Here is a 57671-nt window from a genome sequence, read left to right on the forward strand (position 1 = left end):
CGCCACTTCCTCGCGGACGCGGCCGAAGGCGTGGCGCAGCTCGTCGTCGGTCCGATGGGCGGTCGCCGTGGTCGCCGCGGTGGCCGTGGTCGCCGCGGTGGCCGTGGTCGCCGCGGTGGCTGAGGCCCCCGGGTCGGCCGGAGAATGCTCGGGGTACGGGGTGGTCATGGTGTCCTTCCGTCGGAGTCGGATGCCTGTTCTGCTGCGGCGTGGTCGGTGGTGAGGCCCGCTCGCACGGCGTCCTCGAGGTCCAGGAGGCCCCGCCCTGCCGAGACGAGCTCCCGTGCCGTGGCCACGTGGCTGACGTCGAGGACGGCGGCCACCTGACGTGGCTCCCGGCCGGTGGTGCGGGCCGCCGCGGTCACCAGGGCCTCGACGGAGGCACCGTGGCCGAGGCGGAGTGCCCGGGACAGCCGCAGGAGCGTGGCCGAGCGCAGCGCGCGTGCTGCTGAGCCGTGCTGGCCGGAACGCTCATAGAGCCGGGCCCGGCCCACGGCGGTCTCCGAGGCCGGAACGATCACGGGCAGCGGTTCCACGGCCAGGGGCCCGTGCCGCCGCCCGCGCCACAGCATGAGCACCGCCAGGCAGAGGATGAGCCAGATCCCCGCGGGGCGGACCCAGTCGGGCAACAGCTGGTCCATGGTCGGCGGGCCCGGATCGATCGCCACGTCGGCCAGTCCCGGCAGGTACCAGACCACGTCTGAGGACCGGCCCAGGGACCACAGGGCGAGCACGGGATGGCCTTCGGCGTCGGCGGATTCATTGGCGAACACGCCGACGTGACCGATCACCACGGTGCCGTCGGCGGTCTCCAGGACTGCGTGGGCCGGATCAGTGGTGGAGCCGGATTCCGTTCCGGGGACGGGGAAGCAGGCTTGCGCCCCGGCGCTCCGGTAGGCAAGGCCCGATGCCCCGATCGTCTGCGCCTCCCGGCCCATCGGCAGTCCGCAGCCCTCTCCGGAGGCCAAGGGGTCGCCGTCGGGTACCTGACCTGCCTGGGCGACCGCGGGGGCGAGGGCGCCGAGGGCCTGGAAGCCGGGCTCGACGAGCACCCGCCGCTCCGGAGCGACCTCCTCGGAGAGCCGGTCCAGACCGGTCTCGGGAAGGTGATCGGCGGCATCGTGGAACAGCACCGGGGCCTGCGGGTGCTCCTCCGCCAGCGCCAGGGCCTCCTCGAGGGACTCGGCCGGATGCACCGTGATGCCCTGGGCCTGGAGGACGCGCACCACGGCCTGGCCGCCGTTCGGTGCGGGCGACGAGGGGGAGAGCTGGCGCGTGTCCGGATTCTGGCGCAGCATCGAGGGCAGGGCCACGAGCACCAGCAGGGCGGCCAGGACGAACCAGATCCAGGCCTTCCGCAGCCACCGGGACAGGGCCTGACCGGTGGCCGGAACGGCGGGGCCCGGAGGAGTGGAGGCCTGAGCCGGGGAGGCGGTCCGTTGGGATCGCTGGATGTCGGCGGTCGGCGTGGCTCTCGTCGTCATCGTGGAGCCACCATCCTCCCGGACATTGCGGCACCCTGCAGAGGGCCGGGCGGCGTGGTGTCCGGCGGCATGGTGGCCAACCGGGCGTCGAGGTCACGGACATCCGTGGCCCGGGCGGCCGTCGTCGGGCGATCGCCGTAGACCACGGCGTTGAAGGCGTCCGCGGCGGCCTCCAGGGCCCGGCGCTCCGTGGTGAAGGCTGTTCCGAGGCCATGTGCGGCCTCGGTCGCCGTGCGTCCGGGGCGCGGGTCCAGAACGGTGCGTTCCTCGGCGTGCCGCACGAGGGCGCGGAACCAGGCGACGAGCGCCGCCCCGTGGTCGCCGGCCGCGAAGGCGGTCTCGGCCATCCGGCGGTGCTGCTCCGGCGTGACCGTCCGGTCCGAGAGGACGGCGGCGGCGCGCCGGGCCCGCGCGGCCGCTGTGGCGCGGGGGCGCAGAAGCACCAGGACGACGACTGCCACGGCCACCAGGATGAGCGGCAGGACCCAGCCGGGCAAGGACGGAGCGGCACCACCGAGGGTGCCGAGCCACTCCAGGGCCGCGGACAGGATCCCGCCCAGCCACTCCAGGAGGGGATTCGGTTCGGCCTGGGCGTACTCCGGCCGGGCCAGTTCCTCCTCGATCAGGCGTCGGGCCTCGTCCCGGTCCGGTTCCCAGCCGGCCGGGGCGCCCGGTGCGGTCCTCGCCGTCATCTCAGGCCAGCGCAGCAGGGATCAGTGCCCGGCCGGACCGGTCGGGCCGGTGGGAGTGGATGGACCAGAGGGATGGCGTCCGGGGACCAGCTGGTCGGTTCCGGCGGCTGCCTGCACATCCCGCACCGTGCTGAAGCGTTCATCGTCGCCCGCCCCGGCGGCCTCGGCGGCCGCGGCGAGGTCCAGGTCGAAGCTCTCGTGCCGGATCCGGTAGTCGATGTACAGCAGGGCGACCAGGCAGGAGCTGTAGACGAGGGCGAGGGCGTTGACCAGTGATGAGACGGCCACGCTGAGGAGGGTCCACCATCGCGTGGAGTCCATCATCTCCTCCATCGAGGTGGTGGGATCCAACGGGGCGAACACGCCGCCGATCATGGACAACGGCGTGGTGATGATCGAGGTGATGATGCCGATGATGACGGCCACGAGCAGGATGACGCCCAAGGTCCGCCACCAGTGGCCGCGGGTCAGGGACCAGGAGCGGCCCATGGCTTTGAACGGTCCCTTGAGCTCCACGGCGGAGGCGGCCGCGGCGAGCACCAGCTTGATGTAGAGCCACACGGAGAGGACGACCGACGCGACGGTCAGGACGAACAGCAGGATGCCCATCAGTCCGGCCAGGCCGCCATCCTCACTGACCGCCGCGATGATGAGTCCCACGATGACGCCGATGAACAGGGCGAAGACGATGGCCCCGGCGATCAGGTAGATCAGTGCGAGGCCCATGAGCGACCAGATCTGACGGCCGGTCAGCCTCCAGGCCTGGCCCAGTGAGGTCTTGAGTCCCGCGGCCGAGCGGAGGACCACCACGGCCAGGACGCCATTGGCGATGATGCCGGCCAGCGCCGCGAGCAAGGCTCCCAGGAAGAGCAGCGCGATCGATCCGAACACCTGGCCGAAGACCGGGTTGGTGAGGGGGTCACCGAGGAAGGGGTCCTGGCCGCCCTCCTCCATGAGGATGATGCTGTAGGTGGCGTCGAAGAGCACGTTGGTGGCGAAGATGGACACGACGATCTCGATCAGGGCCACGATCAGAGCGGTACCGAGAACGGCTGCCGCATTACGGCGGATGGCGGCGAAAGAGCCGCTGAGCAGGTCGCCGAGGGCGAGGGGTGTCAGCGGGATGATGCCCGGCCGGCGTGACGGCGTCCCGTATCCGGGCTGCTGACCGTAGGGGTTCTGGTGGCTCGCGGGCTGGCCGTAGGCACCGTAGGGGGACTGGCCGTAGGAGGGCTGGCCATAGGGGGACTGGCTGACCGCGGGACCGTAGGGCGATGGTCCCCAGGGCTGGTGCGCCGGTGGGGCTGGTTGCTGCGGCTGCCGGCCCGGCTCCTGAGGCTGCTGGGCTGGCTGCTGGTCCGGGCCCGGGCCCGGGACCTCGTTCTCGTTCATTGGAGGGTCCCCCTGATGGTCGTGCGGTCGCGGGCCTTCGGCGGGTGGATCCACCGATGTCAGTTCGGCGCGTCCACCTCCAGGGCTGACTATATCGGCCGCATCCCTCCTTGTCGGATAAGGTGGAACGGATGGCCGTTCGGTCTGGTCCGTTCGGGGCCACCGGGCGGTGGCGTCGGTGGGCGGGACCCATCCGACGGGAATTTCAGTCAGGGGAGGACGAATCCGGTGAAGGCCAGAATTCTCGTAGTCGATGATGACGAGGCACTGTCGGAGATGATCGGCATCGTGCTGCGCAACGACGGCTTCGAACCGACGTTCTGTGCGGACGGATCCCAGGCCCTGGAGATGTTCCGTTCCACCCGGCCCGACGTGGTGCTGCTGGACCTGATGCTGCCCGGCATGGACGGAATCGAGGTCTGCCAGGTCATCCGGGCCGAGTCGGACACCCCGATCGTGATGCTGACCGCCAAATCGGACACCTCGGACGTGGTGCGCGGCCTGGAGGCCGGCGCCGATGACTACGTGCCCAAGCCCTTCAAACCCGCTGAACTGGTGGCGCGCGTCCGCGCCCGGCTGCGTGAGGGTGAGACCCGCGCCCCGGAGACCCTGAAGATCGCCGACCTCACGATCGATGTGGCCGGCCACCAGGTCACCCGTGGCGACGGGGCCATTCAGCTCACCCCCCTGGAGTTCGATCTCCTCGTGGCCCTGGCACGCAAGCCGTGGCAGGTCTTCACCCGGGAGATGCTGCTCGAGGAGGTCTGGGGCTATCGGCACCAGGCGGACACCCGGCTGGTGAACGTGCACGTCCAGCGCTTGCGTTCCAAGGTCGAGAAGGACCCCGAGAACCCGGAGGTCGTCCTGACCGTCCGCGGCGTCGGCTACAAGGCCGGTCAGAGCTGAGTTGACCACGGGCACCGTCACCGCCCCCGAGCAGGCGGACACCGTCGGCTCAGACTCGGGTGCGGGGACCGGGGTCCGTGGAGTGATCGGCCGGTGGCTGAGGTCCCTGCGACGCCGTTGGAACGCATCCCTGCAGCTGCGCACCGTGGCGATCACCGCCGTGCTGACCCTCGTGGCGGCCGGTGTGCTGGCCCTCTTCCTGAGCCAGCAGATCACCTCCGGCCTGTTCCAGTCCCGGTTCGATCAGGTCGAGGCCGAATCGAACCGCGGCCTGAACCAGGCCCGGTCCATCTTCGACAACGCCGCCACCAACGACTCCGAGTCGACCGACCTGCTGGTCACCAACACGCTGAACCAGCTGGCCGGGGACACCGGTGCCACGGTGGTGCGGGATATGCTCCTGGTCCCGTTGGAGGAGGCCCAGAATCTCTTCGTGGGGCCCAAGTCCAGTTCCGGGCTGTCGACGGACGTCATCCCGGACGAACTGTCCCAGGCGGTCCAAGGGGACAACGGCACCTATTGGCAGTCCATCAGCCTGCCGGCCGAGGACGGCGGGACGAGTCCCGGACTGGCCTTCGGCACCCAGGTGACCCTGCCGCCCGGCAACATCTATGCGCTCTACATGGTGTACGACCTCTCGAGTGTCCAGGACACCCTGGACTACCTCATGCGAGTCCTCGTGGTCGCCGGGGCCATGCTGGTGATGATGAATTCCCTCATCGCCGTCTACGTCACCCGGTCCGTGGTCCGTCCGGTGAGCCAGGCGGCGTCCACCGCGGAGTCCCTGTCCTCCGGCGACCTGACCGTGCGCATGCCCGTCCACGGTGAGGATGAGATGGCCCGGCTCGGCTCGTCCTTCAACCGGATGGCGGACAACATCCAGGACCAGATCACTCAGTTGGCGGAACTCTCACAGATGCAGCAGCGGTTCGTCTCGGACGTCTCGCACGAGCTGCGGACGCCCCTGACCACGGTGCGGATGGCGGCCGAGGTGCTCTATGACTCCCGGGATGAGTTCGATGCCATCAACCGCCGCTCCACCGAATTGCTCTACCACCAGGTCGAACGATTCCAGGCGCTGCTCGCCGACCTGCTGGAGATCACCCGCTTCGACGCCGGGGCGGCCACCATGGCCCCGGAGGAGACGGACATCCTGCACGTGGCGACCGACGTCGTCCTCACGGCCCAGCCGTTGGCCCACAAGGCCAACACGGCCGTCTTCGTCGTCCCGATGGACATGGAGGTGACGGCGGACGTCGATCCCCGCCGCATCGAACGCATCATCCGCAACCTCGTCAACAACGCGATCGAGCACGGCGAGGGCCGTCCCATCGACGTGATCGTCGGGGCCGGGGAGGACACGGTGGCGGTGGTGGTCCGTGACCACGGGATCGGCATGTCCGAGGATCAGGCCTCTCGCGTCTTCGACCGGTTCTGGCGGGCGGATCCGGCCCGGGCACGCACCACGGGCGGCTCTGGACTGGGCCTGTCCATCGCCACGGAGGACACCCGGCTGCACAACGGGCGCCTGGACGCCTGGGGTGCGCCCGGAGACGGTTCGGCGTTCCGCCTGACCATCCCGCGTCGCAGTGGTGGCACGGTCGGGGACAGCGCGCCGCTGGACCTGCCGCCCGTCTACCCTGAGTCCCAACGCCGGCTGCCGCTGGAGCTGGAGAACCCGGAACCCGCGCACCTCAACGGTGAGGTGATGCCGGACCGGATCCACGAGCAGTCGTTGTACCAGCCACGCCCGGAGACCCCACGGCCGGAGGATGAATCCTGATGACTGATCCCCAGCGCACCGTGGACCGCGATCGACGGGCCCGCACCCCTGGTCCCATGGCCGCCCTCTGTGCCGCACTCGTCGCCGGACTGCTCTTGCTGACCGGCTGTGCCCATCTGCCTCAGAGTGGCCCAGTCGGCACCTCTGACCCCCTGCCGGGTGCCGACAACCAGGTGAACTACTCCTTCACCCCGGCAGGCCCGGCGGAGGACGCGAGCCCGGAGGACATCATCCGCGGCTTCCTCACCGCCGGGACCGGCACCCAGGACGACTACGCCACGGCCCGTGATTTCCTGACGGAGGACGCCGCCGAGGCGTGGAACCCGGAGGCCCGGACCCTGGTCTACAACGAGACACCCACTGTGGTCCCGTCGGCCCAGGACAACCAGTACGAGGTCCAGATCGAGGTGGACTCGGTGGTGGATGAGCGCGGCATCATGAACCGGATGCCGGCCAACACGTCCGAGGCCGTGGGCTTCGCCCTGACCCAGGAGGACGGCCAATGGAGGATCGCGGAGGCGCCGGGCGGCACGATGCTGGAGTCCGCCCAGTTCCGAGCCCTCTTCGCCTCACATGAGTTGTACTTCTACGACCAGTCCTATGCCTACGCCGTGCCGGACCTACGGTGGTTCCTCAACCGGTCGGGCTCAGCGGCGGACATCGTCGGCGCCCTGCTGGACGGGCCCGCACCGTACCTGGACGGCGCCGTGCGGACGGCCTTCCAAGCTGGTTCGGAGCTGTCGCGTCCCTCCGTTCCCGTTGACGTCGGCTCGGCCAAGGTCGATCTCACGCAGCAGACGGTCGAGAGCGCGGACCCCTTGATGCGGCAGCGGATGCAGCAACAGCTTGAGCTCACACTGGACGGGCTGAACAACGTCTCCAGCGTGGAGATGTCCGTGGGTCTGAACCCGCTCGACCTGGGATCGGTGGCGGACAACTTCGAACCGGCCCAGATCAACCCCGGGGTGGGCTCCACCCAGGTCGCCGTCGCCAACGGGGAACTCGTCTACTTCGAGGGCGACGCCACGGTCCCCGTGGGTGGCCTGCAGCTGGACATCGACGGCGGGCCGGTGGACCCCGCCATGAGCCTGGACGGCACTCGTTTCGCGTTCCTGAACGGCGACCGGACGCAGATGGTCTCCGCCGGTACGGACGGATCCCAGGAACTCGAGCTGGAGGGGGAGAATCTGACGCGGCCGAGTTTCGACTCATCCGGCTGGACCTGGACCGTGGACCACGCCAACGGCACCCGCATTATGGCCCTGCAGACCGCCGGCCAGGACGAGGCACCCCTGGAGATCAGCGCAGAATGGCTCGGCGACCGCACCGTCCAGGCCTTGCGCATCTCCCGCGATGGCACGCGGGCGGCCATCGTGGCCGGCGAGGGGGAGTCGTCCCACCTGTACCTCTCTGGCGTCATCCGCGATTCGGAGGGAGTCCCCCGCGGACTCGGTTCGCCGGTCCGGTTGGAGCCCACGGTGCCCGTCAGCGACGTCAACTGGGTCTCCGACCAGAGGCTGCTGGTGGCCGCCACCAGCACGTCATCGGTGGAGGCACAGCTCGTCGGACTCGACGGCTCGCTCGACACGCTGCGGCCGCTGCTGGGTATGACCGGCTTCTCCACGGGCCCCGGTGACAACCCGATCTATGCGGAGACGGCCGAAGCGGTGCACACCCTGGCCGGATCCACGTGGCGGTCCCAGGCCGGGGCCGTGGCCCACGATATGGCCTTCCCCGGCTGACTCGCTAAGGCGTTCCCCGGCTGCCTCGATGGTCCAGCCCGGCCCGCCACGGCTGCCCCTGGCCTCGGGGTTCTCCTCATCCGGACGAGGCCTCCCGGGCGTGTCATCCACAGCGGGACCTGCCTGGTGCCCCCGACCTCGGACACGAGGTGCAGGCTGGGATCATGAGGCTCCCGTCCGGAGGTGCCGTCGGGCTGGGCCGGCTGGTCCATGCGCCGGCGTCTCGTGCCTTGGCACGATCGGGACGCGAGTTGGCAGGGCTGCTGATGCCCAGCCTCTGCGTCCTCTGCGGACGGCAGGACGGCACGGTGTGCCCAGAATGCGTCCCGGGGCTGGTGACCGAACTGCTCCACCCCTTCAGGGCGGAACGCGACGCAGCCGCGTTGCCGCTCTACCCGGGTGGGGCGGTCCGGACCCCGCATCGGCCTCCGCCGGCCAGGTCGCCCGGCGGCGTGGTCCCGCCGGCGGCCTCTGCGGAGGACGGAAACCCGCCGATGCCCCTGGGCGTCCCGGAGCCGTCCCTGCAGCCGGTGCCCGTGGTGGCGGCCGCACGTTACGGGGCGGAGGCTTCGCGGGCGCTCCTGGCGTTCAAAGACCACGGCCGCACGGCCGTGGCCGGGTACCTGCGCCCGGCCGTGCACCGGGCACTGGCCGCCGCTTCGCAGTTGCTGGAGGCACCGGGCCCGTTCACCCTGGTGCCGGTCCCCGCCAGCACAGCCGGATTCCGCGGACGTGGCTATGACCCTGTGGAGGAACTGCTGACCGGCGCCTTGCCACCCGGCTGGAAGGTGGCCACCGGATGGCTGGCGCACCGGCGGAGACCTCTCGTGGACACCCTCCGAACCCGCAGCAGTCATGCGGGCGCCGGATCGCGGCAGCGTCGCCATCGCGGACGGGACCGGTTCCGGACCACCCGGCGTTTCGCCGCGGAGGCCCACCGCGGTCTCGGACGCAACGTGGTGGTGTTCGACGACGTCATGACCACGGGATCCACGCTCGCGGCCACGTGGCATGCCCTCGAGCAGGCTGGAATCCGGCCGGTGGGCGCGGTGGTGGTGGCCGCGGTGACCGCACCGGGGACGGCACCTGACGAAGGTCTTAACTCGGCGTGAAGAAAGTACTAGGGTGAGGGCAACGGGCCCCTCGGGGATCGTCTTCGGCGGCTGGAAGGAGGAGTTCTTCCCGCCGCCGAGGTGCATTAAGGGGCCGGCGCAGGGCCGGCCGCACGGTGCACGCACATGTTCGAATAGCCGTCAGGCTCCTAGGAGGACATCATGACCATGGACGTCAGCTACGTTGCCCGCAACGTCTCCCTTCCGGACCGGTTCCGGGACTACGCCCAGGAGAAGTTCAGCAAGATCGAGCAGCTATCCACACGCGCTCAGGGGCTGGAGATTAAGGTCACCAAGCAGGCCAACCACCGTCATTCGGACGAGAAGCTCACCGTGGAGTTGACCGTCCACGGCAAGGGCAAGGTCATTCGCGCGGAGGCCCAGGCTGACGACAAGTTCGCCGCCTTCGATCTGGCGTTCGGCAAGCTCCTGGAGCGGTTGAGGCGCCTCCGTGACCGGCAGAAGGACCGTCACCAGAAGCGGGTTTCAGTGGCGGATGCGACGGCCGCGTTGCCCTTGGTCCAACCGGGGCAGTCACTGGTCGAGCAGGTCATGGCGGACCAGGCCGCGCAAAACCACTCCACACCGGAGGACGACGGCGAGGCCCCCGTGCGGATCCGCAAGAAGGTCTTCCCAGCCACGCCCGTCAGCGTCGACGACGCTGTCGATGCCATGGAACTGGTCGGACACGATTTCTACCTCTTCATCGACGAGTCCACCGGCCGGCCGTCCGCCGTCTACCGCCGCAAGGGCTGGAGCTACGGTGTGATCGCGCTCGATGCCGACCATCCTGACGCTGAGGTGCAGGAAGAGGACATTCACTATCGAGCCGCAACCGTCTGAGTCCTTGGCACCACGCCGCGGACGACGACCGCCCGGTCCCGAGGGGCCGGGCGGTCCGGTGCTCGGCTACTCGGAAGCCCGCCGGACGGTGCTGGCAGCCCAGTTGATCCACCGACGACGCCGGCCGGGCCCGCCGGGTGCACGAAAGGTCAGATCGACACTGGACCGGCTCGGCGTGCTGCAGGTGGACTCCGTCAGCATTCTCGCCCGGGCCCACTACGTGCCTCTCTTCAGCCGGCTGGGCCCCTATGATCCGGCTCTGCTGGACCGGCTGTCCCATCGGTCGTCCCACCAGGGGCGCCCCCCGTGGACCGAGTACTGGGCCCACGAGGCCTCCCTGGTCCCGGTCCGATTGCGCCCGGCGCTCGTGGCCGTCCAACGGCGTACCTGGATGACCGCCACGGACCTGGACGCGCAGATCAAGAATGAGCTGTCGCACCAGATCCTGGCGTTGCTCTCCGCCTCACGCCCGCTGACGGCGCGGCAGGTCGAGGACCGACTGGGGCATCACGGCGGCCACCAGGGACACTGGGGCTGGAACTGGTCCGTGGTCAAGCGGGTCCTCGAGGACCTGTTCGCCTCCGGGCAGATCGCCAGCGCTGGACGCAATCCCCACTTCGAACGCCGCTTCGTGCCGGCCTCGGCCATCGACCCTGCGGACGAGGTGCCGGACCGTGACGCGGCGGCCCTGGAGCTGGTGGACACCGCCGCGCGGGCCCTCGGGGTGGCCACCGAGGCCAGCCTCGCCGACTACTACCGGATCACCGTCATGGCCGCACGCGCCGCAGCGGTGCAACTGCACCACGCCGGCGTCCTGGAACCGGTCCGGCTGCCGGGTCTCCGCGGGACGACCATGGCGGCGTGGCGCCATGCCGAGGCGGTGACGCCCAGGACCGCGACCGGCCGGGCCCTGGTCAGTCCCTTCGATCCGCTGGTATTCCACCGGCCGCGGGTCGAGGCGCTGTTCGGCGTCCGGTACCGCCTGGGGATCTACACCCCCGCGCCGAAACGGACCCGTGGTTATTACTCCCTGTTGTTCCTGCTCGGGGAGCGGCTGGTCGCCCAGGTCGACCTCAAAGCGGACCGCGCCGGCAAGGTGCTGCTGGTGCGCGGTGCCTGGTCCGAGGACCCGGCCGCGGTTCCCGGCGGTCCCGGGAACGCGGGCGGGGCGGAGAGCGGGGCGGCCGGCGTCGGGCAGGTGGTGGTGGAGTTGGCCGCCGAACTGGGCGAGTTGGCCGACTGGCTGGGCCTGGAGGACGTGGCGGTGGAGGGGAATGCCGACGGAGACCTGCCAGCGGAACTGCGGAGGGCATGGAGGAAGCTCCCAGAGATTTGACCGTAGACTGTGCGGGTATCCCCGTGGCTGCTGGCCGAACCGGGGTACCCGAGCGCAACGCATACCGACGCACCCGGTGCACCGGGGAACAGGGAGTCTAGGCACGTGGCATCATTCATCGAACGAATCCTGAAGACCGGGGACAAGAAGGTCCTCAAGCGCCTGAGGGGATTCGCCGACGCCATCAATGTCCTCGAGGACGAGTTCCTCGAGATGTCCGACGCCGAGCTGCGCGGAGAGACCGAAGCGTTCCGTGAGCGGATCGCCGGCGGCGAGTCGCTCGACTCACTGTTGCCCGAGGCCTTCGCCGCTGTGCGTGAGGCAGCCGGACGCACCCTCGGCCAGCGTCACTACGACGTCCAGCTGATGGGCGGGGCGGCCCTGCACCTCGGGAACATCGCCGAGATGAAGACCGGTGAGGGCAAGACCCTCGTGGCCACCGCCCCGGCCTACCTCAACGCCCTCTCCGGCCAGGGCGTCCACGTCATCACGGTCAACGACTACCTTGCCAGCTATCAGTCCGAGCTCATGGGCCGTGTCTTCCGGTTCCTCGGCCTGGAGACCGGCGTGATCGTCGCCAACCAGGATCCGGCCACCCGGCGCGCCCAGTACGCCGCGGACATCACCTACGGCACGAACAACGAGTTCGGCTTCGACTACCTGCGGGACAACATGGCCTGGTCCAAGGACGAACTCGTCCAGCGCGGCCACCACTTCGCCATCGTCGACGAGGTCGACTCCATCCTCATCGACGAGGCCCGCACTCCGCTGATCATCTCCGGCCCGGCCCAGGGCGATGCCTCGCGCTGGTACACCGAGTTCTCCAAGCTGGTGCGCAAGCTGACCCTGGACGAGGACTATGAGGTCGACGAGAAGAAGAAGACCGTGGGTGTGCTCGAGCCCGGCATCGAGAAGACGGAGGACTGGCTGGGCATCTCCAACCTCTACGAGTCCGCCAACACCCCGCTGATCCAGTACCTGAACAACGCCATCAAGGCCAAGGAACTGTTCAAGAAGGACAAGGACTACGTCGTGCTGGGCGGCGAGGTCAACATCGTGGACGAGCACACCGGACGTGTCCTGGCCGGCCGCCGCTACAACGAGGGCATGCACCAGGCCATCGAGGCCAAGGAGGGCGTGCAGATCAAGGCGGAGAACCAGACCCTGGCCACCGTCACCCTGCAGAACTACTTCCGCCTCTACGAGAAGCTGTCCGGCATGACCGGTACCGCCGAGACCGAGGCCGGCGAGTTCATGTCCACCTACAAGCTCGGGGTGGTGGTCATCCCCTCCAACAAGCCCAAGCAGCGCGCGGACCAGACGGACCTCATCTACAAGAACGAGGTGGCGAAGTTCGACGCGGTGGTGAAGGACATCGCCGAGCGGCATGAGAAGGGCCAGCCCGTCCTGGTGGGCACCACCTCGGTGGAGAAGTCCGAATACCTCTCCAAGCTGCTGGCCAAGAACGGCGTCCGGCACGAGGTGCTCAACGCCAAGAACCACGCTCGTGAGGCGTCGATCGTGGCTCAGGCGGGCCGTAAGGGGGCCGTCACGGTGGCCACCAACATGGCCGGCCGCGGTACCGACATCATGCTGGGCGGCAATGCCGAGCACAACGCGGTCGACGAGATGCAGAAGCGTGGCGTGGATCCCGTCGAGGATGCCGAACGCTATGAGGAACTGTGGGACGAGGTCCTGGCAGCCGCCCAGGAGGGCGTCCAGAAGGAACACGAGGAGGTCCTCGAACTCGGCGGACTCTATGTGCTCGGCACGGAGCGCCACGAGTCCCGGCGCTTCGACAACCAGCTGCGCGGCCGTTCCGGCCGCCAAGGTGATCCGGGCGAATCCCGTTTCTACCTCTCGCTGACCGATGACCTGATGCGCCTCTTCAACCCGGGTGCCGCGTCCCGCATCATGAACTCCGCCTCCGTCCCGGATGACATGGCGCTGGAGTCGAAGATGGTGTCCGGGGCGATCCAGAATGCTCAGCAGCAGGTCGAATCGCGTAACACCGAGCAGCGCAAGAACGTGCTGAAGTACGACGACGTGATGAACCGCCAGCGTGAGGCCATCTACACGGACCGCCGGCACATCCTGGAGGGGGAGGACCTGCGGTCCAAGATCCAGAATTTCCTCGAAGATGCGGTCTCCACGGTGGTGGATGAGGCCACGGGTGTCGGGCACGCCGGCGACTGGGACCTGGACCAGCTCTGGACGGATATGAAGCAGATGTACCCGGTGGGCGTCACGGTGGACGAGGTGGTGGAGGAGTCCGGCGGCCTGACGAAGCTCAAGGCCGAGGACCTGAAGCGCGAGCTGGTCTCCGATGCCAGGCTGGCCTACGAGGACCGGGAGAAGGCCATCGGGCCGGACACCTTGCGCGAACTGGAGCGCCGTGTGGTGCTCTCGGTGATCGGCCGGAAGTGGCAGGAGCACCTCTACGAGATGGACTACCTCAAGGAGGGCATCGGGCTGCGCTCCATGGCCCAGCGTGATCCCCTGGTGGAGTACCAGCGCGAGGGTTTCATCCTGTTCGAGGCCATGATGGAGGCCATCCGGGAGGAATCGATCGGCTACCTGTTCAACCTGGAGGTGCAGGCCGCTCCTGCTCCGACCACGTTGCCCGGAGTTCAGGACGCCAGGTCCGCGACGATGACGCCGGTCTTGAACGTCAAAGGCCTCGACGCGCCTCGCCAGCCGTCCACCCTGCGGTTTTCCGCGCCGTCGGACTCCGGTGAGGTCACCACACAGGTACGCCGCACTGATGGGGCGACCGGCGGGCAGACCTCGGCAGGAGACGCTGACGAGGCAAGCCGGAACGGCTCCGGCAACGGGGCCGGCGGGGCCGGCGGGGCCAAGAATGCTCCGCGCGGTGTCAAGAAGTCCAAGAAGAGCCGCCGCTAGCCCAGTTCCAGCGTCGTGACCTTCCACCGGTTGCGGTGCTTCTCGATGCGCAGGGCCATGGCCCGGGCGCGGTCGGGCAATTGGACGGTGGCACTGGCCTCGTAGGCCTCCTGCCCCAGGCGGCAGGCACGGGCCCCGAGAGCCTTCGGGGCCGCAGCGGGACCATCCGTCCGGGTGGCCCGCAGGCGGTGGGCCAAATCGGCCCGACGGATCATCTTCTGGTAGGTGGCCAGGTCAAGCCATGCGGACAGCTGACGTGCCGGCCGAAGTCCGAGTTCGGCCTCCACGCAGGCCAGGGCCACGATCCGTGCCAGTGAACGGACGTGGCGTTCTTCCTCCCGCCGGCGTTCGGCCTGGGCACGCTCGGCCGTCGTGGTCCCCTCGAGGGGCCGCTGCCGGGGCGCCCACGCCGCGTGCTGCGGACTGTGGGATGGCCGGGAGGCCAGCCCCAGGGTGGATCCGGCTACGGAGTCCAGGGGTGGCAGGGCCGCGGGGACAGCGGTGACGGTCAGGGCTGGAGTCCGCTCCGGGGCCTGCGCTGCTGCCGTGGTCAAGGTCGTCATGGTTCCTCCGGTTGTACTGGGATCGAGCATGTTCGGGATTGGGTGGTGCTTCGGCCCGGCGTGCGGCAAGAGGCGCGGCCTAGCTCAGGGGTGGTGCCGTGAGGACGGTGCCGGGGATCAGTAGATCGGCATCGCTGCCGATCACGGTGCGGTTGTGGTCATGCCACTGGCGCCATCGGCCGTCCACTTCCAGGTCTGTGGCCGTGGGCCCCAGTTCGTGTGAGGCGATGTCCCACAGGCAATCTCCCCGGCGCACCGTGACGGTCTTGGCGTCGTCCGTGGCGGGCTGGCCTGAGCGAGGTGCACCGGGCGCGGTCGGCACCGGGGCCGAGGGTTTCCACGTGGGTGACGGCAAGGGCTGCTCGTCCGGCCGGGAAGCCGAAGCGGCCGAGAGCCAACCCGGGTGGGGGAGGGCGGAGGGCGTGTACTCCGAGGCTTCCCGCGCTGGGGAGGCCTGGGCCGCCGGGAGTGGCTCAACGGCGGAACCCGGTGCGGCCCCCCAGGCCCCGGGCGCCAGCAACAGGTTGACTCCCACGACGGACGCCGCCACCCGGCGGAGGAAAGCGGGGGAGAGTGTGCTGCCGAAGCGAATGAGAAGGAGCGACCTGGTCCCGTGACCCAGAGCCACCACGGCGGTGCCGAGCACGGCCAAGAACCACCAAGCGGCGACGACGGCGCCCGCTCCGGCACACAGGGAGGCCACCAGTCGCTCGACGAGGGGCAGGCCCGCGCCCGGCGCGGCCCCTCCCAGCCCGGTGGAGCCGAACCACCACAGCAATGGTCCGGCCACGGTGCACAGCAGGGTCAGGATCAGGTCCTCGCCCCGGAGTGCCGGGCGGCGGTTCTCAGACGATGCACTCACGGTGTGCCCCTTCAGTCACGAGGGCTCTGGGCGCCCGTCGCTTTTCTTTGATGGACTAAGGCAACAATAGACGACTAAAGATGTCAATAGGTGGGTGTAGAGATTTTGTAAGAACGTTTGATGGCGTTTGACAACGTTTGGATCCACGCCGTGTGTGGTCCGGTCCGGATTCCGGGGCGTTGCCGCGACGGCCCGTTGCCCCTCGAGGCTGGTGGGGTCGGTGCACCCGTTTAGGCTGGGCAGATGAGATGGGACGGGCTGTTCGCCGATCTGGAGGCCCAGCTGGCCCAGGGGCACTGGCAGGACACGGAGGCCGAGGCGGCCGAGATGACGCGCGGCGAGCGATCCGCGATCGCCCTGATCGATCGCTTGCGCGGTGCGGTGGGGACGCCGCTGACGCTCGTGCTGTCGGACGGTCAACGACTGGAGTTGACCCTATCCACCGTGGGGTCCACGTGGGTCGGTGGGACGGACCGGAGCGGGAGCCTGGTGGTCAATCTCGCCACCGTGGTGGCCATCGACAGCCCCCTGGCCGTGGTGGTTCCGGAAGCATCCGCCGGGCGGCGGCGACTGGGCATCGGCTCCCTGTACCGGTCGTTGTCCCGTGCCCGCGTGGCTCTCGTGGTCGCCGGCCGGGACGGGCGGCTGCTCGGGGAGGGCACCATCGACCGGGTGGGACTGGACCACCTCGACCTGGCCGTCCACCCTCGGGACGAGCAGCGGCGCGGGCGCAATGTCCGCGGACTCAGGGTGATCCCCTTCGAGGCGATCCACCTGGTGCGTTCGGCTCAGGCGTCCTCGGTCTGAGGTGCACCGGCCTTTCGGGCCTCGGCCTTGGCGGCCTGCTGCACGTAGAGGTCATCGATGTACTCGTCGAGCTTGACCTGCTCCACCCGCCACTGGCCACGACCGCCGATCTGGATGGCCGGCAGCTCCCCACTGCGCACCAGCGCGCGGGCCTGCGCCATGGAGACCTGCAGTTCCTCGGCGACATCGGTCAGGGTCAGGAAGCGCGGCATGGGTCCTCCGGGTCGAATGCGGGCATTGGTCACCTCCATTCTTCCACGGTCACCTTCCGTGCCGGGGTTGTCCACAGCGGCGGTGCGGTCCACTCGGTTCACCCCGTCTTGTCCACACCCTGGCCTGTGCGGCGCCGGCCTTGGATAAGGTGGTCGGGGATGTCGGCGGCGAATGGGGCTGCCGGACCGGAGAGGGAGGACGCCCGTGGTGGCGACGAACACGGCGGAGGCTCCGCGGCTCACGCGGCCGGGGTGGAAGGATCCCCGGCTGCTGGCCGGGCTCCTGCTGGTGCTGTTGTCGGTGGCCGGCATCGTGGCACTGGTGCAGTCACTGGACCGTTCGGAGGGCTATTGGGCCGCCGGGCAGGACCTGGTTCCGGGCAGCGTGGTCGAGACCGACCAGTTGACAGTGGTGCAGGCCCGATTGGGTGACGCGGCCGACGACTACCTCCCTGCGGACGAGCCGTTCCCCGGGGACGGGGCGGTGGTGGGCACGGTACGCCAGGGCGAACTGCTCCCGGCCGGCGCCGTGGCCAGGGTGGACCCTCAGTCTCGGCAGGCCGTGTCCCTGACGGTGGCCGACCCGCTCCCTGAGGGAACGGTCTCCGGGGCCCGCGTGGACGTGTGGATCGCTGCCCAGGACGGCAATCAGGGGTTCAGCGAACCGGAACTGGTCGCCCCGTCCGCCGAACTGGCTGAAATCACGGAGGCCACCGGTTCGTTCGGCTCCACGGGCGGGATGAACGTGCAGATCCTCGTGGGTCCGGAGCAACTGCCACAGGTCTTGGACGCCAAGGGCAACGGCGCGCGTATCAGCGTGGTCCCGTCGCTTGCGGGACAGTAGGAGTGCACGTGCGCAAGGTCTCGGTGGCCACCACCATCATGCCCGGCTTCGACCATGTCTCCGGACTCGAGCGACTGCGTGGACCTGTCACGGTGATCCGCCGCTGCGAGAGCCTTGCCGAACTGATCTCGATGGCCCGCACGGGGCTGGCAGACGTCGTACTCGTGGCCGGAGACACCGATCAACTCACCTTGACGTTCCTGGACTCCCTGAGGGCCGGAGGCGCGAGTTCCCGCACCGCCGCGGTGGTGGCGCTCAGCGAGGTGGCCGCTGAACGCGCCCGCCTCGGCGGACTGGGTATCCCGGTGGCCGTCCCTGACCTGGCACCCGAGGACCTGGCGAGGCTGCTGGCCGACGCAGCCTCCCAGGACCAGCAACGTCAGCGTGTCACGGCCGAACCCGGGCCACGCGGACGCGGCCGCCGGTCCGCCCGGAACGGCGCTGACGACCTGACCGAGCCCGAGCACCAGACGACGCCGGCTCACCCGGGCGACGATGAGGCGCTCGCCCCCAGTGCGGGAGCCGACCATGCCCAGGCTCAGTCCGCCGCCGTCACGGCGGCTGGAACCGCCCGGGCCGGGGCAGAGCGGGATGGCGCCGGAGGGGAAAGCGCACGAGGGGCAGACACCGGCCCGGCCGTGCCAGGCGACCTGGCGCCAGACCGTATCGACGAGTCGGACACGGAGGTACCCCCCGACCGGGGCGACGAGCCGGAGCCCCTGGTCCCCGGGGGCAGTGCCACCGAACCCGCGGCACCGCCGCGGGTGACCGCCGTCTGGGGCCCCGCAGGAAGCCCGGGCCGCACCACGGTGGCCGTCAACCTGGCGGTGGAGCTGGCGCTCTCCGGGCGCAACACCCTGCTGATAGATCTGGACACCTATGCGGCCTCCGCGGGCATCCACCTGGGTCTGCTGGACGAATCCGCGGGCATCGCCCAAGCATGCCGGACCGCCGACCAGGGCGGGATCTCCCCGGAGGGGGTCGGACGATCAGCGCTCCGGGCGCGGGTGGCCGGGACCACCTTGCAGGTGCTCACGGGCCTCACCCGTGCGGACCGGTGGCCGGAACTGCGCCGCGCCGCCCTGGACGACGTGCTCGCGGCGGCCACCGCCGGCTGGGACGAGATCGTGCTGGACTGTGGGTTCTGCCTGGAGGAGGATGAGGAACTCAGTTTCGACATCCCTGCTCCACAGCGCAACGCGGCCACGTTGGCGGGGTTGGCCGCCGCGGACCGTATCCTGGCCGTTGGCACTGGTGACCCGGTAGGGTTGCCCCGGCTCATCCACAGCCTGGACGAACTGGGCCTGCATGTGGACACCATGGAGCGTAGCCAGGTCGAGGTGGTCGTCAACCAGGTCCGGCCGGACGCCTCGGGGGTGGCCCCGCAATCGCAGATCACCGGCGTCCTCGACCGCTTCGGCGGGTCCTGGACTGTCGGAGGGTTCCTGCCCTGGGACCGCCGGGCCCTGGACCGTGCACTGCTCGGCGGACAGGTGCTGGCCGAGGCCGCACCGAAGTCGGCCCTGCGCCGCGCCGTGGCCCGGCTGGCCGGTACGGCCGCCGGAACTGTGCAGACGAGATCCGCCACGGCCGCCCTCGGGCCGGGTCTGCGGACCTTGCTGCGGCGCAGCTGAGCCCCGCACCGCTCTGCAGCGGGCACGTCGTTCACGCTTTGACCTGCGGGCCGTTAGGCTCGCTTTAGTGGACCAAGGACGTTCCACTCATCCGGTCGCACCCGGCTCAGACCCGGTGCCTCCGGTACAGCTGCAGCGATGGAAGAGGACACCCCCCAGATGTCGTCGTCAACCCCTTTGTGGACCGATCAGCAGGCCGCCGGCACCCCGGACGCCCCCGTCGGTCTCGACCACCTGGCCCGCGCCTACTTCGAGCACGTCTCGGAGGCGGACCTGGCCGAGCTGGACCCGAGTACGCGTGAGCGGCTCGTCGCCACGCACGTGGAGATGGCCGCCGGCCGTGGCACCAGCGAAGCCGTCGTGAGAGTGACCCCCAGCCGGCCCCACGGCTTTGTGCAGATCGTGCATGCGGACATGCCCTACCTCGTGGACTCCGTCACGAGTGAGTTGACCCGTCAGGGACACGCCATCCGCATGGTCGCCCATCCGACCGTGATCACCCATCGGGCCAAGGACACCGGGCAGCTGACCGCCGTCCACCGCGTCCCCACCCAGCAGGGCACCGCCAGCGGTGACACCACGGCAGCGCTCGCCGACCTCGGGCCGCTGGTCGCCGATGAGGGCGAACACACCGGAGTCGAGTCCTGGATCGGTGTGCAGACCGTCGGCCCGCTGGACGACGAGGAGGCGGCCCGGCTCGAGAAGGGCCTCGGCCACGCGCTGGCGGACGTGCGCGCCGCCATCGCCGATGCTGACCGCATGCGCGCGGCCGCCTTCACCGCCGCCCGTACCCTCACGCACGATGCACCGGCGACCGTGCAGGGCGTCCGCGAGAGCAGTGAGCTGCTCAACTGGATGGAGGACGGCCACTTCACGTTCACGGGCTACCGCGAGTACGTGCTCCACAGTGGGGACAACGGCCAGGTGCTGGTCCCCGTGGAGGACACCGGTTTGGGCATCCTCCGCCGACGGCCGACCACGCCGCCGGCGCCGCTGTCCATCGCCGGTCGAAACCAGATCGAGCGCCCGATCCCGCTGATCATCACCAAGGCGAATTCGCGCTCTCGGGTGCAGCGTTCCGCCTACATGGACTACGTGGCGGTGAAGACCTATGACCGTGACGGCAAGGTCACCGGAGAGCGCCGGTTCGTGGGGTTGTGGGACCCCAAGGCGTACTCGGTGTCCCTCGAGGACATCCCGCTGGTGCGGGAGAAGGCGGCCGAGGTGCTGCACCGCTCCGGCTTCCCGCAGGACTCCCACTCCGGAGCAGAACTCCAGCAGATCCTCGAGACCTACCCGCGTGACGAACTGTTCCATGTGGGCGTGTATGAGTTGTGGGAGACCTGCCGGCTGATCCTGCAGCTGCAGGAACGCCGCCGCACGAGGCTGTTCCTGCGCCCGGACACCTATGGCCGGTTCATGAACGCCCTCGTCTTCCTGCCCCGCGACCGCTACAACACGGATGTGCGCGGCCGTATCCAGAACGTGCTCCTCGAGGCCCTGGGCGGGGAGTCCCTGGACTTCCAGGTCAGACTCACCGAATCCGTGCTGGCGCGTCTGTACTTCCGCATTCGGTTGCCGCGCGAGCGCGAACGCGCCGCACCGGTGGACGCCAAGGACCTCGAGGACCGGCTGGTCCGGGCGGTCCGATCCTGGAAGGAGGGGGTGGACGAACAGGCGGTCGAGGCATTCGGCGCCGATTCCGGCGTAGACGCCGCCCGGTTGTGGGACGAGGCCTTTCCGCCCGCATACCGGGTGGCCTACGAGATCGACAACGCCCTCGAGGACATCGGCCGGTTCAACGGTCTTCCGGGGGAGGGCGCGCCCGTGGTGCACGTCGTCCCCGAGCACCAGGACGAGCGCTCACGGATCGCCGAGGAACGGGTCACGGACCTCACGATCGGGCGCATGAAGGTCTATTCTGACCGGCCACGCACGCTCACCGAGATCCTGCCCGTGCTGCAGAACCTCGGTCTGTCCGTCTTGGATGAGCGTCCTTTCGAGGTGGAACCGGCGGACGGTCGCAAGTTCTACCTCTACGATTTCGGGCTGGGCTACCCGGTGGGCACCGAATCCGAGGCGACGGCCGGGCTGCTGGAGGACGCCGTCGTCGCCGCCACCACGGGTGTCTCCGAGTCCGACGCCCTGGACCGCCTCGTCCTCGCCCAGGGTCTGGACTCGCGGACCGTGAGCGTACTGCGCGCCTATGCGAAGTACCTGCGGCTGCTCGGGATGCAGAACTCCTTCGACTTCATGGCGGACGCGCTCTTGTCCCATGAGGCCGTGACGCGTTCCCTGGTCGACTACTTCTTCACCCGCTTCGATCCCACGACCCCGTCGGCCACGGACGACGACGGCCCGGACGCGGGCGAGGCCCGTCGCCAGAGCTTGGAGCAGGTCCGCGAGCGGGCCGAGGAGGCCCTGGAGGACGTCGCCACCCTGGACGCCGAACGAGTGTTGCGGGGCTTTCTGACCGTCATGCAGGCCACCCAACGCACCAACTTCTTCCAAGGGCATCGGCGCCTGAGCTTCAAGATCGCGACCTCGGAGATCGACTTCGCCCCGCAACCCCGGCCGGCCCGGGAGATCTGGGTGTACGACCCGGAGGTCGAGGGCGTGCACCTGCGGTTCGGCCCCATCGCGCGCGGCGGTTTGCGCTGGTCGGACCGCCGGGAGGACTTCCGCACCGAGGTCCTCGGCCTCGTCAAGGCACAGCAGGTCAAGAACGCCGTCATCGTCCCCACCGGAGCCAAGGGCGGATTCTTCGCCAAGCGGCTGCCGGACCCGGCCGTGGACCGCGGAGCCTGGGTGGAGGCGGGCCGGGCGGCGTACCGGACCTTCATCCGCGGACTGCTGGACATCACCGACCAGCAGTCGCGCCATGCCGACGGAACCGCGATGGTCTTCTCCACCCGGGAGAGGATCGTGCGCTATGACGAGGACGACGCCTACCTCGTGGTGGCGGCGGACAAGGGCACGGCGTCGTTCTCCGACACCGCCAACGCCATCTCCGCCGAGTACGGCCATTGGCTGGGCGACGCGTTCGCCTCCGGTGGTTCGGTGGGCTATGACCACAAGGCGATGGGCATCACCGCCCGGGGTGCCTGGGAATCGGTGAAGAGCCACTTCGCGTCCCTCGGCCGGGACACGCAGTCCGAGGACTTCACCGTCGTGGGGATCGGAGACATGTCCGGTGACGTGTTCGGCAACGGCATGCTGTTGTCCGAGCACATCCGGCTGGTGGCCGCCTTCAACCACCTGCATATCTTCCTGGATCCGAATCCGGACCCTGCCGTGTCCTTCGCCGAGCGCCAGCGGCTGTTCGACCTGCCCCGGTCCTCGTGGTCCGACTACGACGCGTCGCTGCTCAGCGAGGGCGGTGGAGTGTATGACCGCAACGCCAAGTCGGTCCCGGTGAGCCCGCAGACCCGGGAGCTGCTCGATCTGCCGTCGTCCACCACCGAGTTGAGGCCGAACGAACTACTCCAGGCCATGCTGAAAGCTCCCGTGGACCTGCTGTACAACGGTGGCATCGGCACCTACGTCAAGGGGGAGGCAGAGGTCCACGCCGAGGTCGGGGACCGGGCCAACAACGCGATCCGCATCAACGGCAGCGAGTTGCGCGCGGCCGTCGTGGGTGAAGGCGGCAACCTCGGCTTCACCCAGCGTGGCAGGATCGAGGCCAGCCTGTCCGGAGTGCTGATCAACACGGACGCGATCGACAATTCGGCCGGCGTGGACTGTTCCGACCACGAGGTCAACATCAAGATCATGGTGGACCAGCTGGTCTCGACCGGCGCGTTGGAGGCAGACAACAGGTCCGCCCTGCTGGAATCCATGACGGAGGAGGTCGCCGAACTGGTCCTGACAACGAACGTCGACCAGAACACCCTGTTGCGCAATGACTCGCAGAAGGTGTCCGAGTGGCTGCCGAGCTTCGAGCGGCACATCCAGTGGTTGGTCGAGCATGCGGGCCTGGACCGTGAGCTGGAGGGCCTGCCCAGTGACGACGAGTTGGGTGAACGTCTCGAGCAGGGCCAGTCCCTGGTCACGCCCGAGCTGGCGGTGCTGGTGGCCTACGCGAAGACGAACCTGTCCGACCAGTTGCTGGACTCGGCACTGCCGGATGATCCCTGGTATGACCGAACCCTGGACGCCTACTTCCCCACGGCCCTGCGGGACCGGTATGCCGAACAGATCCAGCAGCATCCGCTGCGACGGGAGATCATCGCCACCGTCGTGGCCAACGACGTGGTGAACACTGGCGGCACCACCTTCGTGTTCCGCGCCATGGAGGAGACGGGGGCGGATGCCGCGACCGTGGTCGCCGCCTACTCGGCGATGAAGGAGATCTACGGCTACGGCGACTACTTCGAGTCGATCCGGGCTCTGCCCGCGAGCGTGGACGGCGAGGTCAAGGCCCGTGTCTACCTCGACGCCCGCAGACTCCTCGACCGGGCGGTGCGGTGGCTCGTCAACCACCGGGCCGAGGGCGAGGGCATCGGCACGGTCGTCGAGTACTACGCCGCCCCGCTCCAGGCCCTGGTGGAGGACCTGCCCCAGCTGGTGCAGGGCCAAGACGCCGAGCGCTTCGCCGAATGGCGGGACGCCTCCCTGGAGGCCGGCCTGCCCGCCGACCTGGCCAACCGCCGGTCCATCTTGTTCGAGTCTTTCGGACTGCTGGACGTGGTCCGCCTGGCCCGGCAGATCGGACGGGAACCACGGCACGTGGCGGACGTCTACTTCCGTCTCTACGACCGGTTCGACGCCGAGGAGATGCTCAATCTGATCACGGACCTGCCCCGGAGCGGACGCTGGAAGGCGCTGGCCCGAGCTGCCTTGAGGGATGACCTGTATGCCCTGATCGTCAACGTCACCACCCACGTCCTGGCCGGCGGGACGGAGGCGGGATCGGACGATGGAGCCTCTCTGGTTGAGGCGTGGGAGGAGGGGAACGCCACCCGGCTGGAGCGGGCCGAGCGCTTCCTCGAAGAGATCCGCGAGTCGGGCTCAGACGATCTGGCCTCCCTCTCCGTGGCGTTGCGCCAACTGCGATCGGTGACGGCCCAGTAGAACTGTTCCATGGCCTTGTTCACCGACCCTCTGCACGACAACCCCGATCTGGCGGAGGGCGATGTCGACTGGCTGCACATGGTGGTCGGTGAGTGGCAGCTCATCGCGGATCTGGACTTCGCGGACCTGGTGCTGTGGTATCCGGTCGCGGGCTCGGAGGTCACCGGCCGCGGCTTCGTGGCCCTGGCCCAGGCGCGGCCCTTCACCTCACAGACCTCCCTGCACCGGGACATCGTGGGCAGCCGGGTCCGGACGGACCTGAAGTCCCTGGTGGACCAGGCCTGGACCACCGGGGAGCCGACGGCCACGGCACCCTCGGTGCACGGTCCGGACAGCTCCATGCGGGTGGCGGTGTGGCCCGTGGTCCGCGACCACCGCTGCATCGGGGTGGTCACGGTCCACCAGAACCTCACGGGCCAGCGCACGCCGTCCCGGCTCGAGCTGGTGTACCGGGAGAGTGCCACGCAGCTGTTGGCCATGCTGTCCCACGGCCAGTGGCCGGAGACGGACGACCCCGTGAGCAGTTCCCACCGGGGTTCGCCCCGGGTCGGGGACGGTGTCCTGCGCCTCACGGGTGAGGGCTTGGTGGACTTCGCCACCCCGAACGCCGTCTCGGCCTTCCGCCGGCTGGGGGAGACCGAGCCCTTGGAGGGACGGTCCCTGGCGAGGATCGTCACGGATCTGCAGGATGAACGCCGGCCCGTGGACGAGTCCCTGCCGCTGGTCCTGACCGGCAAGGCCGCGGCCCGCGCCGAACTGGATGTCCGCTCGGTCAATCTGACCCTCCACACGGTGCCGTTGCGGGACGACGCGGGACGTTTCGGGGCGTTGGTGCTCCTGAGGGATGTCACCGAATTGCGCCGGCGGGAGCAGCAGCTCATCGGCAAGGACGCCACCATCCGGGAGATCCATCACCGCGTGAAGAACAACCTCCAGACCGTGGGGTCCCTGCTGCGGATGCAGGCCCGGCGGATGCACTCAGAGGAGGCGAAGAAGGGCCTGGAGCAGGCCATGCGCCGGGTGGACACCATCGCCCTGGTCCACGAGACGCTGTCCCGGGGCCTCGAGCAACAGGTGGATATGGACTCCCTGCTGGGGCGTCAGTTCCGGCTCGCCGTGGAAGTGTCCGGCGACGGCCGGGAAATCAGCACGGAGTTCCGGGGCGGTTTCGGCCAGCTGCCCTCCGACTTGGCCACCCCTTTGGCCCTGGTGATCAATGAGCTCGCCATGAACGCGGTGGAGCACGGGATCGGGCCGGAGGGTGGCCACGTGGGGCTCTCGGCTCGCCGGACGCAGACGCCCTCCGGTGAGCGACTGGAGGTCCGCCTCTGGGACAGCGGACCGGAGACCGGCGCGGGGCGCCATGACCTAGCGCCCGGCGTCGTTCCGGCACCGGGGCAGAGCCCCGGCCTCGGTCTGCACATCGTCCGCACGCTGGTGGCGGGGGACCTGCGGGGCACGATCGACTGGACGGTGTTGGAGTCCGGTGGTACCGAGGTGGTCATCCAGGCGCCGGTCCCGGAGCATTGACCACTGATGGGGCGCCGAGAGCTATCCCGAGACACGCCACAGGCCCTGACCTCACGGGTCAGGGCCTGTGGCGTGGTGCGAGGGGTTCGCGGTCTGGCGTCCGGATTAGGAGGCGCGGCGGGCGCGGGCGGCCCGGCGCTTGAGGGCGCGGCGCTCATCCTCGCTCATGCCGCCCCAGACGCCGGAGTCCTGTCCGGACTCAATGGCCCACTGCAGGCACGTGTCGACCACTTCACAGGTGCGGCAGACAGCCTTGGCCTCTTCGATCTGGAGCAGGGCCGGACCCGTGTTCCCCACCGGGAAGAAGAGTTCCGGGTCCTTGTCCAGGCATGCTGCCCGGCTACGCCAATCCATGCTGATCGTTCACTCCTTCGCTGCCGGGCACACGGTTGGCCCCGGCAATACTGTCTCGGGTCATCGGACGGTAGTCCTCAAGCGGGGCTGATCTGCGCCATCCTGTCGATGGCAACAAAAAAGGGCCGTTGCGACGACCCCCGCTGAACTTCGTGAAATATCTTTTCATGTCACTGACGAGTAAACAAGAGGCCCAGCACGTTAACGTGCGGTTACCATGCGATGTTGATCACAGCGCGGAACGGGTGCCGTAGACTATCCCGGCTCGCCGTCACCACTGTCAAGGGTGCGGCCACCAGCCCACAGTGCAACAGAAAGCCGGACGCCGTGCCCACGCCAGAACACCAGGCCACCCCCCGGCCATCGACCACTCGCGAACCCGGGCACCGGCCGCCGGCCGTGGTGGCGCTGACCCTGCTGCTGCTTCTCCAGGCCCTCGCGGTCCTCGGTGTCGCCGTGGTGTTCGGCCTCGAGATCGGCAGCGGCGTGTTGAACCTGGGCGCGCAGATCTTCCTGGTGGTCCTGGTCGTGGCCGCCGGGGTCTGGATCGGTGCTGCCGGTTTGAGCCTGTGGGCCGGTCGGGCCTGGGTGCGGGCCGCCGTGGTGGTGATCGAGCTGTTCGCCGTGATCCTGTCCGTCAGCTTCTTCTCCGCCGGCAATGCGGCGACTGGCCTGCTCTTCCTGGTGCCGGCCGCCGGGATCCTGTTCCTGATGTTCAGCCGGCAGGTCGCCGAACACCTGGCGGGCCTCCACCGCTGAGGGCGCCTGCCCATGGCGTGACGTACCAGGCCCTCGAGGCCGGCGGGAGCATCCGGACGCGACAGAGGCCCGGTGCCGTCCGTGGACGGCGCCGGACCCCTGGGTGGTCCACTCACTGTGAGGCCACTGGTGCGGCCGGACGGTGGCGATCAGGTCATGCGGTCCATCGGCCGGCGGTCAATTCACGGCGCCGGTGTACTTCTCTCCCGGACCCTTACCCGGGGCGTCCGGGAAGGGCGAGGCCTCGCGGAACGCCAGCTGCAGCGAACGCAGTCCGTCGCGCAGGGGACCGGCGTGCTGGCTGCCGATCTCCGGGGCGGCGGACGTGACCAGGCCGGCCAGCGCGGTGATCAGCTTGCGCGCCTCGTCCAGGTCGATCAGGTCCTCGGCGTTCGGCGTGTCAGCCAGGCCGACCTTCACCGCGGAGGCAGTCATGAGGTGCACGGCGGCGGTGTTGATGAGTTCCACGGCCGGGACCTCATGGATCTCCCGCACCCGATCGTTGACGGGATCGTCCGAGGGGGAGGGATTCTGCTGTTCGTCATTCATGCTGGTAAGCTTGTCACAGACCAGCTGGTCCCGAGTCCCATTCCACTGCAAGTACGGGTGTGAGATGGGTGACGAGATCAGTCATCGAAGTGGAGGCCACCTCCCACCCGCGTCAGCAGGATGTCCGCCCCGGCGGACCGAGTTGCCGGGTCACCGGTCGGACGGCCCCGGAAGGGACCCGTCGGCCGATGGGTCGTCGGACACGTCCGTCGGCTAGGCCTCCGTCTGCGTTGAGCACGGAGGCCTTAGTTGTCTCCGGATCGGCGCAGGGAGCCGCACCGGGATGGCGGCCCCGCATCCACAGCGTCCAGAAACAGGAGTTGCAAGATTAGCGAGCCAAGAATCAACGAACGGATCCGCGTGCCCGAGGTGCGCCTGGTCGGCCCCCAGGGCGAACAGGTGGGAATTGTGCGCATCGAGGATGCGTTGCGTCTAGCCGCCGAGGCCGATCTGGACCTCGTTGAAGTGGCCCCCACGGCCAAGCCGCCGGTCTGCAAGCTCATGGACTTCGGCAAGTGGAAGTACGAAGCCGCTGTCAAGGCCCGTGAGGCACGGAAGAACCAGACCAACACCATCCTCAAGGAAGTCCGCTTCCGCCTGAAGATCGACAAGCACGACTACGAGACCAAGACCGGTCATGCCCGCAAGTTCCTCACCGCTGGGGACAAGGTCAAGGCCATGATCCAGTTCCGTGGACGTGAGCAGCAGCGCCCTGAACTGGGCATCCGTCTGCTGCAGAAGTTCGCCGAGGATGTCGCCGATGTCGGCATGGTCGAGTCGAGCCCGCGCCAGGACGGCCGCAACATGGTCATGGTGATCGGTCCGCTGAAGAACAAGTCCGAGGCCCGTGCCGAGGCACGCAAGCACCAGGAGCCGAAGCAGGAACGCGTCGGCTCCCGCCGTGACGTGGCGGCCCGCGAGGCGAAGCAGAAGATTGCCGAGGACACCTCCTCGGCGCCGCTGTCCAGCACGATGTCGGACGCCATGCCCGAAGAGCTGAAGAAGCTGGCCCAGGCCGGTACCGAGGCTCCGGCCGCGGAAGCTCCCACGGCTCCGGTGGAGAAGGCGGCCGAGAAGCCTGCAACCCAGCAGGCCCCGGCCCAGGCTGCTCCGGCCGCGGAAGCTCCGAAGGCTCCGGCAGCTCCGGCAGACAAGGAGGCCCCGGCGAAGACAGCTCCGGCGAAGGCAGCCCCGGCCGCCAAGCCGGCGACCGCGAGGCCTGCCGCCAAACCCGCCGCGGCACCGAAGCCCGCGGTGGTCAAGCCCGCCGCGGCACCCAAGCCTGCGGCAGCCAAGCCTGCCGCGAAGCCGACGCCGGCTCCCAAGCCGGCCATGCCGAAGCCGTCTGCGGCACCCAAGCCCGGTGCAGCGCCGAGGCCCGGCCCCAAGCCGGGCGGAAGCAAGTAGACCAGCACCACCCTTTCGTCACCGGCTTCAAGCCGGTACGGACCAGATCGGCCCCACCTCCGGGAGGGTCCACGGAGCACTGTTCGCCCGACGGGCGGACAGCCAACATGAAGGAGAACGGCAGCCATGCCGAAGATGAAGACCCACAGCGGAGCCAAGAAGCGCTTCCGCGTGACCGGTTCCGGCAAGCTGATGCGTCAGCAGGCCAACCGCCGCCACTACTTGGAGCACAAGCCCTCCACGCTGACCCGCCGCCTGGCCTCCGACCAGTTGGTCTCCAAGGCCAACGTCAAGACCATCAAGCGGATGCTGGGCATCTGACATTTCCCCGTGGCCTTCTCGGCCGCACACAGCTAGCCGCCGCGACTGACGAAGAACGCGGTGGGCATCGATTCGAAGGAGTACGCACGTGGCACGTGTGAAGCGGGCAGTCAACGCCCACAAGAAGCGCCGGGTGGTCTTGGACCGCGCGGCCGGTTACCGCGGACAGCGTTCCCGCCTTTACCGCAAGGCCAAGGAACAGCTGCTGCACTCGTATGTCTACAACTACCAGCACCGCAAGAAGCGCAAGGGCGACTTCCGCCGCCTGTGGATCACCCGTATCAACGCGGCCTCCCGCGCCAACGGCATGACCTACAACCGCTTCATGCAGGGGCTCAAGCTGGCCGGCATCGAGGTGGACCGCCGCATGCTCGCCGAGCTGGCCGTGTCCGACTCTGCCGCGTTCGCAGCCCTGGTGACGGCCTCCCGTGCAGCCCTGCCGGCTGACGTCAACGCCCCGGCAGTCGCGAAGTAAAGATGCGTACCCGTTGACGGGGGCGGCCACAGGGCCGCCACCGGACTCGGAACACCATGAACGAGCGCCCCGATCAGGACGTGATGACCAACCCCCGGGCAGACCGGGTCCGGAAGGTCGCACGCCTGGCGGGGCGCTCGTCGCGTTCCCGGGATGGCCTGTTCCTGGCTGAGGGCCCGCAGTCATCCCGGGAGGCGCTGCGGGCGCACCTGGGGATGCTGAGTCCTCGTCCCGACCAGGATGCCGACCCTGCCCAGGCCGCCGACCGTCGGAGCCCTCGTCCGCAGGGCTACACCCAGTGGATTCCCGGCCGGGTCGTGGAGTCCGTCTACCTGGCCACCGGGGTGGCGGACCGTGACCCGGAGTTGGCGGACCTGGTCCGCCGTGCCGCCGACCGGGGCGTACCGGTGCGGTGGGTGACCGACGAGGTCCTGGACGCCATGGCCGATGCCGTCACCGGTCAGGGCATCATCGCCGTCTGCCGCCTCCCGGACACCGGCGCCGCACCCGTCCTCGCCGCTCTGCAGGAGCCACGCCTGGCCGCCGTCCTGTGTCGGGTCCAGGATCCCGGCAACGCGGGCACCATCCTGCGGGCAGCGGATGCCTCAGGCGCCGGGGTGGTGGTGCTGACGGTTGGTTCCGTGGACGTGTTCAATCCCAAGGTGGTTCGTTCCACGGCCGGATCGCTGTTCCACCTACCGGTCGTGACCGGAGTGGAGGCCGCCGTCGCCGTGGGATCCCTCCGCGATCATGGTCTGGCGGTGTTGGCAGCGGACGGCTACGGGTCCGTGGTGCTGGACCGGCCGCCGTCGGGCCTGCTGGCCGGGCCGGCGGCCTGGTTGTTCGGCAACGAGGCCCAGGGTCTGTCCGTCGAGGAACTGGCCCTGGCCGACGCGCGGGTGGCGGTCCCGCTGTACGGTCGGGCCGAATCGCTCAACGTGGCCACGGCCGCCACGGTCTGCCTCTACGCCTCGGCGATGGCGCAGCACGCGCCGGACCACACCACAGCCGGAGGCGACCTGGTCTGAGGCGATCCGGGATGGAATCGTGACCCCGCCACCATCACGAGACGACGAAGGGCGCCCCCGGTTGAGGGGCGCCCTTCGCGTCGTGGCGGAGGCCGGTCAGGCCTCCGTGCGGCTGGTCCGCCGGGTGATGGCCTGCCAGGCGAACGCGACGATCACGCCGCCGGCGATGGCGAAGATCCACGTTCCGAAGCTCCAGAACTCGTCCATGGCGCCCACGCCGAGCAGGCTGGCGATCCAGCCGCCCAGCACAGCACCGATGAGACCGGTGATCAGGGCAGTGATCCAGCCGCCACCCTGCTTGCCGGGAAGAATGAGCCGGGCGATGACGCCGGCGATGAGTCCGAGGATGATCCAGCTGATGAAGCCCATGTTGTCTACCCCTTCGTGCTCGTGACGCAGTACGGATACGGATAGTGTCCGTCTGTGGCGGGCTGCCAGTCCACGGTTGATGGACGGTCGGGGGGCCCGGCCTGAGCACAACATTGCAAGCCGGAGCGGAATTCTCAGGTAGTGCGGGACCGGAGCAGGACCAGGGACAGCAGGAGCCCGACGCCGGCGAGGGCCGCTCCGGCGCCTGCGGGCACCTGCAGACCGAGACCGGACTGGATCACGGCGGCCCCCACCCAGGCGCCCATGGCGTTGGCGAGGTTGAGGGCCGAATGGTTGAGTGCCCCGGACAGCTGGGGTGCCTGCGGGGCGGCGTCGACGAGCAGGACCTGCAGGGACGGGACCAAAGCCGAGGCCGCCATGGCGGCGGCCCGCAGCGGCACCAGCGAGAGGATCCACCACTCGGCGGTCAGGCTGAAGCAGGCCAACGCCACGGCGACGATGGCCAGCATCCACTGCAGGGTCCGCCGTGCCGAGCGGTCGGACAGGGTGCCGCCCACCAGGGTGCCCACCACCATGCCGACCCCGTAGAGGGCCATGATGACGGGCACCAGCTGCGGTGCCATGCCGCCGACGTCCGTGAAGACGGGAGCGATGTACGTGTAGAGGGCGAACATCCCGGCGAAGCCGATGATGCCGACCACGATGGCCCGCCAGAGCGCCGGAGATCTCAGAGCCGTGAGCTCGCTGCGCACGGAGGCGCCGGGAGGAGCGGGGACACGGGGGACCAACCACGCCACGGCGGCCAGGGTGGCGGCACCGAAGAATCCCGTGACGATGAACATCCACCGCCAGCCGGAGTTCTGACCCAACCAGGTGGCCAAGGGAACGCCGATGAGGTTCGCGACGGACAGTCCTGCCATGACCCACGCGATGGCCTGGCCGCGCCGTGCGGGTCCGGCCAGGTGGGCGGCGGCCAGGGCGGCGGCCGAGAAGTACGCGCCGTGCGGCAGGCCGGAGATGAACCGGGCCACGAGCATGGTGGAGAAGTCCGGGGCGAACAGGCTGGCCGCGTGTCCGATGACGAACAGGGCCATCAGCCAGAGGGCAGAGGTGCGCCGGTCGATCCGGGCCATGCCGGCGGCCAGCAGCGGCGCCCCGATGACCACTCCGAGGGCATAGGCCGAGATGAGGATGCCGCCTGCGGGCAGGTCGACCCCCAGGTCCGCGACCGCCTCGGGGAGCAGGCCCATGATGGCGAACTCGGTGGTGCCGATCGCGAAGCCTCCGAGGGCCAGCGCGAGGATGCCCGGCACGATGGCGCGACGGCCGGGCGGGTGAAGGCGCGACGCGGCCGATGAGGCAGATGACGAAGAAGACGAAGCGGAGGATGATGTGGAAGGTGAGGTGGGGTAGAAATCGTCGGCAGCGGTGTTCGGCACTGATCCAGACTACGGTCCCCACGCCCACACGGCGCGCTGTCCGGGCGTTCCCCGCCGGTGGAGGTCACTCGGACAACGCAGGGGGAGGGTGGGTAGGCTCGGGTGAATGAGTGACATCACCTCGGAGACCCCGGCCGTGCCCCTCCACGTGAAGGATCCGAACGCGGTGTCCGGTCCAGTCTCGCGTTCCGCTGGCCGGATGCCCCGGCCGGTCGTGGGGGCTGCCGTGATGGACGAGGTGGCGGGTCCGACGGTGCTGCTGGCCGCCCGGCGCAGCGCACCGGAGGCACTCGCGGGCCTGTGGGAGTTCCCGGGCGGCAAGGTGGAGCCGGGGGAGGACCCTCGCGCGGCGCTGGTCCGGGAGGTGCGCGAAGAACTCGGGGTCCATGTCCGGCTGGACCGCGAGGTGGCCGCCGACCACCCGGAGGGCTGGCTGCTGGCCAACGGGGCCAGGATGCGGGTGTTCACCGCGGTGATCGTCGAGGGCGACCCCCAGCCGCTGGAGGATCACGACCTGCTCGAGTGGCGTGCCCTCGACCGGGCCGCGCTGCAGGAGCTGGAGTGGATTCCGGCGGACCGTCCCATCGTGGATGCGCTGGTGGAGCTCGTGCGTCCGGAGGGTTGAGGCCCTAGAACAGGGACGGCTGCGGTACCGGGACCGGCTTGGCAGGGTCCGTGCTCCCGGTCGGAGCTCGGTAGCCACCCGCGCCGGGGCGAGGGGCGGCCGTCCTCGTCTCGTCCCCGTCCGGGCGGGTGATGCGATGGGCCCCCTCGTGGTGCAGGCCGTGACGCCGGGCCGCGGCGGAGGCCCGCCGGCCGAGTGCTTTGCGGTAGGAGACGGGCGCATAGGAGCTGCGGCCGTAGAGCTGACGGTATCCGTCCAGCAGGTTCGGGTGGTCCTGCTCGATCCACTGCAGATACCACTGCCGTGCTCCGGGCCGCAGATGCAGGGCCCCGGCCAGGACGGACTGGGCGCCGGCGCCGGCCAGCGCGGTCATGAGGTCCTCCAGCTGGCGGTCGGAATCGGTGAGCCAGGGCAGCAGGGGCATGGCCATGACCGTGACCTCTGCGCCGGCCGAGGACAGCTTCTCGATGAGCTTGAGCCGGGCCGCGGGGGTGGGGGTGCCCGGTTCGACCCGGTGGGCGAGGCCCGCGTCCAGCATGGCCAGGGACACGGAGACCTGCACCGGCACCTGGCGAGAGGCTGAGGCCAGCAGGTCCAGGTCCCGTCCCAGGAGGGTGCCCTTGGTCAGGATGGAGAAGGGGGTGCCCGCATCCGCCAGGGCCGTGATGATGCCGGGCATCAACCGGTATCTGCCCTCGGCCCGTTGATAGGGGTCCGTGTTGGTGCCCAATGCCACCAGCTCGCGGGTCCAGCTGGGGCGTGCCAATTCCCGCCGAAGGATCTCGGGGGTGTTCACCTTGACGACGATCTGCTGATCGAAATCGGTGCCCGCGTTGAAATCCAGGTACTCGTGGGTGTTGCGGGCGTAGCAGTACCGGCACGCATGGGTGCAGCCCCGGTAGGGGTTGACGGTCCAGCGGAAGGGCATGGGGGAGGAATCCGGGACCTTGTTCAGGGCCGACTTGGCCACGACCTCGTGGAAGGTGGTGTCCGCGAACTCCGGCGTGGTGATGGAACGCTGCAGGCCGGAGAGCGGGAGCAGGGCGGCCGGTGCGGCTGGAGTGCCGCCGTCGCCCTGATCTATCCCGTCCCCGGCCTGCAGAGTCTGCGCTTCCCATCGCATGCGTCGATTAGAACACATGTACTAACGGTGGTGCAAGGGGGCGCTATTCTGGAGCCATGACCGGTCCCGCCGCCGCCGCACACCACGACCCTGGCCTCGCGCCCCTGCTGCTCACCGGCTTCGAGCCCTTCGCGGGAGATGGGCACAACCCCTCCTGGCCCGCGGCACAGGAGGCGGCCCGTCGACTCCGGGACCGCGGCGTCCGTGCGGTCGCCGTGAGGCTGCCCTGTTCTTTCGCCGGATCCACCGAGGCCCTGGAGCGGGCGCTGGCCGAACACCAGCCCGGGACCGTCATCGCCTGCGGCCTGGCCGGCGGCCGGACGCGGGTGGCCGTGGAGAGGGTGGCCGTCAACCTTCAGGATGCCCGCATCCCGGACAACTCCGGTGCCCAGCCGGCAGGGCAGGCCGTGGACGACGCTGGTCCCGCCGCCTATTTCTCCACGCTGCCGGTCAAGCGCATCGTCGCCGCGCTGCGCGACGCCGAGATTCCGGCCGAGCTGTCCCTGAGCGCGGGTAGCTTCGTCTGCAACCACCTCTTCTACGAGTTGATGGCCCGGGCGGACACCGGGTCCGTGCGGACCGCCGGGTTCATCCACGTGCCGTGGGACGAGAACGCGCCCCGAAGAACAGTGCCGGTGGGTGCGCACGGCGATGACAGGGCCTGTCCGGAACCGTGGCCGACCGTGCCGGGCGCCCAGCTGGCCGAGGCGCTCGTGATTGCCGCGCTGGAAGCGGCGCGGCCGGCGTCGGACCTCGACGTGCCAGATGGCCCGCTGTACTGACGAAACCGACAAAAGCACGGGGCCGGGCGGGGGAGCCCACAGCCCGAGGGGAAGGCTGTGCCTGCTACATCCAGGTGACGCCGTGGTCCTCGAATTCACGCCAGCGGGCCTGCATCATCCGCCTCAGGAGTTCGCGGGGCACAGGATCGCTGTGGGGGATCTTCACGGATCCCTTGCCGGTCTCGACATCGGAGAGCTCGTCCTCGAAGGCCTCGCGGATGCTGGGAGTGAAAACCACGTTGGAGTGGCGCTGATGACCGCTGATGATGAACAGGATCGTCCCGCTCGGGTGCAGGAAGGCCGGGGTGCCCCACTTCAGCGCCTCGGTGGTCGCGGGCGTCGCAGAGCTGGCCAACGCCCGCAACTCCTCGAGCCTGCCCCGCAACTGTTCGGGGGCGGAATCGATGTACTCGTCAACGGTGCCCGGCTTGGATTCGGTGCGCATGTCTCCAGGCTAGGCCGGGTCAGCACCTGCCTGTCGAGGTTCGGGTGGCCGCGCCGATGACCGTGCGGCCAGCAATCCCGCGATGGTGAAGGCCAGGGTGGCGGCGAGGACCAGCAGGATCGGTGCCGTCCAGCCCTCGGTGGCGGTGTGCAGCCAGCCGGCGAGTGGTGGGGCGATCGTGGCGGCCAGATAGCCGCCCGTCTGGACGAAGGCTGAGCCGGAGGCGGCCTCGGAGTCGTTGCCGGCCATCCGGGCGATGATCGAGAAGATGGCCGTGAAACCGCCGCCCTGAGCCACGCCACCGGTGAGTGACCACAGTACGTAGGCCTCGGGCGCCAGCAGCAGACCGATCGGCAGGGACAGCCACAGGACCGCCACCACCGCCATGGGGACCCAGGGCCTCGTCCGTGCCGCCAGGAGGGGAACGCCCAGGGCGCCCACGATGGCGGCGACCTGGAACAGGGACGCCGTGGCGCCGGACCCCGCGGTGTCCAGGCCCTGGGAATCCGACAGGATCGAGGGCAGCCACGTGGTGGTGGTGTAGTAGCCGGCCGACTGGCCGCTGAAGGCGATGACCAACAGCCACATGACGCGGCGGAACGGCGGCGCCGGACGGCCGCCGGCGCTCCGGGCCTTCGGAGCTGCCGGCCCGGAGACCGGGCCAGTCTCCGTGGTGGTGGACTGACCGCCGGGGGCCTCCCGCAGGCGCCGCCGGACCAGGGCCAGCCAATAGGCCATCCCGATCACCGCGAGCACGCCCCAGAGCGCGAGTGCCCAGCGCCAGCCGACGGCGGCGGCCAGCGGGCCCGTGCCGAGCAGGGTGGCCATGGAGCCCACATTCATGCCGGCGGAATACAGTCCCGTCGCCAGGGAGACCCGGTCCCACGGAACCTCCCGGCGGATGATCACCGGCACCACGATGTTCCCCAGGGTCAGCGACAGGCCGATGACGGCGGTGCCGGCCAGGACCATCCACGCCGGCCCAGCGGAGCGCAGCACGGTGCCGGCCAGCACCCCCGCCAGGCAGGCGAACACCGTGGCCTCGGAGCCCCACCGTCCGATGGTCCGGGTGGCCACGGGGGTGGCCAGGGCGAAGAGCAGGATCGGCAGTCCGGTCAGCAGCCCCGCCCCGACGGCGTCCAGTCCGGTGTCGGCCTGGATGTCCCCGAGAATGGCCGTGGGCGCGATGATGGGGGCCCGGAGGTTGAGGGCGAGGATGACGATGCCGACGATGATCCACGGCAGGATCGGGCTGGCTGTGGGTGGGCGGCGCGAGGTGACTCCCAACGGAGAGCGGACAGGGGACGTTCAGGTCGAGGGCAGCCTTCGGGCAGAAACCGGAACGAGTCGATCCTAGTCAACGGACGCCCACGCCGACGCCCACGCCGACGCCCACGCCGTCGTCACCGACTAGTGCCGCCGCGGCCACCGCACCGGACGCTCACGGTAGCCACCGGCCGCCAGCCCCGCGTGGCGCTCGAACAGGTTCCGTGAGGCCGGATCACCGGTGCGCAGCACGGACCAGGCGGCCGCGGTGAAGTACAGCACCAGGAACGGCAGTCCCAGGCACCACGCGTACTGGGTGGCGTGCCGGGACTCGTGATCCAGCAGCCGGGCCATCGGAGCGGTCTGGGGCCGGAACAGGACGAGGTTGCCCACGGTGAAGGCGCCGCCGTCGGGAAAGGCCCACCGGTAGCCGTACGCGAGGACCAGTCCATGCGGGCCCCGCTGGATCCGGCAACCAGCAGCCAGCGCCAGCACCAGTCCCAGAGGCGTGGTCAGGTTGGCGGCGTTCCACAGCTGGCGGATCCGCAGACGGAGGGGCATGGACCCATTCTGCCTGGACAGGCCGAGGTCGCCCGGGAGCCCGCCCGGCCCAGGCGTCGTCGGAATGCCGTGCCGCCCTGCGGCCATTAGACTGGCCAAGGCCTTCCGCCGGGTGCGGGGGCTACACCGAAGGTCAGAACCGTAAAGCTACGTTTCATACACTCGCAACCTCAGGACATGAAGGTCGTTGCCCACCATGACGGAAATCCCCCAGTCGGACCCCAGCGGGCTGGAACTCTCCCCCGCGGACGAAGCCGCGGTGCACGCCGCCGTCGAGCGGGCCCTGGCGGCCTTCGCCGCTGCCGCCGATCTTGAAGAGCTCAAGGCGGCCCGACTGGCCCACACGGGAGAGAGGGCGCCGCTGACGCTGGCGAACCGGGGGATCGGCCAACTCCCCAAGGACCAGAAGGCCGTGGCCGGCAAGCTCATGGGCGGGGCCCGGAAGTCCATGGAGCGGGCGCTCGCGGCCCGCACCGAGGTCCTCGAGGCCGAGCACGCCGCCCGCATGCTCGTCGAGGAGACCGTCGATGTCACCACGGCCGTGCGCCGGCGGCGTGTGGGTGCCCGGCACCCGCTGTCCGTGCTGCAGGAGCGGGTCTCGGACATCTTCATCGGCATGGGCTGGGAGATCGCGGAGGGGCCCGAACTCGAATCGGAGTGGTACAACTTCGACGCGCTGAACTTCAAGCCGGACCACCCGGCCCGCGAGATGCAGGACACCTTCTTCGTGGACCCGGCCGAGTCCCATCTGCTGCTGCGGACGCAGACCTCGCCCGTGCAGATGCGCGCCATGCTCGAGCGCGGCGTCCCGGTGTACGTGCTCTCGCCCGGCCGGACCTTCCGCACGGACGAGCTGGACGCCACCCACACCCCGGTGTTCCACCAGTTCGAGGGCCTGGCCGTGGACCGGGGCCTGACCATGGCGGACCTGCGCGGCACCCTGGAGTACTTCGCCCGCCAAATGTTCGGCCCCGAGGCCACGATCCGGCTGCGCTCCAACTTCTTCCCGTTCACCGAGCCCAGCGCGGAGATGGACATCTGGCATCCCGGCGCCAAGGGCGGTCCGCAGTGGATCGAATGGGGCGGCTGCGGCATGGTGCACCCGAACGTGCTGCGTGCCGCCGGTCTAGACCCGGAGGTCTACTCCGGGTTCGCCTTCGGTATGGGCGTGGAACGCACCCTGATGTTCCGCAATGAGGTCCTCGACATGCGAGACATGATCGAGGGCGACGTCCGCTTCTCCCAGCACTTCGGAATGGAGATCTGATCACCCGTGCGCATCCCGCTGTCATGGCTTCGTGAATATGTCCCGGTCCCGGCGGACGCGACCGCCGAGGACGTCATGGCCGACCTGGTGAGGGTCGGTTTCGAGGAGGAGGACGTCCACCGTCCCCTGGACGAGCTCTCCGGCCCCCTCGTGGTCGGCCAGGTCCTGGAGATCGTCCCCGAGCCGCAGAAGAACGGCAAGACCATCAACTGGTGCCAGGTCCGGGTGGTGCCCGAGGGCCAGGACCAGACCTTGGTCGGGGAGGGAGCCGGAGAGGGCATCGACCCCTCCGGCGTCCAGGGAATCGTCTGCGGCGCCCACAATTTCCAGGTGGGGGACAAGGTCGTCGTCACCCTGCCCGGCGCCGTGCTGCCCGGTGACTTCCGCATCTCCCCGCGCCAGACCTACGGCCACCTCTCGGCCGGGATGATCGCCTCGGCGCGCGAGCTGGGCCTCGGCGAGGATCACGAGGGCATCATCGTGCTGTCCTCCCTCGGTTTCTCGCCCGAGAACGGCAACGACCCGGAGCCCGGCACGGACGTCTACGACCTCCTGCACCTGCGAGATGAGGCTGCCGAGATCAACGTGACGGCGGACCGGAGCTACGCCTTCTCGATCCGCGGCGTGGGCCGTGAATACGCTCACGCCACCGGGTTGCCCTTCACCGACCCGGCCTCACTGGTCACGGCTCCCGCGCCGAACGGCCAGGGGTACCCGGTACACCTGGAGGACGAGCGTCCCATCTACGGCGTCCCCGGCTGCGACCGCTTCGTGACCCGCACCGTCACGGGCCTCGACCCGAGCCGGCCCACCCCGCCGTGGATGGCCCAGCGCCTGCGCCTGGCCGGTATGCGGTCCATCTCCCTGGCCGTGGACATCTCCAACTACGTCATGTGGGAACTCGGGCAGCCGCTGCACTTCTATGACGCGGCGAAGCTGCAGGGCCCGATCGTGGTCCGCCGCGCCGCCGAGGGTGAGGCACTGACCACTCTGGACGGCAAGTCGCGGACCCTCTCCGCCGAGGATCTGCTCATCACCGACGACCGGGGCCCGATCGGCCTGGCCGGCGTGATGGGCGGCGGCGAGACCGAGGTCTCCGAGTCCACCACCACGATCGTGATCGAGTCAGCGCACTTCGATCCCGTGTCCATGGGCCGCACCCGCCGCCGTCACCGCCTGCCCTCCGAGGCCTCCAAGCGCAACGAGCGCGGCGTGGACTGGGAGATCGCGGACGAGGCGGCCGAACGCGCCGTCCAGCTGCTCGTCCAGTTGGCCGGCGGCACCGCGGACGCGGGGATCACCGAGGTGGGCACCCGCCCGGAGCCGAGCGTCATCGAGCTGCCGGCCTCCTACCCCGTGGCACGCATGGGCATCGCATACACCGAGGACCAGATCGAGACCACCCTGCGGGACCTGGGCGCCACGGTCGCCCGCGGCACGGCTCCGGACGCGGGACATCCCGACGCCGGCCCGGCCGGGACGGTCTTCACCGTCACCGCCCCGACCTGGCGCCACGACCTGGAGATCCGGGACGACCTGGTCGAGGAGATCGCCCGCCTGATCGGCTACGACCAGATCCCGTCCACCCTGCCGGTGGCCCCTCCGGGGCGCGGGCTGACCCGGGAGCAGGCGGCCCGCCGCCGGGTCGTCCAAGGCCTGGCCGACGCGGGGATGACCGAGGTGCTGGCCTACCCCTTCGTGACCGAGGCGCAGAACCGCCTCTTCGGCTCCGCCACCGAGGACGAGGGCGCCGTGCAGCGGATGGTGCACCTGGCCAACCCGATCTCCGCCGAGTTCGGGTACCTGCGCACCTCGCTGCTGCCCGGGCTGCTGGACATCGCCCGCCGCAACCACTCCCGCGGGTTCCGGGACCTGGCCCTCTACGAGTCCGGGCTGGTCTTCCTGCCCGGTGAGCAGCTGGGCTCGGCCACGATCCCGCCGCTGGGCGCCCGCCCGGCGGACGAGGTGCTGGCGGACCTGGAGGCCGGGATCCCGGACCAGCCGCGCCACCTGGCCGCCGTGCTCACCGGTCACGACTCCGCGCCCGGTGCCGGGCACCTGCCCCGCATGTATGACTGGCAGGACGCTATCGGCGCCGCCCTGGACGCCGCGGCGATCCTCGGCGTGGACCTGCGGCTCGCGCAGGGGACCCACCAGGCCTTCCACCCGGGCCGCACGGCTGAGCTGCGGTTGGCGGGGTCTGGTGACTCGGTGGACGGTACCGTCATCGGCGTGGCCGGGGAACTGCTGCCGTCCTGGCTCGGGGACGCGGACCTGCCCGCCCGCACCGTGGCCATGGAGATCGATCTGGATGCCCTGATCGCAGCAGCGGCTGAGGTGGTGGTGGCCCGGCCGATGTCCACCTTCCCGCTCACCAGCCAGGACGTGGCCCTCGTGGTCGCGGACGACGTGGTGGCGGGAGACGTCCTGGAGACCTTGCGGGAGGGGGCGGGGGAGCTGCTCGAGGATGTCAGCCTCTTCGACGTCTACGCCGGGCAGGGTGTGGCGGACGGCCATCAGTCGCTGGCCTTCTCGTTGCGCTTCCGTGCCCCGGACCGCACCCTGACCGCGGACGAGGCCTCCGCGGCCCGCGCGGCCGCCACCGACCTGGCCGCCCGGCGTCACGGAGCCGTCCAGCGCTAAGGTGTAATCGGCCACGAGGTCGGGGACACCACCAGCAGGGCGGGCAGCGCAAGCCGGGCAGGCACGGGACGCAGGGAAGGCAGGGACCATGGGCACAGGCGGCGGGCCGGCGTCGGGACCGGGATGGCATGTGGTGGTCACCGGCCCACGGGCTGGTGACCAGCGCCGTGAGGCCCTCGACTTCCTCGCCGTGTCCCTGGGGCTGCGTCCGGCGACCTTCGAGGTCACCCACCGCTGCCCTCACTGTGGATCCGAGGACCACGGCCAGCCGGAGCTGCGTCACAGCCGGGTGGCCCGGCGCCGGCGGGGCCCGGATGCCCTCGCAGCGGGGGACCTGGCCGCCCCACTGCCGGCTGTGAGCTTCAGCCGGGCCGGAGGGTGGCTGGCCACCGCCTGGCTCGGGGCACCGGACGCGGCTGCGGGCTGGCGGATCGGGGTCGACCTCGAGCAGGCCGGATCCGCGGCCTTCGCCGGACCCTCTGAACTCGCGGGCGTCGGCTTCTCCGCGACTGAGGAGCGGCTGATCGGCGCTCTGGAGGACCATGTGCGCCCGGGAGCCCGCGGCCAGTTGTGGTGCGCCAAGGAGGCCCTCGCCAAGGCTCGCGGCACCGGATTCATCGATGACCCCGCCGACGTGGCGGTCACGGCGCCCGGGAGCCTGGAACTGGCGGTGCCGGACCGACCCGGGGCCCGCATCGTTCCGGATCGTGACTGGCCAGGGGGCCACGCCCCCGATCCCTTGCTCGGCGCCGTCGTGCTCCTGCCACCCGCCGGTCACCGGCCTCCGGCCGGGCCGGGAGCCGAAGGGGCTCCCGCAGCGTCAGCGTGAGGCGGGGAAGGCCGGCAGCCCGGGCTCGCACAGCCAGGGGCGCATGACCGCGCGGGCATGACCTGCCGGGTGACCGGCCGCCTCGGCCTGCCGGTCGGCATGGTCCAGGAACATTTCCGTGTCCACGGAGGCATGCCGGTGCTCCGCTACCCAGGACCGGATCAGGCCGGTGAACACCTCATCGCCCAGGGCACGGTTGAGGGCGAACAGCGTCAGGGCCCCGCGCTTGTAGACGCGGTCGTCGAACATCAGCTCGGGTCCCGGGTCCGCCACCACAAGGTCCTTCGCCTTCAGTACCAGACCGCGCCAGGCGGAGCGAGCCAGAGAGGCCAGGGTGCCGTGCCCCGATTCCGAGCCCCACAGCCATTCGCTGTAGCAGGCGAACCCCTCGTGCAACCAGATGTCCTGCCACCGGCGCAACGTCAGCGCGTTGCCGAACCACTGGTGCGCCAGCTCGTGGGCCACCAGCCGTTCGGCGGCCCACGAGCCCGTCAGGTGGTTGGCCCCGAAGATGGACAGAGAAGCCGCCTCCAGCGGGATCTCGAGATCGTCGTCCGTCACCACGGCCGTGTACCGATCGAAGGGATAGGGGCCGAAATGCCAGCTGAAGCACGCCATCATCTCGGTCTGCCGCCCCAGGGCCTCCAGAGCCCGGACCTGCAGAGCCGGTGAGACCGCCAGGAAGACCGGGGCCGAGCCGTGACCGGCGGCAGCGCCGCCGTCCTCCGGGGGCTGCCACGGGCCTTGCCCCGGATGCTCCGCACCAGGACCGGGCAACAGGTCCTGCACGAGGTCCTGGACCCGCTGGCGTACGGATCCCGGGGCGTGGTGCCGGCCAGTGGGGTGCTCGGGCACGGCCACCAACTGGTACCGGCCAACCTGCAGGGTCACGAGGTAGCTCGGTGCCGGATCACGCAGCTCCCAGGTCCATTCCTCACGCGAGGACCGGCGCCGGTGCCCGGTGGGCAGCCCGTTGCAGACGGGCAGGTAGCCCGCGTCCGTGGCCACGGTGAAGTGGTAGGTGGACTTCACCGAGGGGTGGTCCACGCACGGGAACCAGGTGGCGGCACCGTTGGGCTGGCCGGCCACCAGCACACCGTCGGTCAGCTCCTCCCAGCCGATCTCGCCCCAGGGTCCGTGCCGCAACGTCGGCACGCCGGCGTAGGTGACCTCGAGGGTGAGGGGGGCGCCGGCCTCGAGGGGCGCGGCCAGGTCGATGACCAGCCGGCTCTTCCGCGAGGCGGTCTTGGCCACCTTGACGGTGCGGCCCTGCGAGGCCGCGGTGACCTTGCTGACCGAGAGTTCGTGCAGATCCAGCTCGATCCGCTTCGCCGGGCGCAGGAGGGTCCCCTCGAGCCGGGCTTTCCCGGCGATCCGGTTGGCGGCCAGCTTGACCTCCAACTGAAGCTCGTAGTGGCCCACCGTGAAGTCCGGGGTTCCGGATCCCGGCAGATAGGGATCGGGAAGGACCGGGGTTTCCTGACTCACGGGCGGCTGTGCTCCTCGGGTTCATCGGCGGTGTGGACCATCTTGGCGGCTGGCTTGGCGGTTTGCTCGGCGGCATCCTGCCCGGCGGCCCTCTCGGCTGCCCGGCCGGCCTTCTCCTCGAGCCGTTCCAGTCTAGAGATAGCCGCCGCCCGGCCCTTGATCTTGGGCCCCTTCCACGGCGCCACCGGGTTGCCGGTCCACCATGAGTGGCCCGGGACCATCTCCCCGCGCATGATCAGCGATCCGGCGCCGACCGTGCCGCCGTCGTCGATGGAGGCCGCCGGCAGGATCACGGAGTTCGGGCCGAGCGTCGAGCCCGTGCCCAGCGTCACGGTGTCCAGGGACATCACGCGGTCGTGGAACAGGTGGGTCTGGACCACGCAGCCCCGGTTCACGGTCGAGGAGTCACCCAGGGTCACCAGGTCGGCCTCCGGCAGCCAGTAGGACTCGCACCACACGCCGTGGCCGATCCGGGCGCCGAGCGCGCGCAGCCACCAGACGAGGGAGGGTGTGCCGGAGGCGATCCGCCCGAACCAGGGGGCGGAGACCACCTCGATGAAGTTGTCCACCACCTCGTTGCGCCAGATGAAGGAGCTCCACAGGGGGTGCTCGCCGGTGCTGACCCGCCCGACCAAGAACTTCTTGGCCAGCACGGAGGATCCGGCCGCCAGCGCACCGGCCAGCATCAGGACCACGCCGCCGAGCACGGCGGCGAGCCACCAGCCCCCCGGGCCGGCCCCGTCTGCGGCACCGCCACCCAGCTGGGCGAGCCCGTCGAGGGCGACCACCACGGCCACGGCGATGACCACGGAGCACCAGACGGCCAGCAGGCGCAGGGACTCCCAGGCACTGCGCACCAGCTTGAGCCGCGCCGGCGGGGCATAGGTGAGGGCGTCGTCCGCCTCGACCTCCGTCCGGCGCAGGCGCACCGGAGGGGATCCCAGCCAGGAGGATCCAGACTTGGTCTTCTTCGGGGCCGCGGACAGAACCGCCACGAGGGAGTTCTTGGAGAGCTTGCGCCCGGCGGCGACCATGCCGGAGTTGCCCACGAAGGACTTCTTGCCGACCTTCGCCTGACCCACGTGCATCCACCCGCGTTGGAGTTCGTAGGAGCCGATCATGGTGTCGTCGGCGAGGAACGCGCCGTCGCCGATCTGGGTCAGGGCCGGCTGGAGGATGACCGTGGAGGCCTCCACGTTGGTGCCGACCTCCGCCCCGAGCCACCGCAGCCAGACCGGCGTGAAGCGGGAGGCGTACAGCGGGAACAGCAGGTCACGCGCCGTGTCCAGCACCCGCTCCGTGGCCCACAACTGCCAGCCGATGCGAGAACGCACGGCGTGATAGCCCTCCGTCACCCCGAGGGACAGCAGCCGCACGGAGGCCACGGTGAAGAGCATGTTCGCCCCGAACCACACCGCGGCGATCAGCGGGCTGGCCGCCAGCAACCGCCACGCGGAGCCGACGGCGGTCTCTGGCGCGCCGGCCGATCCGACTGGCAGCAGTTCGTCGGCCTGGCCGGACGGTGGTGCGTCCGGCCACCAGGTCAGTGACCACAGGCCCACCAGTGCAGCGGTCAGCGCCGCGGCCACGGGCAACAGGGCCAGGACGCCGGAGCCGATGGTGGACAGCACGAGCCACCCCGTGGCGCGCGGTGGATCGATGTTGGGGCCGTGGTACCGGGCCTTGCCGAGCCGCTGCGCGGGCGAACCGGCGTACTCGAGGCCGTCCTTGGACTTGCCGATCACCGTGGAGCCGGGCTGAATCACGGTGCCGGTGCCGATCACGGCGCCGGGCATCAGGGTGGAGCGGGTGCCGATCACGGCGTCCGGGCCGACGGTGACGGCACCGATGTGGACCACGTCGCCGTCGATCCAGTAGCCGGACAGGTCTACCTCGGGTTCGATTGAGCTGCCCGTACCGAGGTCGAGGAGGCCGGTGACCGGGGGGACAGAGTGCAGGTCCACGTTCCGGCCGATGCGGGCCCCGAGCAGGCGGGCGTAGGTCGGCACCCACAGGGCGCCGCCCAGGGACACCGGGTCCACGAGGTCGGAGATGTGCTGGGCCAGCCACAGGCGCAGATGGACCTTGCCGGACCGCGGATAGGAACCGGGACGGATCCCGCGCAGCAGCGAACGGGCCGCTACCACGGAGAGGGCCATGCGCCCCGGCGGGGAGACGAACACGAGCCAGCCGGCCAGGACCCACCACCAGGAGACGGTCGGTGCCGCGGGCAGAATGCCCCAGGCCGCGGCCAGATTGGCACCGGCGGCCAGGTAGACGACCCAGCGCATGGCCACGAGGATGACCAGGGGGATGCCCATCAGTGTCTGGAACACCTGGGCCCGGAGGGCGGTGCGGACCACCGGGCGCGGATCCACGGGTTCGGCCGGTTCCACCGGCCTGCCGTCGTTGCCGGTGACGGCCTCCAGCAGGGCTCCGGCACGGGGGTGGGCGTAGACATCCCGCACGGTGACGGAGGGGTATCGGGTGCGCAGCCGGGAAACGAGTTGCGCGGCGGCCAGCGACCCGCCGCCGGAGGCGAAGAAGTCGGTGTCCAGATCCCCGGGGGCGGCGCCCAGCACGTCCGCCCAGTGGGTCAGCACCCAGCCGCCAGGGGACTCGGGGTCTACGGGGAGCTCGGTGACCGGGCCGGAGCCGCCATGGCCGGCACCCGCTCCCGACTGGCCCGGCAGCGGCCAGGGCAGGGCGTTGCGGTCCACCTTGCCGGAGGTCTTGGTGGGCAGGGTCTCCACCGTCACCAGGCGGGGGACCAGCGCTCCGGGCAACTCCTGCTCGAGGAGCCGGCGGAAGGCCTTCAGGTCCGGTTCGTCCTGTCCCGTCATCGGCGCCGGCACGGCCAGGTACCCGATGAGCAGTTGAGTCCCGGCCGGGGTCGTCTGGACCGCGGCCGCCCCGCCGGCGACGCCCGGCAGAGCCTGCAGGGCCGCGTCGATCTCGCCGAGTTCGATGCGGCGGCCGCCGAGCTTGACCTGCTCATCGGCGCGGCCCACGAACAGCAGACCCTCCGGATCCCAGACCACGAGGTCCCCGGAACGGTAGGCGCGGTCCCATCCGAGAGTCTCCAGGGGTGCATACTTCTCGGCGTCCTTGGCCGGGTCGAGATAGCGGGCCAGCCCGACCCCGCCGATGATGAGCTCGCCCGTCTCACCCTGGGCGACGGGGATCCCCGTCACCGGGTCCACGATGGCCAGGTCCCAGCCGTCCAGGGGCAAGCCGATCCGCACCGGCCCCTGTCCGTCCAGGGGGGCGGCGCAGGCCACCACCGTGGCCTCCGTGGGTCCGTAGGTGTTCCAGAGCTCACGGTCGTCCTCGGCCAGGCGAGCGGCCAGGTCCGGCGGGCAGGCCTCACCGCCGAAGATCAGCAACCGCACGTTCTCGAGGGCCTCCGGAGGCCACAGGGCTGCCAGTGTCGGCACGGTGGACACCACATTGATGGAGCGGGAGACGAGCCAGGGCCCGAGGTCCATACCGGATCGGACCAGTGAGCGCGGGGCGGGAACCAGGCAGGCACCGTGGCGCCAGGCCAGCCACATCTCCTCGCAGGAGGCATCGAAGGCGACGGAGAGCCCGGCCAGGACGCGGTCTCCCGGGGCGAGCGGGTCGTCCTGGAGGAAGATCCGTGACTCGGCGTCCACGAAGGCGGCGGCGTTCCGATGGGTGACGGCAACGCCCTTGGGTGTCCCGGTGGAACCGGAGGTGAAGATGATCCAGGCATCGTCTTCTGGTCCGGGCTCACGCGGGCTGGGGAACGGCTTGGGACGCTTCGAGGACGTCTGCACCCGGCCCTCACCGGAGAGGATGGCGGAGACCTGGGCTTCGGAGAACACCAGCCGGGCCCTCTCATCCGGGTCGTCCGCGTCCACCGGGACGTAGGCGGCGCCGATGTACAGGGTGGCCAGGATGGAGACGTAGAGATCCACCGTTCCAGAAGGGATGCGGATTCCGATCCGATCCCCGGCGCCGAGCCCGGCAGCGTGGAGGGCTCGGGCGGTCGCTTTCACGTCGTCCAACAGCTCCGCATAGGACAGGACGGTCTCGCCATCGTCCAGGGCCGGCGCCTCGGGGTGCTGCTGGGCGGTGGCCTCCAGCAATTGGACCAAGGTCCGGACCGGGGCGGCCTTCTCAGCGGCGGGCAACTGGGGCACATGGGGGGACACGGCGGTGTTCGGCCTACTTCCGGCTCAGGTTCAACGGGGTCAGAACGGGACAAAAGTGCGGATCGAGAAAAGAATGCCTGTCATCTTATCGTGATTTCTGTCCCTCGGTCCGGAGATCTCGCCGCCTGCCGGTCGCCCGACGACGGTGCCCGGCGGTGTCCCGGCCGCCGGTGGGACTAAGGCAACAGCAGGGACTTTCCGGTGGTGCGGCGTGACTCGAGGTCCCCGTGCGCCCGGCCTGACTCGGCGAGGGGGTAGGTGGCGCCGATGCGGAAGTCGAGGGTGCCGGCGTCGAGGGCGGAGAACAATTCCCTGGCCCGCCACCGGGTCTCCTCGGCCGTCAGCGTGTGGTGCACCAGGGTGGGGCGGGTGAGGAACACCGAGCCGGCGGAGTTGAGGCGCTGGGGATCCACCGGTGGCACCGGTCCCGAGGCGCCGCCGAAGAGGGCCAGGGTGCCACGGATCCGCAGGGAGGCCAGGGACTCGTCGAAGGTGTCCCGGCCGACCCCGTCGAACACGGCGTCCACGCCGCGTCCGCCGGTGAGGTCCCGCACGGAGTCGGCGAAACCCGAGTAGTCGAGGACGTGGCTGGCGCCCGCCGCGCGGGAGAGCGACTTCTTCTCCTCGGTGGAGGCCGTAGTGATGACGGTGGCGCCGTGGGACACGCACAACTGCGTCAGCAGCAGGCCGACGCCCCCGGCCCCGGCATGGACGAGGACCGTCTGGTCCGGCTTCACCTCCACGGTGGACCGGCACAGGTAATGGGCGGTCATGCCCTGCAGTGGGATGGCCGCGGCCTCCGCCGCGTCCACTCCGCTCGGCACCGGAAGCAACTGGTCCACCGGGGCGGTGAAGTACTCGGCGTACGTTCCGGAGCCGGCTGCCGTGGCGACCACATCACCGACCGCCACGGACGCGCGGTCGGCCTCGGGGCCGAGGGCCACCACCGTCCCCGATCCCTCCGAGCCGGGGATGAAGGGATGGGGCATCCGGTACACGCCCGAGCGCTGGTAGGTCTCGATGAAGTTCAGGCCGGCCGCCGCCGTCCGGACCAGCACCTCTCCGGGGCCCGGCGACGGGACGGGAACCTCGGTCCACTGCAGGGCCTCGGGTCCGCCGGAGGCATGGACGCGAACGGCGTGCTGGGTGCTGGGGAGGGACATCTCGGTCATGATGCCTACCGTAGTCGCGCCCGGCGGCCCGTGGGGCGGTGACGCGTGTACGGCACACCAACTCTGCATAAATATTGGCAACACTGCATATTTCCCCTAGCATGGGCGCATGAGTCTCACAGTTGCCGTCTCCGGCGCCAGCGGATATGCCGGGGGAGAAGTGTTGCGCCTTCTCCTGTCCCACCCCGAGGTGGAGATCGGAGCCATCACGGCCCACTCGAACGCCGGGGAGCGATTGGGATCGCTCCAGCCGCACCTGCACGCCCTGGCCGATCGGGTCCTGCAGGAGACCACCGCTGAGGTGCTGGCCGGCCATGACGTCGTCTTCCTGGCCCTCCCGCACGGCGCCAGTGGTGCCGTCGCCGCCGAACTCGAGCTGCTCTCGCCCGGCACCCTCGTGATCGACGCCGGCGCGGACCACCGCCTGCGGTCCCCGCAGGACTGGGAGGCGTTCTACGGCTCCGACCACGCCGGGACGTGGCCCTACGGCCTGCCCGAACTGCCCGGGCAGCGGGCGGAGATCGCCGGGGCGTCTCGGATCGCCGTCCCGGGATGCTATCCGACCACCTGCCTGCTCGCCCTCGCCCCCGGTTTCACCGCTGGTGTCCTCGTGCCGGAGGACGTGGTGATCGTAGCCGCCTCGGGGACCTCCGGAGCGGGAAAGTCCCTCAAGCCGCACCTGCTGGGCAGCGAGGCCATGGGCTCCATGAGCCCCTATGGCGTGGGGGGAGGACACCGTCACACCCCCGAGATCGAGCAGGGACTCAGCCAGGCGGCGGGGGAGCCCGTCACGGTGTCCTTCACGCCGACCCTGGCGCCCATGCCCCGCGGCATCCTGGCCACCGCCACGGCCCGCCTGAAGCCCGGCGTGGACCCGGCCGAGGTCCGGGCCGCCTGGGAGCGGGCCTACGGCCAGGAGCGGTTCGTCCACCTGCTGCCCGAGGGCCAGTGGCCCACCACCCAGTCCGTGCTGGGCTCCAACCACGTGGTCATGCAGCTGGCCGTGGACGCGCACGCCGGCCGCGTCATCATCACCGCCGCCCTGGACAACCTGACGAAGGGGACCGCCGGCGGCGCCATCCAATCCATGAACCTCGCTCTCGGCCTGGCCGAGGAGACGGGCCTGACCCAGCAGGGGATCGCACCATGAGCGTCACCACAGCACAGGGATTCCGCGCCGCCGGTGTGGCCGCCGGACTGAAGTCGACCGGGAAACCGGACGTGGCCGTCGTCGTGAACGACGGACCGGACCGCCACGCTGCCGCGGTCTTCACCACGAACCGGGTGGCCGCCGCCCCTGTGGTCTGGTCGCGCCAGGTGGTCGCGGACGGGCGGGTGGATGCCGTGGTGCTGAACTCGGGCGGGGCCAATGCCGCCACCGGCCATCAGGGGTTCCAGGACACCCACGCCACCGCAGAGCATGCCGCCGGACAGCTCGGGATCTCCGCCGGGGACGTGCTGGTGTGCTCCACCGGCCTGATCGGGCTGCCCCAGCCGATGGACCGGTTGATCCCGGGCGTGACCGCCGCCGCGGGTGCACTGGGCGCCGAGGGTGGTGCCGATGCGGCCGAGGCCATCATGACCACGGACTCGGTGCCCAAGACGGCGGTCCACCGCGGACCTGGGTACGTGATCGGGGGCATGGCCAAGGGGGCCGGCATGCTCGCGCCGGGCATGGCGACCATGCTGTGCGTCATCACCACCGACGCGGTCGTGGACCCCGCTGAGCTGGACGCGGCCCTGACCGAGGCGGTCCGGACCACGTTCAACCGCACGGACTCGGACGGCTGCATGTCCACCAACGACACCGTGGCGCTGCTCGCCTCCGGCGCGGCCGAGGCCCGACCGGACGCGGCGGAGTTCCAGGAGGGACTGCGCGCGGTCTGCGGGGATCTGGCGCGCCAACTCATCGCCGACGCCGAGGGCGCCGCCCACGAGATCTCCATCCAGGTGGTGAACGCGAGCACCGAGGAGGCCGCCGAGGCCGTGGCCCGGGCCGTGTCCCGGTCCAACCTGTTCAAGGCCGCGGTGTTCGGCCAGGACCCGAATTGGGGGCGCGTCATCTCCGCCGTCGGCACGGTTCCGGAGGAGGTGGCCCCCTTCGACGCCGAGCGTCTCGACGTGCACTTCAACGGCGTCCAGGTCTGCCGCGACTCCGGGGTGGGCGAGGACCGCGAGCTCGTGGACCTCTCCCCCCGCGAGGTGAGCGTGGTCATCGACCTGCACGCCGGCGAGGCCACGGCCACCATCTGGACGAATGACCTCACGCACGACTACGTGCATGAGAACTCCGCGTACTCGAGCTGAGGGCCACCATGAGCGAGATGACTGACACGGCCGGCGCCCCCGGGACCACCGAGGCTGTGGGTTCGCCGGACAGTGCCGCCGCCAAGGCCGCCGTGCTGGTCGAGGCCCTGCCCTGGATCAAGCGCTTCGCCGGCACCACCATGGTCATCAAATACGGCGGCAACGCCATGGTGTCGGATGAGCTGCGCCGGGCCTTCGCGGAGGACATCGTCTTCCTCCACCACTGCGGTATCCATCCGGTCGTGGTGCACGGGGGCGGGCCGCAGATCAACGCCATGCTGAACCGGCTCGGAATCGAGTCTGAGTTCGCCGGGGGACTGCGCATCACCACCGCTGAGGCCATGGACGTGGTCCGGATGGTGCTCACCGGCCAGGTCGGCCGGGAGCTCGTCGGACTGGTCAACGGGCATGGGCGCTATGCCGTCGGCATGTCCGGCGAGGACGCCGCCCTGTTCCAGGCCCAGCGGACCGGCACCGAGGTGGACGGCGAGCCGGTGGACCTCGGGCTGGTCGGCGAGGTCACCCAGGTCAACCCGGGGGCCATCCGGGACCTGGTGGAGCATGGCAGGATTCCCGTCGTGTCTTCGGTGGCGCCGGAGATCCGCGCCGACGGCGTGGCCACGGGTGAGGTGCTGAACGTCAACGCGGACACGGCCGCTGCCGCTCTGGCGGTGGCGCTCGGCGCCTCGAAGCTCGTGGTCCTCACGGACGTGGAGGGCCTCTACTCCCACTGGCCGGACCGGACCTCACTGGTCTCGTCCCTGTCCGCGGCCGAGTTGCGCGTGCTGCTGCCCACCCTCGAGGCCGGGATGATCCCCAAGATGGCCGCCTGCCTCCAGGCCGTCGACGGCGGGGTGCCGCAGGCCCACATCGTCGACGGCCGGGCGCCGCACTCGATGCTGCTCGAGGTCTTCACCACGGCGGGCGTGGGGACTCAGGTCCTCCCCGACGACCACAACGACTGAGGGAACATGATGAACGATTCGACCCCTGACGCCTCCGCTTCCGCTGCCACCGGCGCCACGGCATCCGCAGGTTCCGCTGCGGCGCCTGCGGTCCCCGCCGTCGCCGCCACCGATGATTCCTCCCAGGCGGGACTGCTCGGCCGCTACTCCTCCTCGCTGACCGGCGTCTTCGGTGCCCCCAGCAGGGTTCTGGTCCGTGGCCAGGGCGTGCATGTCTGGGATGCCGACGGCCGCCGGTACACGGACTTTCTCGGCGGCATCGCCGTCAACGCGCTCGGCCACGCTCACCCGTCCCTCGTCGCAGCGGTGACCGAGCAGCTCGGCACCCTGGGCCACATCTCCAACCTCTTCACCTCCGGCCCGCAGATCTCCCTCGCCGAGCGACTGCTGGAGTTGGCCGAGGCCCCGGCCGGCTCGACCGTGTTCTTCGCCAACTCCGGATCCGAGGCGAATGAGGCCGCCCTCAAGCTGGCGCGCCGCCACGGCCGTGAGGACCCGTCCGGCCGCCGCACCCGGGTCCTGGCCCTGGAGAACAGCTTCCACGGCCGGACCCTGGGCGCCCTGGCCCTGACCTGGAAGCCCGCCTATCGCGAGCCCTTCGAACCCCTGCCCGGGGGCATCGAGTTCATCCCCGCCGGTGACGCGGCCGCGCTCGAGGCAGCCCTCGACGAGACCGTGGCCGCCGTCATCATCGAACCCGTGCAGGGCGAATCCGGTGTGCACGGCTGGCCGGCCGGCTACCTGCAGACCGCCCGGGACCTCACCCGCCGTCACGGCGCACTGTTGATCTTCGACGAGGTGCAGACCGGCACGGGCCGCACCGGGACCTGGTTCGCCCACCAAAACCCCGCGGTGACCGGCCAGGATGCGCCGGTGGTGCCGGACGCGATGACCTTGGCCAAAGGTCTGGGGGGTGGCGTCCCGATCGGTGCCATGATCAGCTTCGGCCCGCAGGTCTCCGCCCTGCTCACGGCCGGCCAGCACGGCACCACGTTCGGCGGCAACCCCGTCGCCACCGCCGCCGGTCTGGCGGTGCTGGACACCATCGCCCAGACCGGCCTGCTGGAGCACGTCCGTGACCTCGGTGCCCGGCTGGCGCGCGGGCTCAACGCCGTGGAAGGGGTCACCGCCGTGCGCCAGTACGGCCTGCTCATCGGCGTTGACCTCGCCGTGCCCTCCCGCGCCGAGGCCTCGGTGCCCGACGGCGGCCTGGCACCGGCCGTGGTGCGCGCAGGTCTCGAGGCGGGATACCTGCTCAACGCCACCGGACCCTCCACCCTGCGCCTGGCCCCGCCCCTGGTCCTGGGGGAGGAGGAGGCCGACCGCCTGGTGGCCGACCTGCCGTCACTGCTGGACGCGGTCCTGCAGCCGCACCAGCAACAGCACGATCAGGAGAACTGAGCATGACCCCCAGCACCACACCGTCCTCGGCGCCGCTCCGGCACTTTCTCGTCGACACGGACCTCACCGCAGCCGAACAGTCCGAGGTCCTAGACCTCGCACAGGCCATGAAGGCCGACCGCTACCTGCACCGGCCTCTGGCCGGACCACAGACCGGCATCGTGTTCTTCGACAAGACCTCCACCCGGACGCGGGTGTCCTTCGCCGCGGGCATCGCCGACCTCGGCGGGCAGCCGTTGATCGTCAATCCCGGCGAGGCGCAGTTGGGCCACAAGGAGTCCATTGCGGACACCGCTCAGGTTCTGTCCCGGATGGTGTCCGTCATCGTCTGGCGCACGTACGCGCAAGCGGGTCTGGAGGAGATGGCTGAGCACGCCTCGGTGCCCGTGATCAACGCCCTCTCGGACGACTACCACCCGTGTCAGCTTCTGGCCGACCTACTGACGGTGCGCGAGCACAAAGGGCGCACGGAGGGCTTGGTCATGACCTACCTCGGGGACGCCGCGAACAACATGGCCAACTCGTACCTGCTGGCCGGCGTGACCGCGGGGATGCATGTGCGCGTCACGGGCCCTTCGGGGTACTTGCCGGACGCGGCCGTGGTGGCGGCCGCCGAGACCCGGGCCGCCGAGACCGGCGGGTCGGTGCTCGTCACGACCGATGCCGCGCAGGCACTGGACGGCGCCGACGTCGTGGTCACCGACACCTGGATCTCCATGGGCCAGGAAGAGGAGAAGGAGGCCCGGCAGACCTTGTTCCGTGATTATGCCGTGGACGCCCGTGCCATGGCGATGGCCGCGCCGGACGCGGTGTTCCTGCACTGTCTTCCGGCCTACCGTGGCCTCGAGGTCTCCGCCGAGGTCATCGACGGACCGCAGTCAGTCGTGTTCGATGAGGCCGAGAACCGCCTGCATGCCCAGAAGGCCCTGATGGCCTGGCTGCTCTACCGTTCCGGTCTGGCCACCGCACCGGCCGGTGCGTCGGTCGGTGCGGGAGACGGCAACGATCGAGACTCCAGCGCCGATCCTGACGTCCCATGAGCGCCCCGGCCACCAAGACCGCACGTCAGGCGGCCATCAAAGAGGTCCTCGCTGCCACGGACGTGCACAGCCAGGCCGAGTTGCTGGCAGAACTGGGCTCCCGCGGAGTCTCGGTGACGCAGGGGACGCTGTCGCGTGATCTCGTCGAGCTGGGCGCCTACCGGGTGCGTGGTGAGGGTGGGCAGCTGGTCTATTCGGTTCCGCCGGAGGGGCCGGTGCCGGGCGAGGTCGCCGCGCGAAGAGCTCCGGAGGCCCTGGAGCACCGGCTCTCCAGCCTGTGCCGGGACCTGCTGGTGGCGGCGGAATCCAGTGCCAACCTGGTCATTCTCCGGACCCCGCCCGGCGCGGCACAGTTTCTCGCCAGCGTCATCGACCAGTCACGCCAACCGGACATCCTCGGCACGATCGCCGGGGATGACACGATCATGATCGTGACGCGTGCGCCGGACGGAGGAGTTGCCGTCGCCGGACGGTTCCTCGAGTACGCGGGGTAACCCCGCACGGTCCCGACGGGCGGCCGGGACCGCGAAGCCGTGACCTACAGGCCGGGGACGGAGAAGATCGCGTCTTCGGCCGGCATCTCCACCGTCTCCACAGCGTCCCACTCCGAGAAGTCGATCGTGCCGGTGCCGGACGAGGAGTCAGAGGAGGCCGAGGGGGAGGCCGACTCGTCGTCGGAGGAGGCCGCTGCGGCCTCGACGCGGACCAGCTTGTTGTCCTTGGACACGTAGAGGCTCACGGGATCGTCGGAGTCCTCGGTGCTGCCGGTGTACTTGTAGACCTCTTCGCCGTTCAGGTCGACAGGCTCGGAAGTGTACTCGGAGTCGTTGAACTCATCGGACGAGGGGATGTCCTCGGTGAAGGCGTCCCACAGGGTGGACATGGTGAAACCGCCCTGCTCGGCGGGCATCTCCAGCCACTTGTCACCCACCATCTCCTGCAGCTGGGCCCCGCCGCCGTTCTCCTCGTAGAACGCGGTGTTCGGCTTCATGTAGGTGTACTCGTCGTTGCCGAGGATCTCGACCGCAACGTCTCCCATGGCCACGTTGCCGGAGTAGGAGGAATTGTCGATCTGCCCGGAGATGGCCACGGTCATGTCCTGGCCGCCCTGGCTCACGCTGCCGTCGATGGCCACGGAGGTGGCCTCCTCGATCGAGGCGTGGGCTTCGGGCCACACGTCCTCCAGCGGCGGAACGCCCGAGCCGGCGCAGCCGGCCAGGGTCAGGGCTGCGGTGGCGCCCAGTGCGGTGATGGCCAGCGCGCGGAGCGGCTGGCGCTGGGTGGTGGTGATGCTCGTCGGCATAGAGGTCCCCCTCGAGACTGTTGAACCGGTGATGTCCGGCCGCAGGGTGCGACGGGGCGAAACGATCACGGGTGAGGTCAGCCTATCGGCGTCCGGCACCAACGCAGAACGCGTTGGATGGGGAGATCTCCCCATCCAACGCGTTCGTTTCGCTGCTGGCAGCCGGCGTGGACCACTGGCCCCCCGGCGCCGTCAGGCGGTACTACAGATCTGAGCTGTCAGGATCAGGCCGGCAGGTGCAGGGTCTGGCCGACGAAGATCAGGTTCGCATCAGACACGGTGTCCGAGTTGGCCGCGTACAGGGCCTCCCAGCCGCCGTCGACCCCGTGGGCCTCGGCCAGCTTGGACAGGGTGTCGCCGGCCTGGACGGTGACGGTCTCGTCCGACTTCTCGACCGGGGACACGGCGGAGGCGCGCTCCTCCTGGACCGGGGCCTGCTGCTGAGGTGCCTGCTGCTTCGGCTCGGCCTGCTTCGGCTCGGCCTTCGGTGCGGCCTGCTCCTTCGGAGCAGCCTCCTGGGTCTGGGAGGAGGTCTCGGCCGACTGGGTGGTGACCTCGGCGCTGCCGCCGTTGCCGTAGAGGCCGAGCTTGGCGGAGCAGGCAGGCCAGGCGCCCCAGCCCTGCATGGAGAGCAGGTTCTCGGCCACGCGGATCTGCTCGGCCTTGGAGGCCTGGTGCGGCATGCCGGAGCCGCCAGCGGCGCTCCAGGAGCTCGGCGAGAACTGCAGGCCGCCGTAGTAGCCGTTGCCGGTGTTGATGGACCAGTTGCCGCCGGACTCGCACTGGGCCAGGGAGTCCCAGCTGGAGGCCGGGGCGGCGGTGGCGGGTGCGGAGAGAGCGGTCAGACCGGCGCCGGCGACGGCGAGGCCGGCGAGGCCTGCGGCCGAGCGGCGGACGATGGTGCCGCGGGTGGACTGGGAGGCAGTGGAGGTCTTCTGCATGGTGTTTAAGGGTTTCGGCCCACCACTGCTCAGGTCGTCCCCGACCGTCCGTGCAGCACCGTCCGCCGTCCGCGATGGAGTTCACGGCGCGGGGCTCCCAAGGGACGGTGCAGGTGGGGGAGCTCCGCAGGCTTCCTGCCAGATCACGAAAAGATCACGAAGCAGGACTAGGTCTAGTGAAATGCATCGGAACGATAACGTCAAATTAAACGTCAACGTTCGCGCGAACTCTCATCCGGCTCTCATGCGCGGAGCGCGGGATCGTCCAGGAGTTCCCGCATGGAATCGATCCCGAACATGTCGACGGCCGCGCGGGCACTCACGGGGCCCTCATCCGGGTCCGCTCCGGCCGCGAGGAGCGCCCGCACCGACTCCTCGTTCTGGACGAAGACCGCGCAGGACAGGGCGGATTGACCCCGGCCGTTGAGCCGATGCACGTCGGCGCCGCGCCCGATCAGGGCCGTCACCAGGGCCGGATGGTTGTTGTAGGTCGCGAGGATCAGCAGCGTGTCGCCCTTGTGGTTGGAGAGGTCGACCGGGACGCCCTGGTCGAGGATCGGCAGCAATTGGTCCTCGTCCCCGGCGCGGGCCAGGTCGAAGAGGGAGTTCAGGAACTCCAGCTCCTCATCGGTCAGCTCCGGGGTGCCGCTCGCTGTCGGCTGGTCATCGGACTGGCTGGCGTGTGGGGTATCGCTCGTCATGGCACCAGATTACGGTGAGGGCACGATGTCGTGGGCCCGTCGTGGGGAAGAACGGTGCGGCCTGAGCCGCGCCGGGGGCGGTTCGGCATGCGTTGCATAAATATGTAGACTCTTGCATAGAGCGGGCCGGCCGTTCCGCACGCGGTGCGCGGCCCCGTGGCAGGCACCATCGCAGGCGGCAACGCCGGCACCATCGCAGGCAACAGAAGGAGTACGCAATGACAGAGCGCATCGTCTTGGCCTATTCGGGCGG

49 protein-coding genes (1 of these 49 running past the window's edge) are annotated in these 57671 nt (G+C 70.0%); 29 read left to right on the forward strand and 20 right to left on the reverse strand.

Annotated features, from left to right (window positions below; genetic code table 11):
* Positions 1-164 precede the first annotated feature (164 nt).
* Genes RUH65_RS02970 through RUH65_RS02980 form a run of 3 tightly spaced genes read right to left on the reverse strand, consistent with a single transcriptional unit; the run spans position 165 to position 3568 of the window.
* The gene (locus tag RUH65_RS02970; protein WP_313815712.1) at positions 165-1484 is read right to left on the reverse strand and encodes a DUF4350 domain-containing protein; all 1320 of its coding nucleotides are present in this window, start codon (positions 1482-1484) and stop codon (positions 165-167) included.
* Positions 1481-2176 (reverse strand): DUF4129 domain-containing protein, encoded by a 696-nt coding sequence (locus RUH65_RS02975; RefSeq protein WP_313815713.1) that lies wholly within the window; start codon positions 2174-2176, stop codon positions 1481-1483. The genes RUH65_RS02970 and RUH65_RS02975 overlap by 4 nt, the downstream gene beginning before the upstream one ends.
* A 21-nt stretch (positions 2177-2197) precedes the next feature.
* Positions 2198-3568 carry a hypothetical protein gene (locus RUH65_RS02980; protein ID WP_313815714.1) on the reverse strand — a complete coding sequence of 457 codons (1371 nt, stop codon included), beginning with the start codon at positions 3566-3568 and terminating at the stop codon, positions 2198-2200.
* 228 nt (positions 3569-3796) lie between these two features.
* Between RUH65_RS02980 and mtrA the strand changes: the two genes are divergently transcribed.
* From mtrA to secA, 7 genes are all read left to right on the forward strand, one after another.
* A complete protein-coding gene (gene mtrA / locus RUH65_RS02985; protein WP_313815715.1) occupies positions 3797-4474 on the forward strand; it encodes an MtrAB system response regulator MtrA in 678 nt (225 codons plus the stop codon).
* Between the two features lies 1 nt (position 4475).
* Positions 4476-6257, forward strand: coding sequence for an MtrAB system histidine kinase MtrB (gene mtrB / locus RUH65_RS02990; protein WP_313815716.1), 1782 nt, complete (start codon positions 4476-4478; stop codon positions 6255-6257).
* A complete protein-coding gene (locus tag RUH65_RS02995; RefSeq protein ID WP_313815717.1) occupies positions 6257-7999 on the forward strand; it encodes an LpqB family beta-propeller domain-containing protein in 1743 nt (580 codons plus the stop codon). The genes mtrB and RUH65_RS02995 overlap by 1 nt, the downstream gene beginning before the upstream one ends.
* 164 nt (positions 8000-8163) lie before the next feature.
* Positions 8164-9111 carry a phosphoribosyltransferase family protein gene (locus RUH65_RS03000; protein WP_313815718.1) on the forward strand — a complete coding sequence of 316 codons (948 nt, stop codon included), beginning with the start codon at positions 8164-8166 and terminating at the stop codon, positions 9109-9111.
* Positions 9112-9273: 162 nt separating this feature from the next.
* Positions 9274-9954 (forward strand): ribosome hibernation-promoting factor, HPF/YfiA family, encoded by a 681-nt coding sequence (gene hpf, locus RUH65_RS03005; protein ID WP_313815719.1) that lies wholly within the window; start codon positions 9274-9276, stop codon positions 9952-9954.
* Positions 9955-10042: 88 nt separating this feature from the next.
* Complete coding sequence (locus RUH65_RS03010) at positions 10043-11290, forward strand: DNA glycosylase AlkZ-like family protein (protein ID WP_313815758.1); 1248 nt, start codon at positions 10043-10045, stop codon at positions 11288-11290.
* A 105-nt stretch (positions 11291-11395) separates the two neighbouring features.
* The gene (secA, locus tag RUH65_RS03015; protein WP_313815720.1) at positions 11396-14194 is read left to right on the forward strand and encodes a preprotein translocase subunit SecA; all 2799 of its coding nucleotides are present in this window, start codon (positions 11396-11398) and stop codon (positions 14192-14194) included.
* Here the strand turns inward: secA and RUH65_RS03020 are convergent.
* Together RUH65_RS03020 and RUH65_RS03025 are read right to left on the reverse strand one after the other, a co-directional pair.
* A complete protein-coding gene (locus RUH65_RS03020; protein WP_313815721.1) occupies positions 14191-14757 on the reverse strand; it encodes an Rv3235 family protein in 567 nt (188 codons plus the stop codon). The genes secA and RUH65_RS03020 overlap by 4 nt on opposite strands.
* A gap of 79 nt (positions 14758-14836) precedes the next feature.
* Entirely contained in the window at positions 14837-15619 is a 783-nt protein-coding gene (locus RUH65_RS03025) for a hypothetical protein (protein WP_313815722.1), read from the reverse strand.
* Positions 15620-15862: 243 nt separating this feature from the next.
* Between RUH65_RS03025 and RUH65_RS03030 the strand changes: the two genes are divergently transcribed.
* Positions 15863-16426 carry a hypothetical protein gene (locus tag RUH65_RS03030; RefSeq protein WP_313815723.1) on the forward strand — a complete coding sequence of 188 codons (564 nt, stop codon included), beginning with the start codon at positions 15863-15865 and terminating at the stop codon, positions 16424-16426.
* On the opposite strand, the gene RUH65_RS03035 is transcribed toward RUH65_RS03030, so the two are convergent.
* On the reverse strand, positions 16408-16638 hold the full coding sequence (locus RUH65_RS03035) for a helix-turn-helix domain-containing protein (protein WP_313815724.1): 231 nt from the start codon (positions 16636-16638) through the stop codon (positions 16408-16410). The genes RUH65_RS03030 and RUH65_RS03035 overlap by 19 nt on opposite strands.
* Before the next feature lie 208 nt (positions 16639-16846).
* Between RUH65_RS03035 and RUH65_RS03040 the strand changes: the two genes are divergently transcribed.
* The 4 genes from RUH65_RS03040 to RUH65_RS03055 all read left to right on the forward strand — a co-directional run bounded on the left by RUH65_RS03040 (position 16847) and on the right by RUH65_RS03055 (position 25719).
* Positions 16847-17482, forward strand: a complete 636-nt coding sequence (locus RUH65_RS03040) for a flagellar biosynthesis protein FlgA (protein WP_313815725.1) — start codon at positions 16847-16849, stop codon at positions 17480-17482.
* A gap of 8 nt (positions 17483-17490) precedes the next feature.
* Complete coding sequence (locus tag RUH65_RS03045) at positions 17491-19116, forward strand: ATPase (protein ID WP_313815726.1); 1626 nt, start codon at positions 17491-17493, stop codon at positions 19114-19116.
* A 159-nt stretch (positions 19117-19275) separates the two neighbouring features.
* Positions 19276-24189: an NAD-glutamate dehydrogenase gene (locus RUH65_RS03050; protein ID WP_313815727.1), complete on the forward strand. Its 4914-nt coding sequence runs from the start codon at positions 19276-19278 to the stop codon at positions 24187-24189.
* Between the two features lie 9 nt (positions 24190-24198).
* Positions 24199-25719: a histidine kinase N-terminal domain-containing protein gene (locus RUH65_RS03055; RefSeq protein ID WP_313815728.1), complete on the forward strand. Its 1521-nt coding sequence runs from the start codon at positions 24199-24201 to the stop codon at positions 25717-25719.
* Between the two features lie 105 nt (positions 25720-25824).
* On the opposite strand, the gene RUH65_RS03060 is transcribed toward RUH65_RS03055, so the two are convergent.
* Entirely contained in the window at positions 25825-26073 is a 249-nt protein-coding gene (locus tag RUH65_RS03060) for a WhiB family transcriptional regulator (protein ID WP_010144519.1), read from the reverse strand.
* A 327-nt stretch (positions 26074-26400) separates the two neighbouring features.
* On the opposite strand from RUH65_RS03060, the gene RUH65_RS03065 reads away from it, so the two are divergent.
* Positions 26401-26832, forward strand: coding sequence for a hypothetical protein (locus RUH65_RS03065; RefSeq protein WP_313815729.1), 432 nt, complete (start codon positions 26401-26403; stop codon positions 26830-26832).
* Between the two features lie 177 nt (positions 26833-27009).
* Here RUH65_RS03065 and RUH65_RS03070 read toward each other — a convergent pair whose 3' ends face one another.
* The gene (locus RUH65_RS03070; RefSeq protein ID WP_313815730.1) at positions 27010-27381 is read right to left on the reverse strand and encodes a DUF1844 domain-containing protein; all 372 of its coding nucleotides are present in this window, start codon (positions 27379-27381) and stop codon (positions 27010-27012) included.
* A 360-nt stretch (positions 27382-27741) separates the two neighbouring features.
* Here RUH65_RS03070 and infC point away from each other — a divergent pair, with 360 nt between their 5' ends.
* The 4 genes from infC (at position 27742) to RUH65_RS03090 (ending at position 30612) form a co-directional block, all read left to right on the forward strand.
* Positions 27742-28788 (forward strand): translation initiation factor IF-3, encoded by a 1047-nt coding sequence (infC, locus tag RUH65_RS03075; RefSeq protein WP_396179496.1) that lies wholly within the window; start codon positions 27742-27744, stop codon positions 28786-28788.
* 126 nt (positions 28789-28914) lie between these two features.
* A complete protein-coding gene (gene rpmI / locus RUH65_RS03080; protein ID WP_159551536.1) occupies positions 28915-29109 on the forward strand; it encodes a 50S ribosomal protein L35 in 195 nt (64 codons plus the stop codon).
* Between the two features lie 88 nt (positions 29110-29197).
* Positions 29198-29584, forward strand: coding sequence for a 50S ribosomal protein L20 (rplT, locus tag RUH65_RS03085; protein ID WP_115931568.1), 387 nt, complete (start codon positions 29198-29200; stop codon positions 29582-29584).
* 56 nt (positions 29585-29640) lie between these two features.
* On the forward strand, positions 29641-30612 hold the full coding sequence (locus tag RUH65_RS03090) for an RNA methyltransferase (protein ID WP_313815732.1): 972 nt from the start codon (positions 29641-29643) through the stop codon (positions 30610-30612).
* A gap of 96 nt (positions 30613-30708) precedes the next feature.
* On the opposite strand, the gene RUH65_RS03095 is transcribed toward RUH65_RS03090, so the two are convergent.
* Together RUH65_RS03095 and RUH65_RS03100 are read right to left on the reverse strand one after the other, a co-directional pair.
* Complete coding sequence (locus RUH65_RS03095) at positions 30709-30981, reverse strand: GlsB/YeaQ/YmgE family stress response membrane protein (RefSeq protein ID WP_313815733.1); 273 nt, start codon at positions 30979-30981, stop codon at positions 30709-30711.
* A 134-nt stretch (positions 30982-31115) separates the two neighbouring features.
* Positions 31116-32255, reverse strand: a complete 1140-nt coding sequence (locus RUH65_RS03100) for an MFS transporter (RefSeq protein WP_313815734.1) — start codon at positions 32253-32255, stop codon at positions 31116-31118.
* A 241-nt stretch (positions 32256-32496) separates the two neighbouring features.
* Here RUH65_RS03100 and RUH65_RS03105 point away from each other — a divergent pair, with 241 nt between their 5' ends.
* Entirely contained in the window at positions 32497-33006 is a 510-nt protein-coding gene (locus tag RUH65_RS03105; protein WP_396179510.1) for a (deoxy)nucleoside triphosphate pyrophosphohydrolase, read from the forward strand.
* 4 nt (positions 33007-33010) lie between these two features.
* Here RUH65_RS03105 and RUH65_RS03110 read toward each other — a convergent pair whose 3' ends face one another.
* Positions 33011-34129: an Rv2578c family radical SAM protein gene (locus RUH65_RS03110; RefSeq protein ID WP_313815735.1), complete on the reverse strand. Its 1119-nt coding sequence runs from the start codon at positions 34127-34129 to the stop codon at positions 33011-33013.
* 56 nt (positions 34130-34185) lie between these two features.
* On the opposite strand from RUH65_RS03110, the gene pcp reads away from it, so the two are divergent.
* On the forward strand, positions 34186-34911 hold the full coding sequence (gene pcp / locus RUH65_RS03115) for a pyroglutamyl-peptidase I (protein ID WP_313815736.1): 726 nt from the start codon (positions 34186-34188) through the stop codon (positions 34909-34911).
* Positions 34912-34975: 64 nt separating this feature from the next.
* Here pcp and RUH65_RS03120 read toward each other — a convergent pair whose 3' ends face one another.
* The 3 genes from RUH65_RS03120 to RUH65_RS03130 form a co-directional block, all read right to left on the reverse strand.
* Positions 34976-35356: a DUF1801 domain-containing protein gene (locus tag RUH65_RS03120; protein ID WP_313815737.1), complete on the reverse strand. Its 381-nt coding sequence runs from the start codon at positions 35354-35356 to the stop codon at positions 34976-34978.
* A gap of 9 nt (positions 35357-35365) precedes the next feature.
* Positions 35366-36643 (reverse strand): MFS transporter, encoded by a 1278-nt coding sequence (locus RUH65_RS03125; RefSeq protein ID WP_313815738.1) that lies wholly within the window; start codon positions 36641-36643, stop codon positions 35366-35368.
* A 123-nt stretch (positions 36644-36766) separates the two neighbouring features.
* Positions 36767-37183 carry a hypothetical protein gene (locus RUH65_RS03130; RefSeq protein ID WP_313815739.1) on the reverse strand — a complete coding sequence of 139 codons (417 nt, stop codon included), beginning with the start codon at positions 37181-37183 and terminating at the stop codon, positions 36767-36769.
* Positions 37184-37379: 196 nt separating this feature from the next.
* Between RUH65_RS03130 and pheS the strand changes: the two genes are divergently transcribed.
* From pheS to RUH65_RS03145, 3 genes are all read left to right on the forward strand, one after another.
* Positions 37380-38450 (forward strand): phenylalanine--tRNA ligase subunit alpha, encoded by a 1071-nt coding sequence (gene pheS, locus RUH65_RS03135; protein ID WP_313815740.1) that lies wholly within the window; start codon positions 37380-37382, stop codon positions 38448-38450.
* Between the two features lie 6 nt (positions 38451-38456).
* Entirely contained in the window at positions 38457-41093 is a 2637-nt protein-coding gene (gene pheT / locus RUH65_RS03140; RefSeq protein WP_313815741.1) for a phenylalanine--tRNA ligase subunit beta, read from the forward strand.
* Positions 41094-41181: 88 nt separating this feature from the next.
* Positions 41182-41922: a 4'-phosphopantetheinyl transferase superfamily protein gene (locus RUH65_RS03145; RefSeq protein WP_313815742.1), complete on the forward strand. Its 741-nt coding sequence runs from the start codon at positions 41182-41184 to the stop codon at positions 41920-41922.
* Here the strand turns inward: RUH65_RS03145 and RUH65_RS03150 are convergent.
* From RUH65_RS03150 to RUH65_RS03160, 3 genes are all read right to left on the reverse strand, one after another.
* Positions 41914-43410 (reverse strand): M1 family metallopeptidase, encoded by a 1497-nt coding sequence (locus tag RUH65_RS03150; protein WP_313815743.1) that lies wholly within the window; start codon positions 43408-43410, stop codon positions 41914-41916. The genes RUH65_RS03145 and RUH65_RS03150 overlap by 9 nt on opposite strands.
* Positions 43407-47588 (reverse strand): Pls/PosA family non-ribosomal peptide synthetase, encoded by a 4182-nt coding sequence (locus tag RUH65_RS03155; RefSeq protein ID WP_313815744.1) that lies wholly within the window; start codon positions 47586-47588, stop codon positions 43407-43409. Before RUH65_RS03155 ends, RUH65_RS03150 begins: the two co-directional genes overlap by 4 nt.
* Positions 47589-47764: 176 nt before the next feature.
* A complete protein-coding gene (locus RUH65_RS03160) occupies positions 47765-48760 on the reverse strand; it encodes a quinone oxidoreductase (protein WP_313815745.1) in 996 nt (331 codons plus the stop codon).
* A gap of 109 nt (positions 48761-48869) precedes the next feature.
* Between RUH65_RS03160 and argC the strand changes: the two genes are divergently transcribed.
* Genes argC through argR form a run of 6 tightly spaced genes read left to right on the forward strand, consistent with a single transcriptional unit; the run spans position 48870 to position 54967 of the window.
* Positions 48870-49910, forward strand: coding sequence for an N-acetyl-gamma-glutamyl-phosphate reductase (argC, locus tag RUH65_RS03165; RefSeq protein ID WP_313815746.1), 1041 nt, complete (start codon positions 48870-48872; stop codon positions 49908-49910).
* Positions 49907-51067, forward strand: coding sequence for a bifunctional glutamate N-acetyltransferase/amino-acid acetyltransferase ArgJ (argJ, locus tag RUH65_RS03170; protein ID WP_313815747.1), 1161 nt, complete (start codon positions 49907-49909; stop codon positions 51065-51067). The genes argC and argJ overlap by 4 nt, the downstream gene beginning before the upstream one ends.
* Positions 51068-51084: 17 nt before the next feature.
* The gene (gene argB, locus RUH65_RS03175; RefSeq protein WP_396179505.1) at positions 51085-52032 is read left to right on the forward strand and encodes an acetylglutamate kinase; all 948 of its coding nucleotides are present in this window, start codon (positions 51085-51087) and stop codon (positions 52030-52032) included.
* A 6-nt stretch (positions 52033-52038) separates the two neighbouring features.
* Positions 52039-53433: an acetylornithine transaminase gene (locus RUH65_RS03180; RefSeq protein ID WP_313815749.1), complete on the forward strand. Its 1395-nt coding sequence runs from the start codon at positions 52039-52041 to the stop codon at positions 53431-53433.
* Between the two features lie 2 nt (positions 53434-53435).
* Positions 53436-54473 carry an ornithine carbamoyltransferase gene (argF, locus tag RUH65_RS03185; RefSeq protein WP_313815750.1) on the forward strand — a complete coding sequence of 346 codons (1038 nt, stop codon included), beginning with the start codon at positions 53436-53438 and terminating at the stop codon, positions 54471-54473.
* Positions 54470-54967, forward strand: coding sequence for an arginine repressor (gene argR, locus RUH65_RS03190; protein ID WP_313815751.1), 498 nt, complete (start codon positions 54470-54472; stop codon positions 54965-54967). Before argF ends, argR begins: the two co-directional genes overlap by 4 nt.
* 44 nt (positions 54968-55011) lie before the next feature.
* On the opposite strand, the gene RUH65_RS03195 is transcribed toward argR, so the two are convergent.
* The 3 genes from RUH65_RS03195 to RUH65_RS03205 form a co-directional block, all read right to left on the reverse strand.
* Positions 55012-55776 (reverse strand): hypothetical protein, encoded by a 765-nt coding sequence (locus RUH65_RS03195; protein ID WP_313815752.1) that lies wholly within the window; start codon positions 55774-55776, stop codon positions 55012-55014.
* Positions 55777-56000: 224 nt separating this feature from the next.
* Positions 56001-56717 (reverse strand): resuscitation-promoting factor Rpf, encoded by a 717-nt coding sequence (gene rpf, locus RUH65_RS03200; protein WP_313815753.1) that lies wholly within the window; start codon positions 56715-56717, stop codon positions 56001-56003.
* 242 nt (positions 56718-56959) lie between these two features.
* Entirely contained in the window at positions 56960-57418 is a 459-nt protein-coding gene (locus RUH65_RS03205) for an ankyrin repeat domain-containing protein (protein WP_313815754.1), read from the reverse strand.
* Between the two features lie 218 nt (positions 57419-57636).
* Between RUH65_RS03205 and RUH65_RS03210 the strand changes: the two genes are divergently transcribed.
* A protein-coding gene (locus RUH65_RS03210) for an argininosuccinate synthase (RefSeq protein WP_313815755.1) crosses the window boundary here: on the forward strand, positions 57637-57671 show its start. The gene runs 1213 nt beyond the window's last position; 35 of the gene's 1248 nt are visible here — the first part of the coding sequence; the start codon lies at positions 57637-57639; its stop codon lies off the right edge, out of view.

Origin of the sequence: Citricoccus sp., assembly GCF_032154715.1 — a bacterium.
In the GTDB taxonomy this organism is placed as follows: Bacteria; Actinomycetota; Actinomycetes; order Actinomycetales; family Micrococcaceae; genus Citricoccus.

What these genes read in the sequence shown, in the direction of transcription:
- RUH65_RS02970 (WP_313815712.1), bottom strand. Translation starts at nt 1,484, where the DNA reads ATGACGACGAGAGCCACGCCGACCGCCGACATCCAGCGATCCCAACGG.
- RUH65_RS02975 (WP_313815713.1), bottom strand. Translation starts at nt 2,176, where the DNA reads ATGACGGCGAGGACCGCACCGGGCGCCCCGGCCGGCTGGGAACCGGAC.
- RUH65_RS02980 (WP_313815714.1), bottom strand. Translation starts at nt 3,568, where the DNA reads ATGAACGAGAACGAGGTCCCGGGCCCGGGCCCGGACCAGCAGCCAGCC.
- RUH65_RS02995 (WP_313815717.1), top strand. Translation starts at nt 6,257, where the DNA reads ATGACTGATCCCCAGCGCACCGTGGACCGCGATCGACGGGCCCGCACC.
- RUH65_RS03000 (WP_313815718.1), top strand. Translation starts at nt 8,164, where the DNA reads ATGAGGCTCCCGTCCGGAGGTGCCGTCGGGCTGGGCCGGCTGGTCCAT.
- hpf (WP_313815719.1), top strand. Translation starts at nt 9,274, where the DNA reads ATGACCATGGACGTCAGCTACGTTGCCCGCAACGTCTCCCTTCCGGAC.
- RUH65_RS03020 (WP_313815721.1), bottom strand. Translation starts at nt 14,757, where the DNA reads ATGACGACCTTGACCACGGCAGCAGCGCAGGCCCCGGAGCGGACTCCA.
- RUH65_RS03030 (WP_313815723.1), top strand. Translation starts at nt 15,863, where the DNA reads ATGAGATGGGACGGGCTGTTCGCCGATCTGGAGGCCCAGCTGGCCCAG.
- RUH65_RS03035 (WP_313815724.1), bottom strand. Translation starts at nt 16,638, where the DNA reads ATGCCGCGCTTCCTGACCCTGACCGATGTCGCCGAGGAACTGCAGGTC.
- RUH65_RS03050 (WP_313815727.1), top strand. Translation starts at nt 19,276, where the DNA reads ATGTCGTCGTCAACCCCTTTGTGGACCGATCAGCAGGCCGCCGGCACC.
- RUH65_RS03055 (WP_313815728.1), top strand. Translation starts at nt 24,199, where the DNA reads ATGGCCTTGTTCACCGACCCTCTGCACGACAACCCCGATCTGGCGGAG.
- RUH65_RS03060 (WP_010144519.1), bottom strand. Translation starts at nt 26,073, where the DNA reads ATGGATTGGCGTAGCCGGGCAGCATGCCTGGACAAGGACCCGGAACTC.
- RUH65_RS03070 (WP_313815730.1), bottom strand. Translation starts at nt 27,381, where the DNA reads ATGAATGACGAACAGCAGAATCCCTCCCCCTCGGACGATCCCGTCAAC.
- rpmI (WP_159551536.1), top strand. Translation starts at nt 28,915, where the DNA reads ATGCCGAAGATGAAGACCCACAGCGGAGCCAAGAAGCGCTTCCGCGTG.
- RUH65_RS03090 (WP_313815732.1), top strand. Translation starts at nt 29,641, where the DNA reads ATGAACGAGCGCCCCGATCAGGACGTGATGACCAACCCCCGGGCAGAC.
- RUH65_RS03095 (WP_313815733.1), bottom strand. Translation starts at nt 30,981, where the DNA reads ATGGGCTTCATCAGCTGGATCATCCTCGGACTCATCGCCGGCGTCATC.
- RUH65_RS03110 (WP_313815735.1), bottom strand. Translation starts at nt 34,129, where the DNA reads ATGCGATGGGAAGCGCAGACTCTGCAGGCCGGGGACGGGATAGATCAG.
- pcp (WP_313815736.1), top strand. Translation starts at nt 34,186, where the DNA reads ATGACCGGTCCCGCCGCCGCCGCACACCACGACCCTGGCCTCGCGCCC.
- RUH65_RS03120 (WP_313815737.1), bottom strand. Translation starts at nt 35,356, where the DNA reads ATGCGCACCGAATCCAAGCCGGGCACCGTTGACGAGTACATCGATTCC.
- RUH65_RS03130 (WP_313815739.1), bottom strand. Translation starts at nt 37,183, where the DNA reads ATGCCCCTCCGTCTGCGGATCCGCCAGCTGTGGAACGCCGCCAACCTG.
- pheS (WP_313815740.1), top strand. Translation starts at nt 37,380, where the DNA reads ATGACGGAAATCCCCCAGTCGGACCCCAGCGGGCTGGAACTCTCCCCC.
- RUH65_RS03145 (WP_313815742.1), top strand. Translation starts at nt 41,182, where the DNA reads ATGGGCACAGGCGGCGGGCCGGCGTCGGGACCGGGATGGCATGTGGTG.
- RUH65_RS03160 (WP_313815745.1), bottom strand. Translation starts at nt 48,760, where the DNA reads ATGACCGAGATGTCCCTCCCCAGCACCCAGCACGCCGTTCGCGTCCAT.
- argC (WP_313815746.1), top strand. Translation starts at nt 48,870, where the DNA reads ATGAGTCTCACAGTTGCCGTCTCCGGCGCCAGCGGATATGCCGGGGGA.
- argJ (WP_313815747.1), top strand. Translation starts at nt 49,907, where the DNA reads ATGAGCGTCACCACAGCACAGGGATTCCGCGCCGCCGGTGTGGCCGCC.
- argB (WP_396179505.1), top strand. Translation starts at nt 51,085, where the DNA reads ATGACTGACACGGCCGGCGCCCCCGGGACCACCGAGGCTGTGGGTTCG.
- RUH65_RS03180 (WP_313815749.1), top strand. Translation starts at nt 52,039, where the DNA reads ATGATGAACGATTCGACCCCTGACGCCTCCGCTTCCGCTGCCACCGGC.
- argF (WP_313815750.1), top strand. Translation starts at nt 53,436, where the DNA reads ATGACCCCCAGCACCACACCGTCCTCGGCGCCGCTCCGGCACTTTCTC.
- argR (WP_313815751.1), top strand. Translation starts at nt 54,470, where the DNA reads ATGAGCGCCCCGGCCACCAAGACCGCACGTCAGGCGGCCATCAAAGAG.
- RUH65_RS03195 (WP_313815752.1), bottom strand. Translation starts at nt 55,776, where the DNA reads ATGCCGACGAGCATCACCACCACCCAGCGCCAGCCGCTCCGCGCGCTG.
- rpf (WP_313815753.1), bottom strand. Translation starts at nt 56,717, where the DNA reads ATGCAGAAGACCTCCACTGCCTCCCAGTCCACCCGCGGCACCATCGTC.
- RUH65_RS03205 (WP_313815754.1), bottom strand. Translation starts at nt 57,418, where the DNA reads ATGACGAGCGATACCCCACACGCCAGCCAGTCCGATGACCAGCCGACA.